Origin of the sequence: Pseudoalteromonas sp. SWYJZ12 (assembly GCF_015864395.1) — a bacterium.
Lineage (GTDB): Bacteria > Pseudomonadota > Gammaproteobacteria > Enterobacterales > Alteromonadaceae > Pseudoalteromonas > Pseudoalteromonas arctica.
Map to the genome: position 1 here is coordinate 57,672 of NZ_JADYXH010000007.1, position 57,671 is coordinate 115,342.

Here is a 57,671-nt window from a genome sequence, read left to right on the forward strand (position 1 = left end):
TAGCCGATGTAATTGATCCCTGATACGTTACATTTTGAGCGATTCTTACCTCACCAGTGGCAACAATATAGCCCGCAATATTTGCATCGGCTGCAATAGCAACCGCACCATCCACATAAATAGCCAAGTACGCGCCAGTTTCTACTACTATATTTGTTTTACCTATATTCAAAAATGAAGTTGATAGAAGTGAGGTTGTGTCTTTTAAAAAAATACGTGTAGGCGCTGTTACTCTGTACTCTGTTTCCAGCATACTTAACTGCAACTCATCGTAATAATAGTCGCCAGCTAAAGAAGTAGGTACGGGCCCTGTTAAACTACCATCGTTTGTAACCGTTGGCACCTGCGCCGCTTGATTCGGTTCTAAAGAGTTATAACCACCAGCAACACACGCCTGACCATTACACAAAGGAGGGCTCGTCAGCGCTGTAGAAATTAAACTTGTGGTGGTGACAAACTGCGCATTACCATCGGTTATTTCTACTCCCTGCACCAGCTGCACTTCACCATTGTTATAAGTAGAAATAGCGCCCGGGAATAACGTATCACAATCTAAAATATCACCATTAAATACAAAGGTACTGGTCATGGCGAGTATTGATGCTTCCTCGTTTACGTGACGGCGCTCGTTATCGCCATCACGATCTTCGTCAACAACAAGCCCTAACCTGTCAGTTCGCAGGTTACAGCTGCGTAGCCACCCGCCATCATCTTCTTGGCGTGAGTTTTTACTTGCTACAACTAACGGAGCCACACTAAAGTTATTAGTAAAACTAAAGTAATTACAGCCATTGCTCCAGCCGTCAACTTCAAAGCCTGTGAAAAAAGTTTCCCATGATACCTCAACGCCATTATCGTCAGAAAATGTGCGGTTACTTCCTGGCTCTACGGCCATATAAGCAACAGTTTCGGTTTTTATAAGCCCAAGTGCTGTTTCAGATGCTTCTAAAGCAATATTAACGCCGCTGGCAGATAGAGAATTACTTTCTACTGCAACTGTTAAAAACGGAATTAATGCCTCAGAAGGTGGATTGCTGTCTATGCTATTGAGTGTTTGTAACGAATGAAAAAAGTTTGGCCTTTGAGTAAACGGTTCAGCAAATGTTAAAGGCTTATAGCCTTTAGGTGTTAGTGGAGCAAAACCAGACTTAGAGCCATACTGTAATTCGAGTAATAGATCAGTATTACCTACTTCCATAATTGTGCCGTCTGGAAATTGATGCACACCATACTCAATAGCTAAATAGTGCGCTCCCATACTAATATGCCCGCCATCCTCTCCTGAAGGTTCAAGCGGTAAGGCCTCAAAGCTAGTTGTGGTTATATTACGTATTCTTATTATTGCAGGGTTTCCGCCTTGGTTTGTTGAGAGCATAAAAACAGCAGGAGGCGTTATATATTGCTGTTGAAAATTAACTTTTGTCCAAACAGGCGATGTATATGTATCTTGCAGCTCTATATAACGGCCTTCGATTTTTGGAGGCACTGCATTTGCGTAATTACAAAGTAACACGCAGCTAAAAAATATAGTGACCAATGCATTTTTCATCATGGTAAAGTTTTAGCCTCCAGACTGAGCGTTCTTTGTGTTTGCCAATAATCTTTTCTGCAGCTACTCCCTGCAGGGCAATCAATTGCGGCGCACGTTGCACTGCTTTGTAAGTAATATATATTCACAAGCCCGTTTGTTGTACTGCTATCAGGTAAGCCTATATATTCGCTACAATTCACTTCGACCTTACAGTTGGCTAAATATGTAGTTTGGTAGGTTAAATCAGTAGTAACTGATGCACAGCTTTGAACTGAGCTATTTATTGGAAATAGTTGCGTTAAACCACTTTCTAGGCCGCTTTGTGCTGCCATAAAAGCGCGAGCCCCATAATACTCAATCGTATTTTGTTGAGATGCACCAGAAAGCACTTTAACTGATGCTAATCCTAGTGCTAATAAAGCAACAATAATTACCAAAGAAACAATTATTAAGTTCCCTTTTTGTTTACTGGGTAAGGCTTTTCCGTGAGGATTTTTTTTAAGGTACATTAGGAATATGTACCTCATGGTTAAAGTTCATTACTTCAGTATCGTTAAATTGCATTTGCGCATTCACATTAAGCACAGCGTTTCTTTGTAGGGAGAGCGCATCAAGAGTAAAAAATAAATCGCTCGCTAAATTATTGGCAATGTAAATACCTAATAAATCACGTTTAACACCACTGCTTATTTGTAAGCTCACGGCATCTAATTGATTAACAGTAAAACCGTAATTGGTATATCTATATAAATACTGCCCTTCAACGCAAAAACTTACAGGTTCTGAAAGTAAATAAAGGCGTTTACTCGGCGACTCTTGGGTAAATGCTTTGCTAAATTGCCACTCATCAATTTCGCTCGCTGAACTATTAAATGCTGATACTTGCAAACGCTTATTATTATTCTCATCGTATATATCAGCACTGCTTAATGGGTAAATAGTTGCCCAATCTCCAGCTTGCGGCTGCGTTAAGTTATTAAGTTCAAAATCAACAGCGCTAACATTAAAAGGCGCTACGGTAGGTAGGTAATTTGTATAGTGAGTCGCTGATAAAAACGGCGTATATTCTAAGCACTGCTGAGCACTACACGCTCCGCTAGTACTGTTATCGCAAGAGAGCCTTAAAGAGTTTGGCGTAGCGTGGCGAAGCTCTTTACTAAGTCGCGTTATTAAAAAGCGGGCCTGGGCTACTGCTTCTTGGCGTTCAACCCCTTGCGAATAAATACTGACCCCAGCACCAATAAACGAAAATGCACTTACGGCTAAAACACCAATAATAACCATGACAAGTAATAGCTCTATAAGGGTAAATGCATTTTGGTATTTAGCTCTTTGCATTAGTAATTCCCTTTATATGCACTAAATCCGTAAACTTCGCCTAAGGGTGATGTTACTTCAATAGTAATACGCTTAAAGGTTGTGCCATCGTTGATGGTCAATTCGTTAAAGTCGCTATCGTACTCAACAGTAACAACTAAGTTAAAGTCACTGTATTGGCTTAACACCTCTCCTAAGCTATTAGTAATAGGCTGGTTAGACAGTGCAATATAGTCATCTACATCGTTATAACTAGTTCGGGTTTCTAGGCCTGCCCCTAAGTTATCGACGCCTAAATCGCCCTCTGCGGTACAAGGTTCAGCACCCAAGGTTGTTTCGCCGCAACGCCTAAAAGGTGCGCTTCTATCGCTGTGCTCATCAAACGATTTACTTTGAATTTCGTTCATTAGTGATTGACCAAATTCAGAGGCTCTTAAAGCAATAATTGGCTCTGCACTTTTTTTTGCTTGCGGGGCAATTAAAGCGGTAATAATGCTTAATGCAATAGCAAACATCACTATGCCAATAATAAGCTCAATTAGAGTAAAACCTTTTACTTTAAGGGCACGCATATATAAGCCCTTCACCACTTATGCATACGCCAGCTAATCCAACATCTATTCGACACTGCGAAGTGCAGGTTTGATTTGATTTACCTAAAGGATCAAAACTAATTTGGGTAAATATATTTGCGTTACTATCTAAAGCGCTAAATGTTATATCACTTATTTGCGTGTTTATTTGTACCACTAAATGATCGGTGTTGTTGGTATCAGCGCCACCGATACATGTATCAGGTGTGGGGGGAGCAATAATTGTGGAGGTTATATAAAGCGTATGGCAACTTGTTGTCGCTGTATTTTGCATGGCACGTAACTGCACTGTTCTAAGTGCATTTAAAGTACGGTCTCGATACGAATAGGCGTCTTCTGTTGAGCTGCCCAGAAATTTGGGAACTGCCGTTACCGACAGTATTCCCAATATCACTAGAGTAATAATTAACTCAATGAGTGTGAAGCCACGCAATCGTTGCTTACTACTGCTTATCATTTAATATTAATTAACATTCATCAGTAAAAATATTAATTGTAGGAGCCGTTACTACAACAGGCCCTGTAGTTGCAGTTGCTTGTATGTATTCAATTCTGCACTCATCATCAGCAATGTAACTATTAGGGTATATAATAACTGTTCCTGTTGTTGTCGCATCAATATTAAAGTCATCTGTGTCTGGTGCTGTAGATGGAGCAAAGCTAACATCTAAAAATGCTTCAAATGCAGCAAGTGTTGCTGCTGGGTAACCATAAACAGTAGGTACTGGTACACCAGTATCTACAGTAACTGTAGCCGTTGCCTTTTTGTGATCACTAGCAATAATAGACTTGCCGTTTACGATATTCATACCGCTGCGAATAGAGCCTTGTAAGCCTTCGAGTGTTGAAGCATTTGCATCACCTTGCAAGTTTAAAAAACGAGGGGCTGCGGTAACGGCTAAAATGCCTAAAATAACAATTACGATGATCAATTCAACAAGTGTAAAACCTGCTTGTTTATTCATTGGTAAACTTTTTAACGATTGCGTTTTCATAAATAAGCCTCTTTTTAATTACTTAGTTTTAAATATTTTTACTTTGCCTGTTTTAGCAAAGTATGAAAAACCTGTTAAACCTGATATTTCACCCGTATTGGTTGGTATACTTTTAATATCAATGGTATGAGTTAAATAATAGACGCATTGCGTACTTTCTGCATTGTACCTAACTAAAAAACTTACACTTTTTATTATCGATATTTCACTACTTAAGGTACTGCTTGGTGCATCTTGTAAAATTACATTTAATACTTGGCGGCATTTATGAGCATTTATAGACTCTGCGCGAGTATCTTTTTTTTCTGTTTCATCACCCGTTGGTGTACCTAACGATCCATCAACAGCAACTATCACTCCTCCATAATTAACGAATGTTATATTTGTCTTACTATTTGGTCTCCCTTCTAACTCCCATTGACCTCTAACCATGCCAATAGCCGATGAAAAACTACCCGCAATAGCATCTGCGCTTGCATTATGCGCTTGATTTTTAATACCTATATATTGAGGTATAGCAAAACTCAAAATTACTGCCAGTAAAATAACAACAATAACTAACTCAAATAATGAGAAACCTTTTGAGTAAGCTATTGTTGTGTTCACCTTAATTCCCTTTAATTGCCGACATCATGTTCCACATAGGCATAAAAATACCCAATGCTAAAATCAGCACCATAATGGCAACAAACACAGTTAAAATAGGTTCTATTTTTGCAGTTAAGCTTCGTAAGTCATAATCAACTTCACGCTCATAATAATCAGCTGCTTCTTGAAGTAACTCATCAACCCGACCGGTTTCTTCACCTACGGCGACCATCTGTAATACAAGCTGAGAAAACAGCTCAGAACTTTTTGAGGCTCTAAGTAAGCTATCGCCTTTTTCTATATCTTGGCGCATAGTAATAATCGCTTTTTCCATATAGCTATTATCTACGGCATGCGCTGTTAGCGATAACCCCGTGGTCATAGGTACGCCAGAGCGCAATACCATAGCTAGACTTTGGCTGTAGCGCGCAAGCAATGTGCGTTTTAAAATATCGCCAATAAATGGAATTTTTAATTTATATTGATCCCACTTGAAGCGCCCGGCATCTGTATTTAAATAACGCTTCCACGCAAATACCGCTCCAATACCCATTACCAACAATAACCACCAGTAATTAACAAAAAAGCTGCTAGTACCAATTAATATTTGAGTCATTAACGGCAATTCGGCATCGAATTTGGCAAACATGCTAGCAAAGGTAGGAATTACAAAAATATTTAAAATAACCATAGCTGCTACAAGAGCCAAAATAACAAAAGTAGGGTAGCGCATAGCTGCTTTTATTCGTTTGCGAGTTTCCTGTTCTTTTTCAAAGTAAATAGCGAGTTGATAAAATGCATCTTCTAATCGGCCAGAACCTTCACCAACCATTACCATTGACACGGTTAAGCGGCTAAATACCTCGTTATGAATTGCCATTGCACTGGATAAGTCCCGGCCTTGCTCAAGTTGCCTGGTAACTTCCATCAATACATTTTTAAATTCTTTATTTTGTGTTGTATCTGCCAATCCAATCATTGCTCGTATAATTGGAATACCCGCTTTTAGTAGCGAATACATTTGCCTAGAAAACATAATCATGTCGTCTAGCGTTATTTTTTCGACAAATAAATTATCAAAAATTTTAATATTATTTTTTGTTTCAACTAAAGAAATTGATATTGGTATAAATTGACGCTTCATTAAACTATCAGCTACGCCAGCTTGGTTACTCGCTTCTAATTGGCCTTTTACCAATACACCTTTGCTGTCTTTCGCTTTATAGCTATATAGTTGCATCAATATCCCCTACTATTTCTGGGATATATTCAGCCACTTTAAATACTTCATCTAAAGAGGTAATACCTTTCTTAGCGTAATTTAATGCCATTGCTGAGAGTGGCGAAAAGTTTGCGCTATTTTTAGCGGCTTTCGCAAAACCTTGTGTGTCGTTCACTCGTAAGGCATCCATCATTGCATCATCCATTTCGAGCAACTCAAAAATACCTACACGTCCTTTATAACCAGTGTGATTACATGCTGTGCAACCTTGCCCTTTAGAAAATTGAGCATCTGTAATCTCTTCGCCTAAATATTTTAACCAACTTATTTCTTGGCGATCTGGCAAGTACGGTACTCTACAGTCATTACATACTCGCCTTACTAATCGCTGAGCAATAATCGCTCGCAGTGAACTTGCCACTAAGTAAGCCGGTGCACCCATATCGATTAAGCGCATAGCGCTGGTAATTGCATCATTGGTATGTAACGTTGATAATACTAGGTGGCCTGTTAAAGCGGCCCTTAATCCAATATCTACGGTTTCTTGGTCACGCATTTCGCCAACCATTATAATGTCAGGATCTTGCCTTAGAGCTGTCCGTAAAATACTGGCAAAACTTAGCCCTATTTTATTATTTATTTGTACCTGGTTAATACGTCCAATACGATACTCAACCGGATCCTCTACGGTAATAATTTTACTTTCTTGTTGGTTTAACTCACTCAATGCACCATAAAGTGTGGTTGTTTTACCCGAGCCTGTTGGCCCAGTAACTAAAACCATGCCATGTGGACGTTTTATAATGCTGCGCACACGTTTTAATATGTGTGCCGGCATACCCGTTTCATCTAACGATAATAATCCTGCAGATTGATCAAGCAAACGCATTACAACTGATTCACCATGCTGAACCGGCATGGTAGATAGGCGCACATCAATACTATGGCTGCGCACTTTTATATTAAACCGGCCATCTTGAGGGAGGCGTTTTTCAGATATATCTAATCCTGACATAAGCTTTAAACGTAGCACTAGTGCCGATGCTATTTTTACTTGGTTAAGAGTGTGCTCTTGTAATATTCCATCTACACGTTGACGAATGCGAAGCAAACCTTCATCTGGCTCAATGTGAATATCAGATGCGCGAACTTGCACAGCGTCCTCAAATATTGATTGCAGTAACTTTACAACGGTTGCATCGGATGTCTCATCACCTAAAGAGTTTAAATCAAATTCTTCTACGTCTTGATATTCTTCATGGAGTTGTGCTGCAAAGTTGGTAATTTCATCTGTACGACGATATACGTTGTCAAATGCAGCCATGATTTGGCTTTCTTGTACAACAGCTAAATCTATTCGTTTAGGAGCAAGCATAGTCGCAAGTTGATCAAGCCCCCTTAAATCAGCTGGGTCGCTCATCCCGACCAAAACAGAGTCACCATTATCTTCGATTACTAGTGCTCTGTAACGACGCGCATATACCTCAGATAAAAGCTTAGACACATCGTGTGATATTTTTCGCTGTGATATATCTAAAAAAGGTACCTGTAATTGCTGCGCTAAAAAGCGTAATAACTGTGGCTCACTAATAAACTCAAGTGTAATAAGTGTCGAACCTAATTTACGGCCCGTTGCAGCTTGAACATTTAATGCTTCACTTAGTTGCGCTTCAGTGATCATGTGTTCGTGGACAAGTAAATCGCCTAAGCGCATTTTTAAACTAGGTCTCATACGGCCTCCTTTAGTGCAACTAAACGCTGTAATGCATGCTGGGTCATAGCGGTATTTAACCCACCTAAATCTAGAGCCACCTTATAAAGCTGTTTAGCATCGAGGTACTCTCCTAGTGCATCTTTTGAGGTTGCAAGTGCAAGCCACCACTTGGCTTGACTAGGCTGGAGCTGTGTAAGATGTTTAAAGCTTTCAAGTGCTTTATGGTGCTTACTCGCACTTTGCGCAGCAGTACCTTGCAGCACCCAAAAATCTAGATTCGCCTGGGATTCAAATTCATCACTTAAAAGCAGTAATACTCCTTCATACTGTTGTTGCATAATGAGTATTTTGCTTAGCATTACACGCCATTCAAGTACGTTAGGGTTTTGGCGAATACCTGATTGCAAAACCTGCTGTGCAGAATTTATATCTTGTTGTTTAAAGTAAGTTGCAGCCAGTAAATTTCGAGCCTCAACATGTAAAGGCGATTGCGCTAAAATAATGTTTAAATCACTAATAGCTTCGTTGTATAAGCCAAACTGTATTGCCTGTTTAGCTGCTGCTAATTGCTCGACCAATAAAGCCTGTGATGACTTAGTTTCTGCCGCGCTTTTGATCATAGTATTTTGTGGCTTAGTTTTAGTCACTGAAGTAATTTTTGGCTTGCTGACAATAACTTTGCTAGCCACTAACATATTATCTTTAGCTAGTGCAGGGCTTTGTTTAACCTCGGCAATTACAACCGGCTCAGCCGTTGGTTGAGAAACCTGTAATGTTGCTTCACTCAACTTGGATTCAGCTAAATCATTCAATTCTGGTTTTATTTGCTCAACTTGCACAGCCTTCTTCACAATTGCTTGCTCAACTAAAGGCTCTACAGTGCTTTTTTCATCTTGAGAATCAGATAAATTAGAGCTCAAAACCGCGACCATTTTTTGCTGTGGTAGCACAGACTCTCGTTGAGTTTCTTTTTTGTCGGCGGTCGGTAAATACAGGTATGCTAAAAAAATGACACTTAGCATAATAAGTAAAATTGCGGCTTTAAATACAATGTTTTTTACATCATATATTGGCTTTACGCTTATACCTTCTTGAATATTCACTTGTTTAGCTTCACGTTGCTCAATATTTTTAAGCATATTATTTATAACGCTCATAACCACTGCCTCCAAACCCATATGGCAGCAATAGCTAAAACACTAAACATTAACGCGCTGTAGCTCCAATATTGACCGGTTCGATATTTTGCGCAGTCTTCGGTATCTTTTATGGCAAGCTGAATATGGCGATTTGTTATTATATTTAACCCTTCACCGTAAGCTTGTAATAGTGCTTTGTGGCATAAAATATTAACTAATCTAGGAATTCCACGGCTTGCTCTGGCAATCTTAAGCCCCATACTATTATTAAATAAAGGAGGTCTATTAAATCCTGCAACTTGTAAGCGATGATTAATATAATAAACAACCTCAGCGCCAGTCATCGCCCGTAATTTATAAGAAAAACTAATACGTTGGCGCAGCTGCCTTACTTTATTGTTTGCCAGTTTTTCATCAAGTTCAGGTTGCCCAAATAACACAACTTGAATCAGCTTTTCGCTTTCTGTTTCTAAGTTTGTAAATAATCTCAGCGCCTCTAGTGTCTCCCAACTCAAGCATTGCGCCTCATCTATCAAAAGTACTACGCGCTCATTATCTTCTTGTAAGTCGAGTAAGTGATGATTTATAAGCTGCCCTAGTGCTTGTTGGTCCAATGCTTTATCTACATCCATACCCAGTTCAATTGCAATCGCCCATCTAAGCTCTTCAGGACTTAAATAAGAGTTAGGTAAATAAGCCACAATGTAATCTGGCTCAAGTTGGTTTAATAGCTTTCTACAAAGCAACGTTTTACCTGTCCCAACTTCACCGGTGACTTTAATAAACCCCTCACCCATTTCAATGGCTGTTGTTAGCACTTGCATCGCTTCGTGGTGCGGTTCAAGTGCACAAAAAAATTGTGTGTTAGGGGTTAGCGTGAAAGGCATTTCACTTAAATTAAAAAAGCTTAAATACATAGTTAGTTTTCATACCATGTTTTTAAAAGCTGACGGCTTTCACCTTGTTGTTTTTTCCAAGTATCGGGCATAACAACGGTTGGTTTGATTAAAATAATTAGTTCTTTTTTCTCTTGGCGTTTACGAATACTTTTGAATAAGTTGCCAAATATGGGGATATCACCCAGTACGGGTGTTTTTGATTCTTCATCCTGTGTTGACGTTTGCATCAAACCACCAATAACCACTATTTCGCCACTTTGAGCGCGAATAACGGTATCTGACTCTCGAATGTTGCTCTGCGCTAGAGGTAATTCAAAACGTTGATCGTCTAAAGTAATTACCTTTAGCTGCTCTTCTGTTTCAGTTACTGAAGGGTGAACATGCAAAATAACTGAGCCGTACTTGTCAATTTGCGGCGTTACATCAAGGGCAATACCAGAAAAGAACGGTGTTAAATCAATCTCAGGCGAGGTAGTTGTAGCAGTACCAGTTACCGTCGTACTTGATACATTAGTAACAAAGTATTCGTCTTGCCCTACTTTTATAACTGCTTTTTGGTTGTTTGTAGCCGTAACGCGAGGGTTAGATAACATTTGCACATCACCTTGGGTTTCTAGCAAATTAATAACCCCGTTAAAGTCACCCTTTTGAATTGTCAGCGATGACGCTCCGCCAATGGCAGCCGAAATACTATTACTAATTGTAGAACCCGCTGTTGTAGCAAACGAAATACCGCCTTCTAAACCACTGGCTATGCGCTCCCAGTTGACCCCTTGTTGGTACTCATCTTTTAAGGTTACTTCTATTATTTTTGCTTCTAAAATAACTTGGCGTTGCAGGTTTTCTTGGCTTTGACGTAAAAACTCTTTTAGCTGACTAATTTCGCTTGGTAATGCATTTACGGTTACCAAACTAGCTTGTGGGCTTGCAACAACATAGCGCCCATCGCTTGCGCCAATTAAAGACTTAAGGGCAACTTCTAATTCCTTCCAAAAATCGTTTTTATTAATTGTTTGGATTCGAGAACCATTTAAATCTAAGCTTTGATTATCGCCGCCAAATTCACTATTTTGCTGGTTACTATTACCTGAACTTGAACCACTCGAACCACTGCCACTTTGTGCAAATTGACTCACCCCACCAGCAACAACACTCACTGTAGACTGACCATGGCGTTGCATCATTAAATAATTTACAGGTATTGTTTCTGTGCGCATTTTGGCTGGTAGTACTTGTACAATTCGTCCTTCATTAACAATATCTAAAGGATACATACGCTTAATAACATTAATGACTTCATTAAACGTAACGCTTTTAAGATTTAAATTAATTGTGCCATTTACCTCAGGATGCACAGCAACACTAAAAGGGGTATCGTCTGTTAAGCCTGCAAAAAAAGCGCCTATTTCAACATCATTTGCAGCGACATCAAAACGCTTGATAGATAAATCATCACTTATTGTTTGCTCATTATTTATAGATGACAATAAGCTTTGTGTAAGTTCGCTTGGCATTTGTAAAGGCACAATTACTTTAGTCTCTGTAGGTCTTTCAGATAACTCTTGCTCTATATGATTTTTAACCTCTTTACCTGGTTTAAAGCTATGGCACGCAGTTAAAAATGTAGGTAACAATAGAAGAACAAGCCACGGATGAGATAAATTATTTTTTAATTTCATAGTCATATAATTCTAATTTTATTTGTTTATCATCATTTGCTAACACAACCTGTTTTGAGTTAATGCTTAGCACCCGAAAATCATCTACAGCATCACCAACTCGATAAATATGGCCTGAAATAATGGCCTTAAATGCTGTACTGTTTTTAATAATAGATTGCAATTTAAGTTCTGTACTTTGCTTAACTGGACTATTGTTACTCACAAACATATTTGGCTGAGTCGGATCGCGAAGTTGCGCAAGCGCACTCGGCGCAATAATGTAAAAAGCCAAAGTACAAATACTATAACGCGATAAATTTTTCATTAGCGCTCACTGTAGCAATTTGTAAAGTTAATTCAGCCTGAGGGTACTCTAGTACCTGATAACTAAACTCTTGTATTAATAACTTATCTTGATTATTTTTTAATGCGGCTAAATATTTTTGTAAGCTAAAGTAGCTACCTTGCAAAGTAACTACCATCTGATGCTCAAAAAATAATGTTTGCGTATCATGTTCACCTAGTTTTTCTACATCGATAGCCCGTGCTGGTTTTACATTAAAGCTACTCACTTTTACGTCGCTACTATCTACGAGCAAATCTTTTAAAACGGCAGGTACATTTTTAGCAGCTACAAAGCCTTGGCTAAAACTACTAAGTTGATTATTTATTTCGGCTAATTCATCTCTGGTTTGTGCAATTTGACCGCGTAAAACCTTAGTGTAGTCGTAGTTTAGTGCTTGGTTTAACATGGAGAGTTGCGCATTTATCTGCTGTAACTCTTGCAGCGTTGTATTGTGCTTTGAACGTATGTTGGCAACTTCATCTTGCTGTGGAAAAATAACGAACCAGAGACCGAGGTAAATCACTATAAACAAACCAACAAATAAGGTGGAATACTTCTCACGTTTTTGCAACGATGCAAACTGAGCTTGGTATTTGACCCATAATGGCCAACCTTTATTTTTATTATTCGGGCTACTTGTTGTTTGGCTCATGGTTTATCGCCCTCATCACTAAGGTCTGTCGCTACATTAAATTCACTCACACCTGCTTGCGTAGATAACTCTAAAACTGAAAACTCTTTATCAATAAAAAATGGCGACTGTTTTAAATTATCAAACCAAATTGGTAAGAATTTTGATTGCGATGTTTGACCTTGAAGCGTCACACTCTGCCCTACAAACTTAATGTGGGTCAGCCAAATATTAGGTTCATGATACTTCGCTAAATCGTGCATTACCTGTGCGTAGTCGGTTGCAGACTGATCTGAACTTTGCTCTAAATAGCTAAATATTTGCTGCTTGTGTAAAACCTCTTGCTGAAGTGTTTTTAGCTCATTAATAAAGAGTGTTTTATTTTGTTTCTCTGCTAACTGTTGTTTTACAACTTCTAACTGAGCTTTTCCTTGTTTGAGGTATTGCCTATTTTGTTCTAAATCAAGCTCACTAGAATATGTTTTATAACTGTAAAAAGCCCACGTGATTGCAATAATTAATAGCGCACCTAACCACAACGTAATCATTCCCGATAAAGGGACTGGGTCTCGCCGTACGCGTAAGGTTTTTTGATAAAAGTTAATCCGGGTTTTCATAGCACAGACTCAGGATCTGTTAATTGATAGGCTGCCCCAAGCGCATAATAAAAATTTGGCTCTAATTGCTGCGCTAATTCTAAGTTAGGCTCAAAATCTACAACTTTTACTTGTAAAAACTCTGCAAGCCCGGCTCTAAGAGTTAATGAAGATAAATCATCGCACTGTAACTGAATGCTGCGAATTGGTGGTTGCTTGAGCTGGCTTTCAAAAAAGTCCATAGAACGCTGAATTTCTAATCCTAACGCTTCTACCAATTCTTGATTTTGATCTTTATCAGAAATACCTAAAAAACCATTTAATCGCCTAGCTAATACTAATTGCCCATCACGAATAATTAAGATTCGAGGTTCATGATTAGCATGTTGCACAATCAGCATATGCGCCTCTTTGTATGAGCCAAACAAGGTAACTAAAACCATTTCTTCAGAGGTCATTGCACGCAAAACAGGTTTAGTTTGTTCAAAACTGTCTATAAACGGAAGTAGTTGCAGCTTATTCGTAATAAACACATTCATTTTGCTGCTTTGCATCGGTAATGTTATTGGATAATCGATAAAATCAGCCACAATATTTTCAGAAGCTATATCAACTAAGTCTTTTGTAGTCCAAGGGAGTGACTGAATAATTTCTTCATCACTAAGGTTTGGTTTATCCATTTGCACTATTTGATAAAAGTAGTGCGGTATGACTAAATTAACTGCACAAATATCAGTAGAAACCTCATTTGTACAAGCAACAATTGCAGCGGTATAATCGGTTTGCTCAGACACATTTACACTGTGAGAACTGTGAACCATCCATTGGTCGCGTTGTTTTTTTAAACATACTGCGTTAACAGTATCTGCGTAAGTTGCAACACCAATAGCTGTATTTGGATCTAAACTACGATTTAACCATGAAAACAGCTTTTCTTTCATATAGCTACTATTGTTAATTATGTATGAAATAAGTGTCGTACATTTTAACTACTTTGCCAAATTGAAAACCAACAAAATGCATGAAACATTCAAAATAGATGAAAATAACTATATTCAACAAATAGATAGCTCGTTTCTAAAAAAGAGAAATATTTATTTAGGTATAAAACGTGATGATTTGCTCCATCCGCTAATAAGTGGCAATAAATGGCGTAAATTAAAATATAATTTAGCGTACATGCAAAAGATAAATAAAACAGAACTTCTGACTTTTGGTGGTGCGTTTTCAAACCATATTCACGCCTGTGCAGCTGCCGGAAAAGAATTTAATATAAAAACTCGCGCGATTATTCGCGGACCTGAACTGGATAACAACAACCCAACAATCCAATTTGCAAAACATTGTGGTATGAACCTACATGTAGTTAATCGTATAGAGTATCGAAAACGCCACGACACCGATTACCTTAATGCTCTGCAAGAGCGCTTTCCAAATGCTTATATTATTCCTGAAGGTGGTACAAACGAGCACGCCTTATTAGGATGTAAAGAGTTAGTACAAAGCTTACCTGAGCATAACTACTTAGTGTGCCCTACCGGTAGTGGTGGCACGCTTGCTGGATTAATAGAAGGCAGTGCTTCAACAACACAAGTGATTGGTGTAGCAGTATTAAAACAAGCTAATTATTTAAATGAAGAAATAAAAAAGCTGAGCGCTAAAGCCAATAATCAAACTAACTGGCAGTTACTCACCGAGTTTCATGGTGGTGGCTATGGTAAGTTTTCTCCTGAGTTATGGCAGTTTTGCCAAGATATGAGTCACACTTATAGTCTGCCACTTGAGCCTATTTATAGCGGAAAAATGATGTATGCATTGTGGCAGCTTATTGAGCAAGATTATTTCCCATCTGGGAGTAAAATAATTGCTGTTCATACTGGTGGGCTTCAGGGTTTAGATGGGCTCAAATATAGAGGGTTAATCTAAATGCTAATGAAATACTGTTTTAGTAAATTCTTGCAAAGGCTCTGAAAAATAAAACCCTTGCGCGCCCACTATCCCTAGTTTTTCGAGCATAAATAGCTCTTTTTGTGTTTCTACGCCAACAGCATAAACTGGTAAATTTAGTAGTTTAGCTGCCTCTACTATCTTTTTAATTTGTATTTGATTGTGATTTTTCTCATGGACTAAGCGAACAAGTTCATACGATAGTTTAAGAGCGCATACTTCATTGTGATTGATCAAAGCCGTAATTTTCTCACTATTTTGTACATTATCGATAATTACTTGAGAGCGATTTTTTTTGATTATATTTAATGCATTCGTTATTTTTTTTCTTTGTGTAAAAAAATCTTCTTCACGTATCTCAAATTGTAACTTGGCGTTGAATTTTAATTGTGTCAGTTGGCCGGACAACCAATGCCAAAATTCATCATTAAACCAGCTATTGGGATGCAAATTTACACTTACGGTTAAAGCCGATGACTCACTTTGTATTAATCTTTTAACTTTGTTTATCACTGCCTTATCTAATATTAAGGTATCTTGATCACTATAAATTTGATTAATAAAATATCGAGCGGCAAGCAAACCATGTTTGCTGTGGCGAACTCTAATTAGGACTTCGTGCTGTAAAATATCACCACTTGAGAGTTCAAATAATGGCTGAAAAAACAATATGAATTTATTCTTTTCAATATTTTCGATTACTTGTTCACTAGATAGCGCTCTTTCTTGACTATGATGCAGTGGTAAACGATGGCAATGCTGCAGTAAACTACTTTGCGACAATGTAAGTGCTGACCTTGCAAATTGATTTACCATTATTTCGTCTGCACCTAATTTATAATCGCATGCGCCTATTTTAATATTTTTACGAGTAATACCTTTTTGATTATTTTGACATAATACAAATACACACTTATGTAATCGTGCAACGTAGCAATCTAATTCAGTAACAGGGACGCCTCGCAAAGTAATCGCTAGGTAATTAGAGTCAACGACGTTTACCGATCGCCCTCTAAGTTCAGAAAATGTTTTAGCCACTAATACGTTAAAGCTCGCTTGTATATCTATATTTTGATCAAAGTTACAACTGCAGCTAACAAGTAAAAATAAGTGATGGGTTGCTGGGTTCACTCCATATAAAGAGCTCAGTTCGCAGTTTTTCACTTGCTTAATAAACATTGTTTTTTGCTGCTTTTGTTTAGCCTTTTTGGTGGAGACAGTTGGTGTGTTTATAGTTTCTCGACTTATTTTAAGTAAGCTCCACCAGCGAAAAGACCAACCTGCAGTCCCTATAATAATTAAGTTTAGCAATAAAAATAAGTAACTTTGCATCACCCAGGCCGGATAATGATACAAGCTCAAACTGAGTGTTTTATAGCTAAATACTTCGCGCTCAACACTCACTAAATGCATAAAGTGTGAAGAGGAAGGCTGCGCTTCAAGCATAAACCCTTCACTTTTAGCCAACGCGAGCAACACCTCGTTATTTATCAAAGGTGCTAAATTTAATTCATGTACTTGTTTGACCAATTGCTGCCCTGACGCATGTATCTTTTGATGTAATGCATCGTTTAATAAAAAATTAAAACTCAGAAGTACACACGCTATAAAAGTGAAATAAATCCCTTTGAATTGCTTTAAAAACCAGAGTTTGCTTTGTTGCATGGCGTACTCACTCGTTAAATTATTAACTAAAGTGTTGTTCAAGATCTGCATAAGTACAAGGCTCAAACTAAGTTTAAACATTTATAAGGAGTTCTTAAAAAAAAGCCTCGCATAAACGAGACCTTATAAAGCGATAGGTTTAATTTGCAATGTGTATAGAGTCAATACTTCTGCTTTATCGTGCTCTGGCAGTATTGCTTGGCCATCTGCTTGGAAAACTCGTCCACTGCCTCCCTTTCTAATGAGTTCAAACCTGTTTTACTAGGGCAACAAAGCCCTATACCCTTTACAGTACAAAAAATCGGCCTATCAACTAATATCAAATACTCAAGCATAGTCTCTAAAATCGTATCTTCCGTTATGTCCTCCTTTAGTAAAGCAAGCTCTCTAGCTGGAAATTTTGTTACGCGAAGCGTAGCTTTAACTGCAATACCTACGTCTGAAAGTAGCGCCTATAATTGTAATTTTGTTCAACCCTCTTTGAGACACTCTATTACACAGGCCCATAGCCCGAGGCTTTAATAGTGCTTAATACATTACGGGAAGTCCTACTATCTGGGTTATTATGTATAACAATTACTGCTAGCTCTTCTTACTTAAACCAATGGCGCGTTCTATTTGCGAACCAAACTAAGCTCAGCATCACAGGTACTTCAACTAACACACCGACTACGGTTGCAAGTGCAGCTCCTGAGTGTAATCCAAACAATGAAATAGCAACGGCAACCGCTAATTCAAAAAAGTTCGATGTTGCGATCATGCACGCTGGCGCAGCTATGTTGTGCTCAAGTTTCATTTTTTTTGCAGTAAAATAGGCAATAGCAAAAATACCGTAAGTTTGAATAAGCAGCGGAATAGCTATAAGTACAATCGCTTCAGGTTTAGCTAAAATAGTTTGTGACTGAAAACCAAATAACAAAGTAACGGTCGCTAACAAGCCCACGATAGAATACGGCTTCATAATGCCTAAAAACCGATTGAGACGAGAATGATCCCCAGTGTTATCTAGTTTTTTACGCGTCAACGCACCTAAAATTAACGGTACAAGTACATATAACACCACCGATAAAAATAGCGTATCCCATGGAATTGTTATATCGGTTACACCCAGTAATAAACCAGCGATAGGTGCAAACGCAAAAATCATAATTATATCGTTAATAGATACCTGTACTAGCGTATAATTAGCATCGCCTTTAGTAAGTTCGCTCCATACAAACACCATTGCAGTACATGGAGCTACACCGAGTAAAATCATACCTGCAATATATTCAGTTGCCGTTTTTGGATCGACCCAGTCTGCAAATATGCCCTTAAAAAATAGCCAACCTAACAGCGCCATAGTAAATGGTTTGATAAGCCAATTAAGTACAACCGTCAATAACAATCCTTTTGGCTTTTTACCAACGTCTTTAATAGATGAAAAATCGATTTTCACCATCATTGGGTAAATCATTAACCAAATAAGTACAGCGATAACCAGGTTAACGTGAGCATACTCCAAACCTGCAACAACGTTAAAAAACTCGGGCACTACTGAGCCACTAGCAACACCAGCAGCAATAGCCAATGCTACCCAAACCGATAAATATCGTTCAAACAACCCCATTACATCCTCCTAAATAGAACGTTGATTGACTCGCTCACTAAGCTTATCAGCCGATTCAACACGTTCTGAGTAGCGATCTACAAAGTAATCTTTTTGATCCCGCAGTAATAAAGTAAACTTCATCAACTCCTCCATAACATCAACAATCCGATTATAAAGTGGAGAGGGTTTCATACGCCCATTTTCTTCAAATTCCAAATGAGCCTGTGGCACCGACGACTGATTAGGTATTGTTACCATACGCATCCAACGCCCTAGTACTCGCAGTTGATTCACCACATTGAATGATTGTGAGCCACCACAAACTTGCAGCACAGCTAATGTTTTACCTTGCGTTGGCCTTACACCACCTAAACTAAGAGGTATCCAGTCAATTTGGTTTTTGAATATACTCGTCATTGCGCCGTGACGTTCTGGCGAGCACCATACTTGCCCTTCTGACCAAAGCATTAAATCTCGAAGCTCTTGTACTTTAGGGTGTGATTCATCTTCGCTATCGGTTTGAGGTAAACCTTCAGGGTTGAAAATTTTAACCTCTGCACCAAAATGTGTTAATAAACGCGCACTTTCCTCTACTACCAATTTGCTATAAGAGCGCGCTCTTAATGAGCCATATAACAATAAAATTTTAGGTTTATGCTCAGAAAAGCTGACGTTAAAATTTGTAGTGTGTGGAACAAAACTGTGTGCTTTATTTGTATTTGGTAACCCATTAACTTCTAACATTTATAACTCAACCTTTGTTGAAATGAATATATGAAAAATCGAATATATGAAAAATCGAATATATGAAATTTCACATATAAATTATTAGGAGTCAAATTCTATTTTATAAATTTTTCTTTTAAGTTAAAAAAACTAGGCTCGAGCCAATAGGAAATATTACGGTAGGTATTTGATATAGGTAATCATTAAATCACTTTAATGACTCAAGTATTTATTTAAATAGTGGATTATAGTTTTACGTAGATTTTGCGTTTAATAAGCTTTGCAAGATGGGTATTCATGCCAATAGATAAATTAAAAAATGAAAATTATTACTTCTACTATTTCATTGTACGTTTTAGTGCGCACAAAAAACCCAGCAATTACGCTGGGTTTGTAAGTTGCTTCTTTATAAAAGCATTTAACTTAACACTTTAAAAGTTCCAGAACTAAAACGGGATATCGTCGTCAAAATCAATGGTTGGTTCCATTGGGTTTGATGCGCCGCCTTGTGGAGCATTTTGTGGTTTAGGAGCGAAACCACCTTGCTGCTGCGGTGCACTATTTTGTTGTGGTGCAAAGCCGCCTTGCGGTTGTTGGTATTGATTATTTTGTTGTGGCGCAGGCGCTGACTGAGATTGCGCTGCAGGTGCTGCTTGCTGTTGTGGAGCGTAACCACCTTGTTGCTGGTTATTTTGGCCTTGATTATTTTGACCGTAACCGCCGCTTTGTTGAGCACTTTGCGCTTGATTACCTTGGTAACCACCACCTTGTTGTCCACCTTGCGGCTGATTACCTTGGTAACCACCACTTTGCTGATCGCCACCACGTGCGCCCAACATTTGCATTTGACCAGTAAAGCCATCTACAACTATTTCTGTAGTGTATTTTTCTTGGCCTTGTTGATCGGTCCACTTACGTGTTTGAAGCTTACCTTCAACATAAATTTGTGAACCTTTACGACAATATTCACCAACAATTTCAGCTAATTTGCCAAAGAACACAACACGATGCCACTCAGTTTTATCAACCATTTGGCCAGTGTTTTTATCTTTATAGCTATCCGAAGTTGCTAAGGTAATATTTGCTACACCATTGCCGTTAGGCATATAACGAACTTCAGGATCTTGCCCTAAATTACCAACCAAAATTACTTTGTTCACACCGCGTGCCATGGAACCATCTCCTATAAATGTTAGATTAAACCAGCTACTTTACGTGCTTGGTCTAGGTCAAATTCTTTATCATTAATCTTTAAATAGCTGCGACTTTCATCGCGAACCACAGTTGCTTCTATTACGCCTGGTAAAGCAACTAACTGAGAAGCAAGTGTTTGAGCATGCTCTTCAGAATCTAATTTGGTCATTAAACTAATAACTTTACTTTTGGGTGGGACTTGCATTTTCCACGCAATAATAAGCCATATTAACCCAACAAGTGCCGCTGCCGCAAACACAGCTTGCGTCGTTGTAGTTTGTGCTACATAACCACCTAACATACCGCCTAAAAAGGCGCCTAAAAACTGACTAGATGAGTAGCCACCCATTGCCGAACCTTTTTGGCTTGCAGGTGCTATTCGCGATACAAGCGCAGGCATAGTCGCTTCTAAAAAGTTAAACGCCACAAAATAAAGCAGCATACACACAGCAATGCCTACTACGCTATTAACCCATACCGACATTGCTAGCATACTAATAGTTAACAAGGCTACTGAGCCAATAAATGCTTGTTTTTCTTTCTCTTTTTTAATGGCTACAATCATTATTGGTACCATTAATAAAAATGCTAAAAATAGCACTGGAATATACAAATACCAGTGATGGTCGGCAACTAAGCCATCTTTAATTAATTGACTCGGCAGTACGACAAATATTGTGGTTAGCGTTAAGTGTAATAGCAATACACCTGCATTTAATCGTGCTAACTGAGGGTGCTTAATTAGTTTTTTAATGTCGCTAAAGCTTGCTAATGTATCGCCTTTGGGCGCTTTATTTACCGCATTTGGCACTAGCATAGTCACTATAAATATACCAAAAACAGCTAAAATAGCAGTCAACCAAAATACACCCGCAATACCCCACGAAGCTGCAACAATTGGCCCAAGTAGCATAGCAAAGGCAAAGCTCATTCCTATGCTCATACCAATAACGGCCATTACCTTTGGTCGTTGCTCATCGCGGCTTAAATCTGAAGCAAACGCGAGTAGCGCACTGGCTATTGCGCCCATACCTTGTAGAGCGCGGCCTACGGTAACCATTTGAATAGAGTCAGCTAATGCAGCAACTACAGAGCCAATAGCAAATACGACTAAGCCACCAACAATAACCTTTTTACGACCAATCTTATCGGATAATCGACCCATAGGTATTTGCAATACGGCTTGCGTTAAACCATACGCACCAATGGCAAAACCAATCCAAATAGGCGAAAAACCTTCAAGCGATTGTCCATAAATAGCCAATACAGGCATCAGCATAAACAAGCCGAGCATTCTAAATGCAAACACACTCGCCAGCGATACTGCGGCGCGTTTTTCTCGTGAATTAAGTGAAGATGCGGTCATTATCTGCGTGATCTTACTCTATGAAAAATTGAGGTTGGGATTCTACCATAAGCTTGGCAATAATTAATCGCCTATAAGTAAGGATTTTTCATTGATCAAGGATTAATATTGCTTCGTATTATGCGATACTGAGTAAATAATTTTGGTAATAAACGAGATAGCATGGAAAACATTGAAGTCCGAGGCGCCCGTACGCATAATTTAAAAGACATCAGCCTAACCATCCCACGTGATAAATTAATAGTTATTACTGGTCTATCTGGTTCGGGGAAGTCATCACTTGCATTTGATACACTTTATGCAGAAGGACAACGCCGGTATGTTGAATCACTTTCTGCGTATGCAAGACAATTTTTATCGCTTATGGAAAAGCCTGATGTAGATCACATCGAAGGCCTCTCTCCTGCAATTTCTATTGAGCAAAAATCAACGTCTCATAATCCACGATCAACTGTGGGTACTATTACCGAAATTTACGATTATTTACGACTTATGTTTGCCCGCGTTGGCGAACCACGATGCCCTACACATGATTTACCACTTGCTGCGCAAACCGTTAGTCAAATGGTAGATACTGTTTTGGCACTGCCTGAGGGCAGTAAGTTAATGCTGCTTGCGCCAATAGTAAAAGAGCGTAAAGGTGAGCATGTTAAGTTATTAGAGCAGCTATCAAGCCAAGGTTATATTCGCGCCCGTATAGACGGTGAAGTATGTGACTTGTCTGATCCACCAACACTTGAGCTTCATAAAAAACATACAATAGAAGTTGTTGTAGACAGATTTAAAGTAAAAGATGGCTTACAACAACGCTTAGCAGAGTCATTTGAAACCGCGCTTGAAATGTCTAATGGCGTTGCACATGTAGCATACATGGATGATAGCAGCGCTGAAGAAATTCTATTCTCAGCAAACTTTGCCTGCCCTACTTGTGGCTATGCAATGACTGAGCTAGAACCGCGTTTGTTTTCGTTTAATAACCCTGCTGGTGCGTGCCAAACCTGTGATGGTTTAGGTATACGTCAATATTTTGATCCTAATCGCGTAGTGCATAACCCAGAGTTAAGTCTTGCTGGCGGTGCAATTAAAGGCTGGGATAAACGCAGCTTTTATTACTATCAAATGCTACAAGCTGTTGCTGAGCATTATAGTTTTGATTTAGATGTGCCTTATCAAGATTTAGACAGCGACTCGAAAAAAATTATTTTAGATGGCTCTGGTAGCACTAAAATTGCGTTTAATTACCGTAACGACCGTGGCGATTTAATTACGCGCAATCATGAGTTTGAAGGCGTGTTAAACAACATGAATCGCCGCTACCGCGAAACTGAGTCAAACTCAGTACGCGAAGAGCTTGCTAAATACCAAACAAGCCAAGCATGTCCTAGCTGTAATGGCTCGCGTTTACGCGAAGAATCTCGAAATGTATTTATTGGAAAAACCAACTTACCTGCAATCACGTGCATGAGTATTGGTGAAGCTATGGAGTTTTTTGAAGGGTTAACGCTAACCGGACAAAAAGGCCAAATAGCTGAAAAAATACTAAAAGAAATTCGCGACCGTTTATCGTTTTTAATTAACGTTGGCCTAAATTACTTATCACTTGAGCGCAGCGCCGACACACTATCAGGTGGTGAAGCTCAGCGTATTCGCTTAGCGAGCCAAATTGGTGCAGGCCTTGTAGGTGTAATGTACGTACTAGATGAGCCATCTATTGGGCTGCATCAACGCGATAACGACCGTTTATTACAAACATTGGTACATTTACGCGACTTAGGTAACACCGTTATTGTGGTAGAGCACGATGAAGATGCTATTCGTGCCGCTGACCATATTATTGATATTGGCCCAGGCGCGGGTGTTCATGGTGGGCATATTATTGCTCAAGGAACACGCGACGATATTTTAGCAAGCAAAGAGTCTGTTACGGGCCAGTTTTTATCAGGCGTACGTAGAATAGAAATACCAAAAGAACGTCACCCAACAAACGACAAATGGCTAGAGCTATTTGGCGCAACAGGTAATAATCTTAAAAATGTGGATTTAAAAATCCCATTTGGTTTAATGACCTGTGTGACAGGTGTATCGGGCTCGGGTAAATCAACGTTAATAAACGACACTTTGTTTAAACTTGCTCATACAGAGCTAAATGGCGCAACAACTGCCGAAGCGGCACCATATAAATCAATTAGTGGTTTAGATCATTTTGATAAAGTGATCGATATTGATCAAAGTCCGATTGGTCGTACTCCGCGTTCAAACCCGGCAACCTACACAGGTATATTTACCGGCATTCGTGAGTTATTTGCAGGTACACAAGAAGCGCGCTCACGTGGCTACAAAGTAGGTCGCTTTAGCTTTAACGTTAAAGGCGGACGCTGTGAAGCGTGCCAAGGTGATGGCTTAATTAAAGTTGAAATGCACTTTTTACCTGATGTGTATGTACCGTGTGATGTATGTAAGAGTAAACGCTATAACCGCGAAACCCTCGAAGTACAATACAAAGGTAAAAACATACACCAAGTGCTTGAGATGACTGTTGAAGACGCTCATGATTACTTTGATAAAATACCGGCTATTGCGCGTAAGCTTAAAACGCTGATGGACGTTGGTTTGTCGTACGTGCGTTTAGGTCAAGCCGCTACTACTCTCTCTGGTGGTGAGGCGCAACGTGTAAAATTAGCACGCGAGCTATCAAAGCGTGATACTGGTAAAACGCTCTACATATTAGATGAGCCAACAACAGGCTTACACTTTGCTGATATTGAACAGCTGCTTGTTGTACTTCATCGTCTGCGCGATCACGGCAATACAATTGTTGTTATTGAGCACAACCTCGATGTAATTAAAACAGCAGATTGGGTTATCGATTTAGGACCTGAAGGCGGAGCTGGCGGTGGTGAAATACTCATTGCAGGCACGCCAGAAGAAGTAGCCGAATGTGAGCGTTCACATACTGGGCATTACTTAAAACCTCTATTAAATAAATAGAGGTTTTGCTTACCCACCATAAGGAAAGTCGGTATTAAGTACTTTAGAGTTATAAAGTGGCGGGCAAATAAGCTTCTATATAAAATATAACTCAATTAATCAGTATTATATAAAAAATGCCGCTTAGTAAAGCGGCATTTTTTGTTTTTAAATTTATATATAATTTAACCGCGAGGTATAAAACCAAGCGCATCGTATACCGATTTCAATGTTTTCTCAGCACGTACACTTGCTTTTTCAGCACCTGATTTCATTATGCTATTAAGTAGGTTTTGATCTTCTCTGATCTCTTTAAAACGTGCTTGTATTGGCTCAATCATGTTTACAACTGCATCTGCTGTATCTTTCTTTAAATGGCCATACATTTTATCTTCATACTCAGGAACTAGGTCTTCTATTGAGCGCTTAGTTGCAACACTCAATAAAGTAAGCAAGTTTGATACGCCAGGCTTTTCTGTGCGATCAAAATAAATACGTGCTTGTTCATCTGAATCTGTTACTGCTTTTTTAAGCTTTTTCACAATTTGTTTAGGCTCATCTAATAACATGATGTAACCATTTGGGTTTTCGTCAGACTTAGACATCTTTTTAAGTGGGTCTTGCAAGCTCATTACGCGTGCACCAAACTCAGGAATGTACGGCTCTGGTAATTTAAATACGTCGCCGTATAAATTATTAAAGCGTGTTGCTATATCGCGAGTCAGCTCTAAGTGTTGCTTTTGATCTTCACCGACGGGTACTTGATCAGCTTGATATAATAAAATATCTGCAGCTTGCAATACCGGATACGAAAATAAGCCCACGTTTACGTTATTTGCATGCTTAGATGACTTGTCTTTAAACTGAGTCATTCGATTAAGCTCACCCATTTGCGCGTAACAATTTAATACCCACGCTAACTGTGCGTGCTCAGGTACTTGTGATTGTACAAATAACGCAGATTTTTCAGGATCAATGCCACATGCTGCGTAAAGAGCAATACCATCCAACACTCGAGAGCGCAGTAATTCAGGCTCTTGGCGAACCGTAATAGCGTGTAAGTCTACTAACATAAAGAAACTTTCGTGGTCTTCCTGTAACTTTAGCCACTGGTTAATAGCGCCAACATAGTTGCCTATTGTCATACCACCGGTTGGCTGAATGCCGCTTAAAACTACTGGTTTACTCATGATTTTCCTTTATTTTGCTTAATTAATAATATTTAACGCTGCGTTAGAACAGGTATTATATCTAAGAAGTTATCGCATAGGTACTGCGGATTATAATCCTCAAGATTTTCACCTTGGTTATAACCGTAACTAAGTGCAATCACGTCTATATTAGCGGCTTTAGCTGCAAGTATATCGCTTTTAGAATCCCCTATCATTATTGCTTTATTAGGCTCCGCATTTAGTTTTTTGCAGGCAAACAGCAATGGCTCTGGCGATGGTTTTTTTGCCATGTCGTCACCACATACAATCACATCAAAATGACTCGTTAGTGCCAGTTTGTCGAGTAATTTTTCTGTAAATATTCGAGACTTATTAGTGATTAATGCTTTAGGCATACCACGAAGTGCTGCAAGCCCGGTTTCTACATGTTGGTACAGCACACTATACTCACCAACTTGTTGTTCATAGTGCTTGTAAAACTGTAATATTGCTTTGCTACTAAGTGACTCATCTAGATGTTCACTCACTTGCATATCGCCACTCAAAGCGCGTTTAACGAGGACTTCAACCCCATTACCGACCCAGCTTTCAACCAAGCGTTGACTAACAATAGGGAAAGCAAGACCACTCAAGGTTAAATTAATAGCAATATACAAGTCGTAAACGCTATCAACCAAGGTACCATCTAAATCAAATAAGGCGACATCGTACTTCATTACTTAACACTTCCAAGCTGTTTACGCATTTGATCAATCACAACCTTGTAATCTGGTTGATTAAAAATAGCTGAGCCTGCAACAAACATATCAGCACCCGCTTGTGCTGCTGCTGCAATGTTATCGACTTTAATCCCACCATCAACCTCTAAGCGAATATCTCGGCCTGACTCAATAATACGCTGTTTAGCTTGGCGTAATTTTTCAAGCGTATGAGGGATAAAGCTTTGCCCGCCAAAACCAGGGTTAACCGACATAAGTAAAATGGTATCTAGCTTATCAATAACATGATCTAAATAACTTAAGCTTGTAGCAGGGTTAAACACTAAGCCTGCTTTACAGCCGTGATCTTTTATTAACTGTATTGTACGATCGACGTGCTCACTGGCTTCTGGATGAAAAGTAATAATTGATGCGCCAGCCTCTGCAAACAATGGAATAAGGCTATCTACAGGCTTAACCATTAAATGTACGTCGATAGGTGCTGTAATGCCGTAATCTCTTAGTGCTTTACACACCATAGGACCAATTGTGAGATTAGGTACATAGTGATTATCCATTACATCAAAGTGAACCACGTCAGCGCCCGCTTCGAGTACTTTATCAACATCTTCGCCTAGTTTTGCAAAATCAGCAGACAAAATAGAAGGGGCTATTAAATATTTTTGCTCTGGGTTAAACATGATTAACTCCATCAATAAATAGTGTATTGCGTTAATGTAACTTAATTGAAGATGTTACCCAAGTAATATGGCGTAATAGCCCCTATTTCAGGTAACTTTAAGTTTGATATTTAATCAATATTTGCTATGATTAAAAAAGTAACAAATTATTGGATTTCATCATGCGTGCTTTTAAAACTGGGATATTAATTGCGTCGGCATTACTGCTTATCGGGGCGTTTAGCTTTGGTTCAAGCTCTGAGCAAGAATTAAGCTCAGTGGGTAATTGTCATAATACACAAGTGATAAGTGCTCAAAACACATTAACTACAATCACGTGTATTAAAGCCGAAGAAGAGTCATCGTGGTTTTCGTGGTTAACTGGCGATAGCCGTAGTGCTCAGTTTCATTACCTCGATTTACTAGAGCTACTTACTAGCTCTGATGATTCTAAAAACACTCCATCTTTAAAACCTTTATTTTAAATAATGCTGCAATTTTTTAGTGCGTTGCAAAGTGTGCTAGCAGCATTTTTTGGTGTTCAATCTGAAAATAAACGCCAAGTCGATTTTAAACAACACTCTCCTGTCTCTATCATCCTAATTGCGGTTGTACTATTTATTGCTTTTGTTATCGCAATTTACGCTGTGGTTGCTTGGGTGCTAAATACATAGCCATCAACTCGTCAACTTTATTTCTAGAGCCACCTTTGGGGCTAATAGTGCGCTTTACTTGAATTTGGTCAAGTGATGCTTGGCTATAAATTTTTCGAGTCCATACGGTATCGTGATTAGAGATAAGCACTGGTGTATCATTTTCAAAGGCAGCCTTCTCAGCCAGATTAGCCAAATTAGCCTGATCATCTAAATTAAACCCCCCTTTAGCGTAAGACGTAAAAGAAGCGGTTTTACTTAATGGTACATAAGGTGGGTCGCAATAAATAACTGCATTGTTAGGCACTAACTTAAAAACGTCATCGTAATCTAAACAGGTAAAGGTTGCTTTTTGTGCTTTTTCAGCAAAAAAATACATTTCTTTTTCAGGAAAGTAAGGCTTTTTATATTTACCAAAAGGCACATTAAAAATACCTTTTAAATTATACCTACAGAGTCCGTTGTAACCATGGCGGTTCATGTATAAAAACAATATTGAACGTTCATATACATCACGACTTTGATTAAACTGCACACGATATTCGTAATAAGCATCTGCGTGATTATTCAAATCTACAAATAACTTTTTAGCGTCACTAATCAGCTCATCTGGAGAGCTTTTTAGCTCTTTGTATAAGTTAATTAAGTCTGCATTTATATCGTTGAGAATATAGTGTTTAAAGTCACTATTTAAAAACACAGAGCCTGCACCAACAAAAGGTTCAATCAACGTATCAGCATGCTTGCTAGCTTGGTTTAATCGCGCATTAATATTTTCAACTAGGCTGTATTTTCCGCCGGCCCATTTAAGGAAGGCTCTACTCTTTTGCTGCATTGGCTCTTTACTTCAATCTGGTGTTGCGCGATTTTACACTAAAGCAGTGTGTTTTACTGATCAACGAGTGCTATTTCTTGCTTTATTTTACTAATTTTTTTATAGAAAGGTTTATTTTTTCTAACCTCAGCAGATAAAGTATCCATTGCTGATTTTGCTTCGTTTATACTTTCAAAACTGCCAAATGTAACAACCCACCATATTTTATTATTTCGCTTTGTTTGGTAAGTATGAGTTTGCTGCTGTAGATTGAATTGAGCAATAAAATTATCGCTAACTTCCTGCTGAGTTACGGCTAATAATTGAATAACACTATTTGTATCTATTTGCTGCATGTACCATATATTATCTTGGCTGATCTGAGTTTGCTCTGCTGTATTTACTTTTAGAGCTTCAGATTTAACGTCACTTGATACACTGCTTTTATTATTAGTACTATCATCAACATCATTGTCTAATACGTTAACTGTGTTGCCAGGTTCGGTAAGGCTTTGCATTATGGCAGGCACATCATTAATGTGTACACGCTCTGGCTTAATATCTGGCTCAACAACTTTGGGGTCATTTAAGTTAATTATTGAGTCATTTTTCTTTATAGCCGGCTCACTTACTTGCTCTATAGATATTGCTGTATTTACTACTTGTGTTTCTTCTTGCTGATAATACTGTTGCCACCACTGCGTCATATCCGACTTATAAAGCAGACCAATAATTAAAAGCATAATCAGCAACATCAAAATCAATAAGTGTAATCGCCAAGACACTTTGTCTTTAACAATAATATCGGCTATGTGCTCACTAGGTTGCCAAGCAAGCAATAAGCTGGGATTACCGTGAGCCTCAGCTAAAAAAGTACTAAATACAGGGTCTTCATCATAGGGTAAGTCTGTAAAGTACCACTGCAATAACATCTTGCTTTCTCGAAGCGTTAGCGGCTCCAGATAAATTTCAACAGCGTTATTTAAAGCCAGTTTAGACTGTGAAGCTATTATAATATATAGCGTATTTGGGCTGTTTTTAGAAAGTAACTCAAGCTCAATTAACATCTCATCAGATAATTGCCTACCGCCATCAAGTACCCATAAACATGGCCCGCATGGTTGCTGCTGCAGTAATTGGTAATAGTTTTCAGGTAAACTTAAGTTATGATCAATCAGGGGAGAGTTAAAGCTTTGCTCTAATAACTCACTCATTAGCTGAGCATCAGTCATTTGCGCACTTACTTGCACGAAGGCTTTATTAAAGTCGTTGTATTTATCTGTAATGAAGGTTTCGAGCATATAACTTTTACCTAGCCCAGAAGTGCCAAGTAAAACAATTAAATTTTGCCCGTACTCAAATTGCAGTGCGATTCTATCCACCAAAGCCGCACGGCTTGGTAAAATTTGTGACTGCATTTACTGCTCGATTAAGTCTCTAACTTGATCATCAGATACATTATCAACTAATGCACACTGGCCAAATTGGGTAGGTAGAATAAAGCGGATAGTGCCTTTTTTATTCTTTTTGTCTTTACGCATATGCGTTAAAAACTGCTCGCTAGTCATTTGCTTTGGAATTTCTGTTGGTAAATTATATAGCTCAAGCAGCTTAATAATTCGATCAACTTCATCTGCGCTTAAATCTTGGCGTGTCTTGGCAAGTTTAGCTGCTAATACCATTCCTGTTGCAACAGCTTCGCCGTGTAACCAAACGCCATAACCCATCTGTGCCTCAATTGCATGGGCAAATGTATGGCCTAAGTTTAACAAAGCCCGTAAGCCATGTTCTTTTTCATCTTGAGCAACTATAAGCGCTTTTATTTCACAACATCTAAAAATGATATGCTGTAAGCATGCTTCATCTAGTTGCTGTAAATTAGTCACATTTCGCTCTAAATAGGCAAATAATTCGGTATCGTAAATCAGACCATACTTAATTACCTCAGCCATACCTGCTGCAAACTCTCGTGCAGGTAGAGTGTGTAATGTTTGCGTATCAATAAAAACCGCTTGAGGCTGATAAAATGCCCCTATCATATTTTTACCTAACGGATGATTTACTGCCGTTTTTCCACCTACCGATGAATCAACCTGTGAAAGCACTGTCGTTGGTATTTGAATAAACGGTACGCCGCGCTGATAACAAGCCGCTACAAAACCAGTTAGGTCACCTACAACACCGCCACCTAACGCAATTAAACACGTATCTCGGCCACAGTTATTTTGTAGTAAAAATGCTGATATTTTTTCAAACCATTCTAGTGATTTATATTGCTCACCGTCAGGAATAATAAAAGATAGCGGATTTAGATCAGCTAATGAATCAAGTAACCTTTGCAAATATAAAGGCGCTATTGTGTCATTAGTAATGATGATAGGCCGACAATCACCAATGTGGTGAACCAGGCGGCCATTATCTTGAAGTGCAGATTGCCCAATATAAATAGGATAACTTCGCTCGTCCAAATTAACAGTTAATTTAAGCATGCTTGGCTATTCCTTTATTATTGGTTTTTAAAAATCTAATTTCTCGATGATTTGGTTAGCAACAACTTTAGCGCTTTGCTCATCGGTACGTACAACAAAATCAGCAACTTCTTTGTATAGTGGCTCGCGTTCTTCTGCTAAGCGCTCTAGTACGTTACGAGGTGCTTCTTCAGTTTGCAGTAATGGGCGACGCTTGTCGCGTTGCGTGCGTGCAACTTGCTTCTCTATAGGTGTCTCTAGGTATACAACGATACCTCGAGCCGAAAGCTTGTTTCGAACTTCTTTGCTCATTACTGAACCACCACCGGTAGCAAGTACAATACCTTGCATCTCGGTTAAATCGCCAATAACAGACTCTTCTCGAAGTCTAAAGCCTTCTTCACCTTCAAGATCGAATACCCATGCAATATCTGCACCTGTGCGGCGTTCGATTTCTTGATCAGAATCAACAAATTCAAGGTGTAATTGGTCAGCGATGTGACGACCAATCGTGCTTTTGCCAGCCCCCATGGGGCCAACTAGAAATATATTACGTTTCTCAGCCATATCTTTTAGTACAAACAAACTCTAAAATTTGAAATAAAACCCCGCCTAACGACCTGGCCCCAAAATTAAGGAGGGGATTATCTCAGTAATTGCGGGGGTATTTCAAGTCAATTAGCATAAAAAGCCATATAACGAGCAATTAATCTAAATAATCACCCGTTGGTTAACATAAAACCACTGTATTTTAATCAATTTGTATTTTTGGTGTCACAAAAATAAGTAATTCACGCTTTTCATTAAACTCACTTGTGGTTTTAAATAGTCTTCCTACGTAAGGAATGTCACCTAAAATTGGCACTTTACTCGTAGTATTAATGATCTGCTGCTGGAAAATACCACCGAGTACTACGGTTTGTCCATTCTCAACTAACACTTGAGTTTGAATCTCTTGGGTATCAATTGACACTGCTTCACCTGTTCCCGTTTGTACAGTATCACCACGTGTGTCTTGAGTAATAATTAAGTCTAGAATTACTTTATTATCAGGTGTGATATGAGGGGTTACTTCTAAGCTTAGTACCGCTTTTTTAAAGCTTACAGTAGTAGCACCACTTGAAGCTGACTCAGTGTAAGGGATTTCAGTACCTTGCTCTATTCGCGCTTTTTGCTGATTAGCCGCTATGATACGCGGGCTAGCAATAATTTCGCCTTTATTCTCTTCTTCAAGCGCACTTAGCTCTAAATCAATTAATGTACCGTTAGCCAATTTTGCTATGTGCAAACCAATACTGGCCGCAGGATTAGAAATTGGTAAATTTACATTTAATCGATCTGAAATACTTGGCGCATTTGAAGTTGATGTCGCATTATAAATACCTTCAGCGCCTTCAAGGGAGCCAGAAATACCAACACTACTGCCTTGATCACTAAAGCCCCAGCGTACGCCTAAGTCTTCAGTAACGTTATCGCGCACAGTTACCATTCGAGATTCGATTACAACCTGCTGTACCGGAATATCGAGTGTTTCTATCATCCGGCGAATGTTTTCTATACTCTTAACAGTATCTTTCACTAATAAAGTATTTGTACGCTGATCAACCGATACACTACCACGGGCAGTTATAATACTGTTCCTATCTGTTTTTAATAAGTCAGCAAAATTTTCGGCTTTAGCATAGTTTAATCGAATGTATTCACTATAGAGTGGTTCTAAGTCTTCAACTTGCTGTTTAGCTTTTAAATCCTTAGCTTCACGTGCCGCAAGCTCCTCTGCAGGCGCTACCATTAAAATAGAGCCATCCATTCGTTTGTCTAGCCCTTTAATACGCAATACTACGTCAAGCGCTTGATCCCACGGTACGCCATCTAAGCGCAGTGTTATATTACCTGTCACTGAATCACTGGTTACTAAGTTAAAATCGTTATAACCCGCAATAATTTGTAGTGCTGCACGCACAGAGATATCTTGAAAATTTAAGGTCATAGGGCGACCTTGGTACTCAACGCCACCGTCTAAATAGGCGTTTTGCGTTTCATCTTTTTCTACCGTCAGCGTTAAAATATTATCTATTTGCTGGTACGTAAATGTAAACTGAGCGTTTGGCTCAATAACAACACGACTTAATCCATCTTCTTTAAAAGTCTCAATATTACTTACAACAGTACCAAAATCTAATACATCCAGCTCATAAAGTAAGTCATCTAAAATATCAGTATGATGGAAGTCTGCATAAATTTTTCCGCCGCTCTCATGTACTTCAATTGCAGCTTGAGTGTCTTGTAAAAATACGAGTACTTTAGCTTCGCCCTTTTCACCACGTCTGAAATCAATTGACTGAATACGATTAATATAATTTCCGCTTACATCACCTGAATCCATCACTACATCTTCGTTTTCAGATTCTGTAAGTGGGTTGTCCGATACGCGTATTGATACTAAATTATTATGAACTTCGGTTTCATAAATTTTTAATCTATCTAGGTTTACTGTTACTTTTAAACCACTATCAGTGAGAACATTAGTTACATTGCTAATCCCAGCTTGATTAACTGCAACATCATTTAAACCAACCTCTAACTCTGCAGTATCAAAAAACATTTCGATTCTGGCTGGGCTATTAAACACCTGAACTTTTGGCTCAAGCGTTAACTCTTCATCAAAAACAAGCTGTAATTCAGTCTCGCCTTTAAGTAATGGGTTATAACGAACATCATATAGTAATGGCCCTGCAATGGCTGTATTTACAGTGACTAAAGCAACAGCAACCAATAATACTCGTGAAATACGATGAAGCCAAAGTACGTCCTTATACATGCTATTTTTACCTTTTTTATTATTAATTTGCGCCATCTGTTGCCGCCTCTAACATTTCTAATTTAGTCAGGCGCTCTTTCCAACAACCAGACCCATCAGGGATTAATTCCACTAATTCTATATAATCATTGCTTACTGTTTTTACTTTTCCATCATAACTACCAAGGTAATTCCCTAACGTTACGCGGTGTAAAGTGTCATCTGCTGCTGTTATTAATGCCCATATTTGTCCACTAGAACCAATTGTGCCTTTCATTGCTAAGTTATCTAGCGGGTATTTCTCTAATGGTTCGCGACGACGCTCTTGATCTGGGTGCAAACAGTTTTTTACTTGCGTTAATTTATTTTGAATTATTTCAGGCTGGGGCGCTACAAATGGACTACGTAGCTGCCCTGCACTATATTCAAATATTTCAAACTTTGTAAGCTCAGGAATTGATTCAACCTTTGGTGTTGTACTTGCCTTGACTTGATCAATGAATTCTTTTTGCTCAGACGTATCATCATTACAACCAGCTAAAACAAACGCTATTGCTACAGGTACTACGCGAAGGAGTTTCATTTTTTAACCCCTTCTTCATAACGATATGTTTTTGCAACAACACTAAATGTTAACTGTTTATCGCCCGATGATAAAATAGAAAAGTCATGTAAGCTTACAATTCGTGGTAACTGAGCTACTTTACCCACAAACTCACCAAATTCATGGTAGGTCCCTATCACTTCTATTTTAATCGGTAATTCAGTATAAAATTCTTTCTCGACTTCTGGCAACCAACCTATTTTTAAAAAAGTCAGGCCACTCGTTGTCCCAACATACGACAAATCATCAAGTAAACCAGGAGTTTCGTTTGAAGTAGGTAGACGTTTTAATAGCTGTGAAAACTTATCTTCCATTTCAACCATTTGTTGACGATAGATTTCAAGCTTACTCGCTACAGCATACTTAGTACGATAAGTAGTACGTAATTCAACTTCTTTAGCAACCGCACTATGGTAACTATCAATTTCATCAGAAACTAATAGGCTGTAACTAAAAAACAATACAAGTCCGGCAACAAACGTACAGCAAATTGCTTTAACTGCAATAGGCCAATCGCCAATGTTATCGAGCTCTATTTCATTCCAATCAATTTCACTCAGTGCTTTAAAATCAAGGCTCATCGCTAACCTCACCAATTTTATCAAATGGTTTTACATAAAATTCCATATTAAAATCACTAAGTAAACGCGAAGATTGATCGCCTGCAACAATACCTTGCATTGAAGGATTCTCTAGTAAATATGAGCTTTGTACTTGGCGCAGCATAGTTGATAAACGATTATTAGATTCACTGCGTCCCAATACATGTATTTGGCTGCCTCTGCGCTCGAGTTTTGTTAAATAAACGCCACCGGGCACTATTTTGGCAACTTCATCCATTATTTGTGTACCCAAATTACGGCTGCTTTGTAATTCTTCAATGAGTCTCATACGCTGTTGTAAGTTTTCTTTTCTTTTATCTAAGCTTCTTATTTCACTTATTTTTTTATCTAGCATGCTAATTTCTGAGCTTAAATAGTTATTCTTTAAGTTTTGACCGTCTTTTAATGCACTATAAAAAGAGCTTAATAAGTACATACTCGCAAAACAAATTATAACGACACCAACAAGTATAGTTACAAATTTCTTTTTCGATTCTTCGCGTTGTAATTCGCGCCAAGGCAGTAGATTTATATATGGCATGTTGAAAAACTCCTTAATGCCAACCCAGTCGCAATTGCAAACTGAGTTTTGTGACGCTGCATCACATTACGATCTACTTTAGGGGAAATTTCCATACTCTCAAAAGGCTCAGCAACGACAGAGTGAATACCGAGTTCTTCGATGAGCAATCGGTCAATACCTTTTATCATCGATGTCCCACCCGTTAAGACAATATAGTCAATTTGTTCTTTACCACTGGTTGTTAAAAACATTTGCACTGCACGTCGCACCTGTTGAAGTAACGAGGTTTGAAAAGGGGCCAATACTTCAAAGGTATAGTTTGGTGGTAAATCACCTGATGTTTTACCAATTTCGGCTTCATCAAAGCCTTTATTATAATAAGCGACAATACTATTTGTATATTGATCGCCGCCAAAAACCTGGTCACGGGTATAGATTGTTTCCCCTGCTTGTACTACGCTTACAAGCATTAAAACTGCACCAATATCAACCACCGCTACACATTTATTAAACGCATCGCTAGGTAATTGTTGATAGTAAACATCCATTGCACGACTTAATGCATAGCTTTCTACATCGACTATTTTAGCTTCTAAATTTGCAGCTTCTAAAGCGCCAACACGCGCTTCTACACTCTCAGTACGAGCAGCTGAAAGCAAAACATTCATTTTACTAGGATCGGCCTCATTCGTCGAAAGCTTCTCAAAGTCGAGGCTCACTTCATCAAGAGGATATGGGATTAAACTATCAGCTTCAATTTCAATTTGTGATTCAAGTTCAGCATCAGTTAACGATACATCCATGAAGATCACTTTAGTAATAACTGTTTGACCAGAAACAGCCACCGCAGCAGATTTTAACGATTTTGGTAATTTTCTTCTTAATTTTGAAATTACATTACCAATTGCTTCAATATCTTGAATTGTGCGCTCACTCATGGCGCCTTTTGGCATTGGCTCAATTGCAAGTGCTTCGAGTCGAAATCCTGTTTCAATTTCACGTAAAAGCACAGCCTTAATAGAGTGCGATCCAATATCAATTCCTACCATCATCGGGGACGGTTTTTGAAATAGTTGACTTAGCATGTTTCAACTTGGCCTTTGTTTTAATAATAAACAAGTTATAATTTTTATATGAAAAAATATTATTCATTTTTTAATCAATATATACTAACAGTCAAAACTCGCAATTGGGAGTCCATTTAGGGAAATATAAGTGATTTTATTAAAACGAACTTTACAATTTTTTATCATTTGTGTGTTAATTGGTCTGATCACTTTGGTCAGTCTTTATTACTACGTTAAACCTGATATCCCCAGTGTGCAAGTTTTAAAAGACGTGCAATTACAAACTCCTATGCAAGTCTTCACTAAAGATGGGCTTTTAATCAATCAATTTGGTGAAAAACGCCGTATTCCTGTGACTATTGATGAGATCCCTCAAACGTTAATTAATGCGTTCTTAGCTACGGAAGATAATCGTTTTTACGACCACATAGGCATAGACCCTATAGGTATTGTACGCTCAGCCCTTGTTCTCATATCTACCGGCGAGAAAAAACAAGGCGCAAGTACTATTACTATGCAGCTTGCTCGTAATTTCTTTTTGACACGCGAAAAAGCCTATATTCGTAAAGTTAAAGAAATATTTATAGCACTGCATATCGAAGATGTATTAACAAAAGACGAAATTTTAGAGCTTTACCTTAATAAAATAGAATTAGGTAATCGTGCTTTCGGTATTGGTGCAGCAGCGCAAGTTTATTACGGTAAAGAGCTAAAAGATTTAACACTTGCACAAATGGCGATGATTGCAGGTTTACCTAAAGCACCTTCAGCTTTAAACCCAATTCGTAACCCAACGCGTGCAAAAGCACGCCGAAATGTAGTTTTAGGCCGTTTACTGACCGAAGACTATATAACACAAGAGCAATATAACGAAGCAACTAGCCAACCTATCACCGCTTATTTTCACGGTGCAGAAATAAACTTATACGCACCGTATATCTCTGAAATGGTGCGCGCTGAAATGGTTTCGCGCTATGGGGTAGATAAAGCCTACAACTCTGGTTTTAAAATTTTTACCTCAGTAGAGTCAAAGGTTCAAAAAGCAGCGCAAAACGCACTTGTAAATAACTTACACAGTTACGATATGCGTCATGGTTTTAGAGGTCCAACTGATGTTTTATGGAATCCTGAAACACAACCAGCTTTAACTGAGCAACAAATACTCAATAAATTACAGAGCGTAAATGAGTTAGGCACTTTAAAAGTTGCAGCAGTACTCAGTGTTAATAATAAAACAGCTACAGTACTACTTAAAAATGGTGAGCAAACAACTCTCAGTTGGGATAGTTTAAAATGGGCGCGTAAGTATATTACTCGCTACCGCCAAAGCTTTGCTCCAAAAGCAGCTACTGATATTTTAACGCCAGGTATGCAAATATGGGTACGTCAAAACGAAGATAACAGCTACTTATTAAGCCAAATACCAGAAGCATCAAGCGCTATTGTATCCCTCGATCCACAAGACGGTAGAATAAAAGCTATTGTAGGGGGTTACAGCTTTGAGCAAAGTCAATACAACCGAGCGATACAAGCTAAGCGTCAAGTGGGTTCTAATATAAAACCTTTTATATATTCGGCAGCACTTGAAAAAGGTTACACGCTTGCGTCTATATTAAATGATGCACCTATAAACCAATGGGATAAGAGCCAAGGCGTAGCATGGCGTCCTAAAAACAGCCCTGCTGTTTACAACGGTCCTATTCGAATTCGCCGTGCTTTAGCACAGTCTAAAAACGTTATTTCGGTGCGCTTACTACGTGGTGTTGGATTGCAACGTACAGCTGATCACTTACTAAAATTTGGTTTTAAAGACGCTGACATTAATCGCAGTGAATCATTAGCACTTGGTAGTGCTTCCATTACTCCTCTTGAACTTGCAAGAGGCATGAGTACATTTGCCAATGGCGGTCATTTAATTGAACCTTACTTTATCTCAGAAATTCAAGACGCTTACGGCAATGTATTGTTTAAAGCAAACCCTGCTCTTGCCTGTGACGAAGAGCCTTTGCCAATAAATAATGCACTCTCAATGCATAATAGTGATGATGAAATGGAGCAAACGAAAAAATGTGCGCCGAGAATTATTTCTAAGCAAAATGCATTTTTAATTGCTGATGCTATGAATAGTGCAATTTGGGGGGGTGGTAGCTGGGCTCATAAAACAGGTTGGAGTGGAACCGCTTGGCGAGCACAAGCGCTAGATCGTCGCGACATTTCAGGTAAAACAGGCACAACTAATGACTCAGTAGATACCTGGTTTAGCGGTTTTAATAGTAATGTGATGACCTCAGTTTGGGTTGGCTTTGATAATCCGGGCAACGCTCTTGGTCGCTCTACATATAATAACAACCTAGATAGCAGCCAAATATCAGGTGCGGAATCTGGCGCTAAAACCGCGCAGCCAGCTTGGGTTGAATTTATGAAAGCGGCACTTGAAGGCAAGCCTGAAGCCCCAATTGAGCCGCCTGAGGGACTTGTTTCTATTCGTATTGATTTAGCTACCGGCTTACTTAGCCATAAAAATGATTACACGAGTCGATTTGAATATTTTGAAAAAGGTACTGCACCTACAAAGTATGTGCTATCTCAGCCTAACGATATATTTGAAGAAGACACTAAAACAGAAGAAGAGCTATTTTAATAATATGTATGTAATACAAAAACGGCAGCTTATTTAAGCTGCCGTTTTTGTTTAAACCAAAGGTTTATTTTAAGTTTTGAACAAGCCAATATAAATCAGAGTGCACACCCGCAGCGGTCACTTCTCTACCCGCTCCTGGCCCCTGAATCACTAATGCGTTATCGCTATACCATTTGCTATTAATTACAAAAATATTATCGCCAGGTGTAAGGTTTGCTAACGCATCGCCATTAGGCACATACGCTATTCCCACTTTAGCAATTACTTCACCTTGTGTGATTTCTAATAAGCCCGTATATCTAAGTACTAAATTTTTAGACTTTGCTGTCACTGCATGCTCTTCGATGAACGCGTCTAGCTGTGCTTTTTTATTTAAAAAGTCATCCCAACTTCCCAGCGCAAGTTCATCTGGCATCAATGCCGATAAGCTAATATCGTCAAGTTCAAGCTCAACACCTAGCTCTCGAGCTAAAATAAGTAGCTTACGCTGCATATCTCGCCCAGATAAATCTTCGCGAGGGTCTGGCTCTGTGAATCCCATTTTCTGAGCTTCCAGTAGCAACTCAGAAAATGGCCTTGTTCCATCATATTTACTGCATAACCACGAAAGCGTGCCTGAGAAAACACCTTCTATACGTGTTATTTTATCGCCACTATTTTGCAAATCAGCCAAAGCAAAGTTAATAGGTAAGCCAGCGCCTACACTGGTGTTATATCGCCAATGTAAATTACGTTCTGTAATATTACTACGAAGTGCTTTATACCAAGTAGTCGGTGCTGTTCCAGCGTATTTATTAGCACTAATTAAATGACAGTTTCTATCTACAAAGTCTGGATATAACAAGCTAAATTGTTCACTTGCGGTAATATCAATTACAATTTTATGCTCGTAATCGAGCTCATTTATAGCATTCAGTAAATCTGCAGATTGATAGCTATTTGCCTCATGCTGCCATTGAGTTTTCCATTGCTGTGTATTAATACCACTTGCATTAAACAGCATTTTTTTAGAGCGAATTAGACCGACTAATTTAATACTAAAGTCATCCGATAAACGCTCAAATTGTGCCGACAACTGTTTAATGAAAACGTCGCCAACGTTACCAAGCCCCGCAACTATAATTGCGATTTCTTGGCCTTTATTAATTAGCTTATCGTGTAAGTCACTTTGTATATCACTATCTATAAATTGATCGGTAAGCAATAAAGCATAGCCAGTATCTTGATGGACAAAACGAGGTTTTATGCTGTGGAGTTTTAATAAATCTAATGCTTGTAAGCTTAATGTATTAACGCCTTGCTCAGGCGCTACAATTGCACAACCGTTTAAATTTGACTCGCTAATATTTGCCCTACCCGCAAAATAATTAATAACCAGATAAGTTTGTGCTGCAGGTACTACTAAATACACTTCACCATTATGGGTAAAGTGATGAAGACTATGCTGAATAAGCTGACTAACACTTGCAACCTCACCTTCACTTAATCCTTCAACCATTAATAGGTCAACATTTTGCAACGTGGTTATAAAGCGCTTTTTCTTCGCTGAACCTTCTTTGACTATATCTGTTGGACTTGCTTGTACGTCAAAACTACTGCGAACAGCTAGCTTAATATCTGTGTTTTTAAGTGGCGATAGTGTTTTTGCATGTAATACAGGGTTACCCAAACGAGCTAATAAATTAGCCTGTCCACGGCAAATTTTGCCGTATTTAATCGCTTTTTTTACCTTTCGAGGATCAGTGCTAAACACACCCTGTGTATCGGTCCAAATACATACTTGCTTAGCATTACAGTAATTTGCAAGTAGTGTTGCACTGTAGTCACTCCCATTTCGGCCAAGTGTTACAGTCTCGCCTTTGATATCTGCGGCAATAAACCCAGTAACAACATTTATTTTATTAGGCAAAATTAACTGCCCACATTGCTGCGCATTTTGCGCATGCATTAATTCGCCATCATTTAAGATAAAAAGAGTACGTGCATCTTGAGCGCATGCCTCAATATTTAGCTGCTGTAAATAAGTAGCGAGTAAACGTGCTGACCACAGTTCGCCATGTGCAAGTAATGCAGCCTCTTTTAGCTGCTCAGCTTGAGCAAGTTCTGCAATATAGCTAAGTTCGATACTTAGTGTTTTAAGTGCACTTCGTTTTAAATCGGCTTCTAATAGCTGCTCTATTAAATCACTTTGATGGTTATTTAACTGCAGTAAAATATCAGCGACAGCTTGCGTGTCTTGCTGCTGATAACTTTGCCACAACGACACAAGTGTATCTGTAGTTTTACCTGCAGCAGACACCACAACACAGTCGCCCGTCTGAGTATGCCCAATAATTATTTTAGCTACGCTTTGATAGCGCTCACTAGAGCTTAAGCTTGAACCACCAAATTTATGTACACAATTAACCATATTAATCACCAAAGCGCCGGACGGGCTGCACTTAATTTAACGTTACCACCAGAAGTGCCTGCTCCCTTGCCTACACGGCCAACATTTTTATTTTGCCCTGGTTTTACAAGTTCAAACACTCGCTCAAAATCAGCGACTAAATCGTGTATATCTTCAATACCTACCGAAATACGAATAAGCGTATCGCCCACACCCGCTTCTAAACGTGCTGTTGCCTCCATACCTGCGTGCGTCATAGTTGCAGGGTGACAAATTAAGCTCTCTACGCCACCTAGTGACTCAGCTAAACTAAACGTTTTAAGGCTAGTTAAAAATGCCGCAGCGTCATTTATATCGCCTTTAATATCAAAACTAACCATGCCACCAAAACCAAGTTGCTGTGCTTTAGCCAGCTCATGCTGAGGATGCGACTCAAGACCTGGGTAGTAAACTTGGCTTACATATTCAGAGCTTTCAAGGTACTTAGCTATTGCCAGTGCATTTTCTTGATGCTGCCTTAGGCGCACATTTAAAGTACGTAAACCACGAAGCGTTAAATAGCTATCAAAAGGCGCACCCGTAATACCAATGTTATTAGCCCACCAAGCAAGCTCATCGCCTAACTCTTGTGTTGCGGCAATAACAGCGCCGCCTACTACATCTGAGTGTCCGTTAATGTATTTAGTGGTTGAATGCACCACAATATCTACACCAAACTTAATAGGATTTTGTAAAGCAGGCGACAAAAACGTGTTATCTGCAGCCACCAATGCACCGCATTGCTTAGCCACATCGGTAACCGCTTTGATATCTGTTAAACGAAGTACTGGGTTACTTGGGGTTTCTATCCAAATAAGCTTAGGTTTAATTACTAAAATTTGTTGAAGGCTTTCTTCTTTTGTTAAATCTAATATTTCGAGCTTTAGTAGTCCGCGTTTTTGTAAAGATGTAAATAAACGATAGCTGCCACCATAACAATCATGCGGAATTACTAACGTATCGTCACTATTAAGTAGCTGAGTAGCTAAATGCACGGCAGCCATGCCTGTAGCTGTAATTATGCCACGAGCGCCACCTTCAAGCTTAGCAAGCGTCTCAGCTAAAATATCACGATTAGGATTACCGCTACGACCATAATCATACTCACGCTTAGTATCAAAGTCGGCAAACGAATAAGTAGTCGATAAATAAATTGGCGGTACCACCGCACCATGATGTTTATCAGCATCAACGCCGTTACGTACAGCAATGGTCGCTTTGTTTTTTTCGCTCATATTCGTCACCTGATTAATTTGGATGTTTAGACGTCTAAAAGAGTAAGTTATCCGTTTTGATAAGTCAAAGTATTTTAAAGCTCTAGATGGCTAAAAGTAGAAGGGGCCTCTGCGAATAACACATTTTAGCTCACAAAAGTGTGCTTATCTTTACACCTACAATAGGCTTATTAAGATAGATCGGTATCTATTATTTGACTATCTTTTTTAAATCGATAGAATTTCACGCATATTTACACGCTTTTTATACCGTGTGAGAAATTAATAATCTGAGGCAACGATACATCTTATGGCTAAATGGAATGGTGAGTATATTCACCCATACGCAGAACACGGTAAAAAATCAGAGCAAGTTAAAAAGATCACCGTTTCGATCCCGCTAAATGTATTAAAGGTATTAACTGACGAACGTACACGTCGTCAAATCAATAACCTTCGCCATGCTACAAATAGTGAATTGCTATGTGAGGCATTTTTGCATGCTTTTACTGGCCAACCTTTACCAAATGACGATGACTTACGTAAAGATAACGCCGAAAAAGTGCCAGAAGAAGTTAAAAAAATAATGCAAGAAATGGGTCTAGAAGTACCCGTTTTAAACGAAGAATAAATATTACAAAGACAAAAAAAACCTCAGTAATTACTGAGGTTTTTTTATGTCTAAATTTTATTGCATAGCTCTACTGTATAGATTTACTGCATATAGTTTTCAGGTAGCTCAATTTGTGCAACACCTGACTCAATAGCAGCAAGTGCAACAGCTCTTGCTATACGCGGCAGTAAACGTGGATCCATTGGTTTTGGAATAATATACTGCGCACCAAATTCTAGTTTATCTACACCAGCGGCTTTTAAAACTTCTGCAGGTACTGGCTCTTTGGCAATACTTCGAATAGCATCTACTGCAGCAATTTTCATTTCATCGTTAATAGCGCTTGCACGTACATCAAGCGCACCACGGAAAATAAACGGGAAACATAAAACATTATTAACTTGGTTAGGGTAATCAGAGCGCCCTGTTGCCATGATTAAATCGTTGCGTGCGCCGTGCGCAAGTGCAGGATCAATCTCAGGATCTGGATTTGAACATGCAAACACAACTGGTTTTGCAGCCATTAGCTTTAAATCTTCAGCCGCTAATAAGTTAGGGCCAGAAACACCCACAAATACATCTGCATCTGCAATTACATCTTGCAATGTACGCTTATCGGTATTATTAGCAAAAAGCTGTTTGTATTCATTTAAGTCATCGCGGCGGGTATGAATAACACCTTTGCGGTCAAGCATATAAATGTGTTCACGCAGTGCGCCACACTTAATTAACAGCTCCATACACGCAACAGCGGCAGCGCCTGCACCTAAACATACAATAATTGCATCTTCAATTGACTTACCTTGTACTTCTAGCGCATTTAACATACCAGCAGCCGTTACAATGGCAGTACCGTGTTGATCGTCATGAAAAACAGGAATACTACAACGCTCTATTAATGCTTTTTCTATTTCAAAACACTCTGGTGCTTTAATATCTTCAAGGTTAATACCACCGAATGTGTCGGCAATGTTGGCAACCGTATTAATAAAGTCTTCTGTTGTTTTGTGCTTAACTTCAATATCGATAGAATCAAGCCCTGCAAAACGTTTAAACAATAACGCTTTGCCTTCCATTACAGGCTTAGACGCTAAAGGACCTAAATTACCAAGGCCTAGAATTGCAGTACCATTAGTAATAACCGCAACCATGTTACCTTTACCAGTATATTTATAAGCATTTGCAGGATCTGCAGCTATTTCACGTACAGGTTCGGCAACACCTGGGCTATACGCAAGTGCAAGATCATGAGCCGTTTCAGCTGGTTTTGTAAGCTCAATGCTAATTTTACCTGGTACGGGATGTGAGTGGTAATGTAGTGCTTGTTCACGAAAGTCAGACATAACGCGATGGTATCCTGCAATTTAAGTTAAAGTGAGAGATGGAGTCTTGGGGTACGATACCCTTATTATTTTTAAATTCCAAGCAATATCAGGTCTATCCTGTTATATGCTATATCCTTTAATTTTAAGAGGTTTTTCAGTAACTTTGCAGGATTATATCAACATTTAATAAATAAAAATTCACCTAAAAAGTAAGTTTTAAGGTGCTTTTATGCCTATCAAAATCTTATAAAATGTATACTTAAAGTATCAGCATAAACTTAGAATAACAGCCTACTACCCTACTTTAAAAACAGATAAGCCCACGTTAGCTACTTTTATCAACCTAGTTAAAAATTGTACTATTTAAAATATAGAGAATATCTATCGATTTGTCTGTAAAGGATTATGCATACTCAGAATAAGAATAGGAAATAGTTATGCAAAAGGAGGGGATAGTTAAAATCAACGAAATAATACCAATCTGCTTATATATGGGGTCTATTTAACGTTAAGAAAATTACGCTAGAACTAGGCAAAAATTTTTGTATCTAGTTGTTCTAAATAAAAAATTTTTAACGACGTTATAGTGCAATTTAATTCGTTAAATTGCTCAAAGATTTATGTAGGTTAGTTTAAGATAATAAATAACAAATTTTAGGCACAAAAAAAGCACCCTAAGGTGCTTTTTTTAACTAAACAGCAATAATTACTTCTTGCTGGCAAGTGCACCGAAGCGCTTGTTGAAGCGATCAACACGTCCGCCAGTGTCTAAAACTTTTTGCTTACCAGTGTAAAACGGGTGACACGCAGAACATACGTCTAAGTGAATGTCTTTACAAAGAGTTGAGCTAGTTTCGAATTTATTTCCACATGAACATGTTGCAGAAATTACTTCGTACTTAGGGTGAATACCTTCTTTCATAGGAACCTCTAGTTAAGGCCGCATCGCTCTCCAAACCCGGAGTTTGGCACCATACGTCGTTAAAACAAATTTGTTGGTGGCGGATTTTATCCAACAACCTCCCCCCACACAAGTATTTATTTATATTTTTGCCAAAAAAGTGAACAATCTCTGTCTCAAGCGCTATTGCTAGTAGGTTTTTAGCGTTATTTTTAGTACATTACAGCATTAATTTTACGGGTTGAGTTGTTATGAGTTTTGTTGAAGTTGCTATTAAAGTCCCGCTTCCACGCACCTTTGATTATAAAATAGAAGAACAGCTCAGTGGCTTATCAACTCCTTTACTACCTGGCATGCGGGTTTTGGTACCTTTTGGTAATCAAAAAAAAGTAGCGGTTGTTCTGGGTATTAAAAGCAGTACCGACGTCCCTTTAAATAAAATTAAAAATATTATAGAGGTAATAGATGACGCCCCTATTTTAAGTGCCCAGCATTTAGAACTCCTTAGCTTTACTGCCCGCTATTATTGCTATCCATTAGGCGAAACTATTCATATAGCGCTACCTGGTGCACTTCGCCAAGGTGAATCGCCTGATAAAACCAGTATTAATATGGTTGCCCTGACAGAAAAAGGTGCAAAAGTACCGTCATTAAAAGCTAAAACACAGCTCAACCTATTAAAGCAGTTATCGCAATCAGGTAAGTCATCATTAACTGAGTTAAAAGCACTGGGCTTTAGTAAAAAAACAATAGATAGCTTAATAGATAAAGAACTCATAACACAAACTATTGAGCACGATAACCAATGGCAAAGTGTTGCTCCAACCGTCGGTAGTAAACCAGTACTTAATAAAGAACAAGCGGTTGCTTGCACAGCTATAAATCAAAGTACTGGCTTTAGCAGCTTCTTATTAGAAGGCGTAACGGGCAGCGGTAAAACCGAAGTGTATTTACAGTGCCTAGAAGAAGTACTCAAACGTGGCGAGCAAGCCCTCGTACTCGTGCCCGAAATCGGCCTAACACCACAAACCGTAAACCGTTTTCGCCGCCGCTTTCCTGATACACCCATTATGCTTTGGCACTCAGCACTTACCGACAACGAACGTTTACAAACATGGCGTTTTTGCGAAAAAGGCAGTTGTGCGATAGTTATTGGCACACGTTCGAGTATTTTTCTGCCATTTTTAAAACTCGGTATGATTGTTGTTGATGAAGAACACGACTCGTCATTTAAACAACAAGATACCCTTCGTTACCATGCTCGTGATTTAGCCGCTTACAGAGCTTTTCAGCATAAAATCCCGCTTATATTAGGCAGCGCCACACCCGCGCTTGAAACACTTCACAAAGCAATTAATAACAAATACCAGCTATTAAGTTTAACGGAGCGTGCGCAAACAGCGACTGACAATCAGTTTAAGTTACTCGATATGAAAGGTCAGCCCGACCAAGCAGGTATTGCACATGCAAGCCTTGCTACTATGCGTCAGCACTTAAATCGCGGTAAACAGGTTATGGTATTTTTAAATCGCCGAGGTTTCTCACCAACCCTTATTTGCCATGAGTGCGGGTGGTTGAGCGAGTGTAAACGATGCAGTACCAGCGCTACATTTCATAAAGCGATTGGGCAAATGATCTGTCATCACTGTGGCGACCAGTACCCTGTCCCTCACCAATGCCCTGACTGTGGAAGTACGCAAATATTTCCTAACGGTAAAGGCACAGAGCAAATTGAAGAGTTTTTATCGACCGAGTTCCCTGATACACCCATTACTCGTATAGACCGCGATTCAACTCGCCGAAAAGGTAGCCTTGAAAAAGCACTTGATGAAATAAACCTAGGGGGCGCACGCATTTTAGTGGGCACACAAATGCTTGCCAAAGGCCATCACTTTGCAGATGTGAGCCTTGTTATAATTTTAGATGTAGATAGCGGCTTATACTCATGCGACTTCAGAGCGACAGAGCATTTAGCGCAATTAGTCACCCAAGTAGCGGGGCGTGCTGGACGTTCAGGAGAACCTGGTCAAGTGTTATTACAAACACACTTTCCAGAACACCCTCTTTTGCAAGACTTAGTTAATAATGGTTACCAAGACTTTGCCCGTTTTGCTCTTAGTGAGCGCGATGATGCTGACTTACCGCCCATTACAAATATGGCCATTGTGCGTGCACAAGGACATAGTATTAAACTAGTCGTCGATTTTTTGACGGATTTGGTTCCTGTGAATGGGGTATCTGGTATACAATTGCTCGGTCCGATCCCTGCCCCACTTGAAAGAGTCGCAGGTATGTATCGTTTTCAATTGCATATTCAAGCGCAAGATCGTCGCATATTACATCAGTACCTTGCGCAAATGGTTGATTATTTAAGTACCAGTAAACTTGCACAAAAAGTACGCTGGAGCTTAGACGTAGACCCTATAGACATGATTTAGGTTAAGGCCAAAATAACACCATGGCACAGCACGATTATATTAATAAAAAGCCTGCAGGCAGAAACAGTAAAAAAAACGCACCCGCTAAAAAACCATTTCCTATTCTTTTAGCCGTTATAGCCATCTTACTTGTAGGTGGTTTTGCCTACACACTATGGTTTATAAAAAGTAATGCCGATCCAAAACTTGTCGAAAAACAAGCTAACCCAACTGCACCCGCAAAAGTAGAAGTTGTTATTCCACGTACACCGGAATTTATTAAAGAAATTAGAAACCACGAGATTCAAGTTGAAGTAAAAGAACTTGAGCAAAAAGGTCCTTATGTTATGCAATGCGGTTCGTTCAGGACTCATGCACAAGCTGAATCGTTAAAAGCTAAAATCGCATTTGCAGGGCTCATTTCTGAGATAAAACAGGCTGAAGGCAGCAATGGTACTTGGTATAAAGTACGTTTAGGCCCTTATAAAACCAAACGCCAAGCCGAAAGCGATAAAAACAAACTTAAACGTGTAAAAATAGTCGGCTGCGGAATTTGGGGCTGGACTTGAAAATAAACCATTCACCCATATAACCTCATCATAATCGTTTTTTACGAGTTGCCTCTGCAGCTCGATGATGAGGAATAACATGACTACTATCGTAAGTGTTCGCCGCGGCGACAAAGTTGTAATTGGCGGCGATGGCCAAGTTTCACTTGGTAACACCGTAATGAAGGGCAACGCCCGCAAAGTTCGACGTCTTTATAATGGCAAAGTAATCGCTGGTTTTGCCGGCGGTACTGCTGATGCCTTCACTCTTTTCGAACGTTTTGAAAGCAAATTAGAAATGCACCAAGGTAACCTAACTAAAGCCGCAGTAGAAATGGCTAAAGATTGGCGAAGTGACCGTGCCCTTCGAAAACTCGAAGCGCTGCTCGCTGTAGCAGACGAAACAGCCTCTTTAATTATTACCGGTAATGGCGATGTAGTTCAGCCAGAAAACGATTTAATTGCGATTGGTAGTGGTGGTAACTTTGCGCAATCAGCTGCAACCGCCCTTTTAGAAAATACAGATTTAAGCGCTCGTGAAATAGTAGAGAAAAGCTTAACTATTGCAGGCAACATCTGCGTATTTACTAATAACTTCCAAACAATCGAAGAATTATAATAGGAACTATTATGTCTGATATGACCCCAAGAGAAATTGTTCACGAGCTAGATCAGCATATTATAGGTCAGGCTAAAGCTAAAAAAGCAGTCGCTATTGCGCTTCGTAATCGCTGGCGCCGTATGCAATTAAATGAAGATTTACGCAGTGAAGTAACACCAAAAAATATACTAATGATTGGTCCAACAGGTGTAGGTAAAACAGAAATTGCCCGCCGTTTAGCAAAACTTGCTAACGCACCATTCATTAAAGTAGAAGCGACTAAATTTACTGAAGTTGGTTATGTTGGTAAAGAAGTAGATACGATCATACGTGACCTCGTTGATGTTTCAATTAAAATGACTCGCGAACAGCAAACTAAAAAGTTTAAACATCGCGCCGAAGAAGCAGCAGAAGAGCGTATTTTAGATGCACTTTTACCACCGGTTAAAGATCAATATGGCGAAAGCCAACGCGACGATACTTCATCTACTCGCCAAACATTTCGTAAAAAATTACGTGAAGGTCAATTAGATGATAAAGAAATCGAGATTGAATTAGCGCAAGCTCAATCAAACGTAGAAATTATGGCGCCTCCTGGTATGGAAGATATGACCAACCAGTTACAAAGCATGTTTCAAAACATGGGCGGTGATAAACGCACTAAACGTAAGTTAAAAATTAAAGAGGCCTTCAAACTATTAACGGAAGAAGAAGCCGCTAAATTAGTAAACCCTGAAGAGCTAAAAGAACAAGCTATTTTTGCAGTAGAGCAAAACGGTATTGTGTTTATTGATGAAATAGACAAAATTTGTAAACGTGGTGATTCTTCAGGCCCTGATGTGAGCCGAGAGGGTGTTCAGCGCGACTTACTACCGTTAATTGAAGGCTCAACAGTAAACACTAAACACGGTATGGTTAAAACTGACCATATGTTGTTTATTGCCTCAGGTGCGTTCCAAATGTCTAAACCATCAGACATGATACCTGAGCTACAAGGTCGCTTACCGATTCGAGTAGAACTTGAGCCACTAACTGCAGATGACTTTAAACGTATCCTGACAGAGCCGCATGCATCGCTTACTGAGCAACAACGAGAGCTCCTTAAAACTGAGCAAGTAACGATTGAGTTTAGTGATGATGCTATTGAGCGTATTGCTAAGGCAGCGTGGCAAGTTAACGAAAAAACCGAAAACATCGGTGCTCGTCGCTTGCATACTGTGATGGAAAGATTGATGGAAGAAATTTCATACGATGCTTCTGAAAAAGCAGGTTCATCACTTGTTATTGACGCCGCTTACGTTGAAAAACATCTAGGCGCACTTGTTGAAGATGAAGACTTAAGCCGCTTCATTCTATAAAACGAATATAAACGTTATACTAAAAGCCTCCAGATTGGGGGCTTTTTAATGGGATATATAAAATGAAACACGTTACAAAAGTGCATTACCACAGCGTGAGTAAAAATTTAGATGTTTATTTTGACGACGATAGCCAAGCAGTCTTTAGCTGTGAATTTTTACGCGTTCACTCTCCCTCTGCTGAAGTGCAAGGCCATGGCTCTGGTCCAATGAAGCTAGTACTTAATAAACAATCTGTAGGTATAAAAAACATAGTACCTGTCGGGCATTATGCACTGCGTTTAGATTTCGATGATGGTCACAATAGTGGACTGTTCAGTTGGAGTTACTTTGAAAAACTACAAGCGCAGCAACAAACGTTGAGCGATGAATATTCGGCACGCGTAGCCGAGCACGAACAAAACAAAAACAGTGTACCAATAAAGTTTATTCCTTAAACCTTATTGGTAACTTTAGGTGGGTATTTTTAGATTAGTTAACCTAAACCCTGGTTAAGATATTTACTATCCAGAGTTCAGATTAGTTACACTTTAAACTTATCAATAGCGCTAAATAACACTCTAGCTTGCTCAGATACTTCTTCGCTAGTTTGGGCGTTTTTAGCAGCATGTTCAGTTGCATCTTGCGCAATATCGCGAATTCTTACTACATTTTTATTAACCTCTGATGCCACTTGGCTTTGCTCGTCAATAGCAACCGCTATTTGAGAGCTCATTTCCATTATTGTTTGTACATCTTCAGTAATTGCGCCTAATAACTCACCTGCTTTAATTGCTTGCGAGGCACTTTCATCGCCTTGAGAACGACATTTGTGCATAATACTCACCACTTCTTGAGTACGCTGCTGTAAGGTACTTATAATACCTTCAATCTCACTCGTGGACTCTTGAGTACGCTTCGCTAATGAACGAACCTCATCTGCAACAACAGCAAAACCACGACCATACTCACCAGCACGTGCCGCTTCTATTGCCGCATTAAGTGCGAGTAAATTTGTTTGATCTGCAATCCCCCGAATTACATCAAGCACTGAACCAATTGTTTCGCCATCTTTTTCAAGTTGCGATACTACATTTGATGCATTCCCTAACGAATCAGATAGAGCTCTAATGTGCTTAACGGTAGAGTCAACTTCACTGCGCCCTTGTTGAGCACTTAAGTTTGTTGACTCTGCTTTTTTAGCAGCCGCTTCAGTATTATGTGAAATATCCTGAATCGTCGCCTGCATTTCGGTGGCTGCAGTTGCAACCATGTCGGCTTCATGTAATTGCTCTTGCATACCGGAGCTTGTTGCTGCGGTACTTTCTGATAAATGCTCTGTTGCTATGTTAAGCGTATTTAAAGCACCATTAACTTCGTTAATTAAGTTTTTAAAATCGCCTATTAAACTATTAAAGTCGACCGTCATGGTGGTAATTTCGTCTTTACCTGTTTGCTCTATCATCACGCTTAAATCATTATTACGACGAATATCGTTAATGGTGTGATAAACCCGCTCTATAGGCACAATAATCGAGCGGCTCGTGAAATAAACCAACATCAAAACAATAATGCCAGCAATCACAAAAATAAGAATGGCTAAAAATTGTGCCTGTTCAACGCTTTTATCTACCTGTTGCTTAGTGCTTAATAGTATCTGCGCAACGATTGCATCACTTTGTTCAACACTTTTACGCATTTTTCCAAGTGCACCTGAATTTAAATCTAAGCCCAATTCAACCTGTGCCTGGACCAATGCTTGAAATTGCGTTTGGTAGGAGTTTAAAAAGCCATTTAATTGAGCTGTGTACCCCGTATCAAATTGAGCCTGAGCGATTTGCTGCTTTAAAGTATCAACCCCTTCATCAAATCGAGTTAAATACTTAAGATCAAAACGTAGCATAAAATCTTTTTCAGCCCGTCTTAATTGTAATATAGAAGATAAGAGTTTGTAATTATCTTGCTCTTTGAGCAAGCTTTCGACCTCGTGTACTGCACTTCTTAGTTCGCCATACAGCCCATCTTTTGGGTGTAATCCTATGCGTTTTTGTAGCACAACAACACTCATAAAGTCATTGTTATAAGCACTTACCAAATTATCGAGATTACTTATTTTTTGGGTTTCGATACCCTGCTCTTGCATAATTACATTCAACTTAGCAATTTTACTTTTAAGCTGGTTATAATCTTGTTCAAATAAGTCTAATGCTTCTTCTTGTTTATAAAAAAGAAAGTTTTTTTCATGTTTACGCAGTTCTAATTCATGGATATTAAGCTCTTCAGCAAGCTGAATTGTTTTATTTAAGCTTAACGTTGTTCTCGCTTCATAAATTATTACGCATAAAAGGACCACCATTGCTAAACCAACAACGACTGCGTTTAACTGTAAACGTCGTTTGATTGTTAAGTTTTGTAAAAAATTCATCGCTAACGCCTTTTTTAAATATGCATTTGTATTATAGCTGATAGCTCAGAAGCGACTCATTAATTTAACTTTTTATTATTGGTTATTCTAAGCTACTTCATTATGATGGCTATAAAGCGACACTATCCCACAAACCTTTGTGTAACGATTGTGTGTTATTCCACTGTTGTTTAACCAACCAATCAATTAAAGGCGCGGGATCGCTAGGGTAATTTATTTGCTTATTTTGCGGGGCGCTATTCCAGTCATCAAGGGCTTGCGGGTTTAAATAGTTCATAACATGCGCCATGCCCATGCCAAACAAAGTTTGTGCATTTGCGGTTTGCTCAAACTGCCCATCTAAAGGCTTTAATAGTAACTTCTTACCTAACTTAAGCGCTTCACTGGCAAGCTCAAACCCCGCATTACCAATAACGCCACTCGTGTTTGCTAAGTCATTTAAAAAACCAGAGCGTGAGGGGGGGCGCAAATGTATATGTCCAAAAGACTGATTGCAGGCATTTGGGTGATAACAATAAAATTCTTTTTCGGGAAAGTCTTTTAAGTAATCAACAATGCTATCTAAGTTTTCAAACGGTAAATATACCAATACCTTATTTAGTACCGCGACAGGATTCTCATGATTATGATGAGCAATAAAAGGCGGGATTATATTATTTGCAAATGGCTTCCAGTGTACGCCTAAGTAGGTAGATGCTGGTGCATAATGCTTGATGAGCGATTTTCTAAGTACACCACGACCAAATATAGGTACGTTTTCTGACAAAAATGCGGCTTGGTGGCTAATACCGATAACGGGTATATCGGCCCGTTTTGCAGCCCATGCTGTGACTGGCTCAAAGTCATTAAGTACAAAATCGTACTGTTTTATATCAAGCGATTTTATATCACTCACCAGCTTACAAACTCGCATGTTTTTAAGTGTTTTTAAATTTTTGACTTGCCCATTTTCAGTATCAAACGATAAGCCCCGATACGCTTTATAATCTGAGAATTCGTGCATATCAAAGTAATCTTTATTTGCTCGCCCTGAAAACACATAATCAACATCAATACCAAGTTTATTAAAGCAGCTTGCCATAACCCTAGCCCGCGTTATATGACCATTACCGGTACCCTGCACTCCATACAATATTTTCATACAGGTACCACAAGCGCTAAAGCGAATAAGCCACAAACACTGCCAATAATCGCACCTATAATAATATCAGCAGGAAAATGTACGCCTAATACAACACGAGAAATAGCCACACCAGCAGCCCAACTAAGTAGTAGCCATATATATTCAGGGAAAAAGTGACTTAGTATAATCGCAACTAAGAACGCTGCAGCGCTGTGGCCCGAGGGCAAACTAAATTTATCACTTGGTACTATGTAAGCATTTGTTACTAAGCAGTCGCATGGACGGATGCGGGCAAATCTATTTTTGGCCAGTAAGTAAATGGGCCTTTCTAAAGCAAAACCAACTAATATCGTTACAGGTAATAATTGTTGCTGCTCATTATTACTAAGCCACCACACCGCTAAACACACAAGTATGTAAAGTCCACCATCACCGCTTTTTGATAATCCAAACGCCATTGTTTTAAACCACTTCGGTGAGTTGCAATTAAACAGAGTTAAAAATAATTGCTCATCTAGCAGAGCTGCCTTTTTAAACATATTATTGTTATACATCACTTCCCCTCATTGCATAATATATGAACACCGATTTAGCTTATGTGTTGTAAATAACAATTGAGTGACGCTTTTAAGACACTATTATTGCGATTAATGATTTAGCGCTTGTTTTGTCTAAATTTACTGCGATTAAGTCGTTGTTATTGCTTATAAGGAGGGTATACTGAGGTATAAATTAATGTACCTTTTGAGGATAAAATAATGGATTACAGCACTTCTGATTTATGTGACCACTTTGCTGATGTGGTTGACGTGCTAGAGCCAATGTTCATCAACTTTGGTGGTCGACACAGCTTTGGTGGCCGCATTAAAACGGTTAAATGTTTTGAAAATAATGAACTGATCCGCGAATTACTTTCTCAAGACGGTACAGACTTAGTGCTTCTTATTGACGGTGGTGGCTCAACTCGCCGTGCACTTATTGATATTGAATTGGCCGAACTTGCACTTGAAAACAACTGGAATGGTATTGTTGTTTACGGCGCAGTACGCCACGTTGATGAGCTTGAAGAACTTGATTTAGGCATTCAAGCAATTGCTTCCATTCCTGTTGCAGCTGACAGTGAAGGTGCTGGCGAGGATGCTATAGGCGTTAACTTTGCCGGTGTATCATTTTTTGATGATGACTTTATTTATGCTGATAGTACTGGCATTGTTTTATCTGCAGAAGAATTAGAATTGGAAGTTGTAGAAGTATAACGTGACCTCCCATTTAAAAGTATATGATGAAAGCGCGGTTAGAGCACTTTGCTCTAGCCGCGTAAATGAAAAAAAAGCATGGCAATCAATGGCCTTGCTAGACACTCAAGTAAACCTGCAACAAGCACTTATTGACGCAGCTCAATTTGGCATTCGCTACGTACTTCTTGGTATTTGCGAAGATATTGGCCCAAAAGCCAATTTAGGAAATGGCGGTGCAAACGAAGCATGGTCTGCTTTTTTAAAACGTTTTTTAAACCAACCTCATAATCAATTTATTGCCACTCAAAAAGTACTTTTATTGGGTGAAGTAAATACTGATGATTTAATGGCGCAAAGCAACCAACTTAATAATCAGCAAGCCCAGCAGTTAACTCAATTACGAGATTTATGCCAACAACTTGATGAACGCGTAGAGTCAGTATTAAGCCTTATTTTTAAAGCAGGGCTTGAGCCAATCGTCATTGGCGGAGGTCACAATAATTGCTTAGGTATTATTCGCGCGCTAAGTAAGTCAAAAAACACGCCTGTTAATGCTATCAATTTTGACCCTCATGCCGATTTTAGAGAATGTGAAGGTCGCCATAGTGGTAATGGTTTTCGCTACGCGTATAACGAGCAACATCTAAGTAATTACCATGTTATTGGCTTACATGAATTAAAAAATAATCAAGCAATTATAGATGCAATGAGTGAAGCTAACTTTAAATTTGATAGCTATCAATCTATACAAGTTAAGCGAAAAATTACACTAACGCAGGCAATTGAAAATGCACTAAGTAATTTTAATGATTTACCTCTGGGTGTTGAAGTTGATTTAGATAGTATTACTTATATGCCAGTTAGTGCGTATACATATTGCGGATTTAGTGTGAGTGACACTGAGCACTTTGTGCATTTAGCTGCAAGCCACCGGCACTCTAAGTACTTACACTTATGTGAAGCAGCGCCTAACCAGCATCCTAACGGGTTAGATGCCGGTGCTGCCCATGTAGGGCAAGTGATTAGTGCACTTGTAAATAGCTACCTACAAGCCAAAGAAAACACTTAACGTTGTTGAACCGATCGCCACTCTTTTAGCCAGCTCATTAAACCGATACTACTTAGCGGGTGACCAAAGTAATAACCTTGGGCAGCATAACCTTTTAAGCTTTTTACAAACTTAAGTTGCTCAAGTGTTTCTACTCCTTCAAAAATCACTTTTGTTTTTTGTTGGCTATGCATATCAACCATTCCACCAACTAAACTGCGTATATTGTTTTGATTACTAAAGTCAGCGGTAAGTGAAGGTGAAACCTTAATATACTCAACTGCTAAACTTGGCAACTTAGAAAGTAGTACCGGGTTATCACCAAGTCCATCCACACATACTTTTAAGCCTATGTTATTAAGCCTTGCGATCATGCCTCGGCCTTTGTCATCTAAACCAGCAAAAATATGTAAAGGGCATTCAACAATTAAGTCTCCCGCCTCTAAGTGATGTTCATTTATAACAACATCAACAAATTCAACAAACTCTTCATTTAGCATTTCAGGGCCAAATACGTTAATGCTAAGCGGTATAGAAATACCTTCTACTCTAAGCGCCATTGCAAGCTCAGCGGCTCTCTCCATTACAAATTTAGCAAGCGGATAACCAAGCCCAGCTATTCTTATGTCGTCAATAAAACGATTAGCAGATAAAATTCCTTGCTTAGGGTGCTGCCAACGCAGTAGTAATTCTAAAAACTCAATTTGACCGTTTTCGTTACAAATTATAGGTTGAAAATAGAGTTCTAATTCGCTCGAAAAATCAATATTTGCTAATTCTTTTAGTCGCGCTTGTTGCTCTCGCAGTTCAATCATCATTTGTTGATGATAAGGCACAACCTTGCGATTTGGGTGGCTATCGAGTGCTAGGTATGCGTACGATATTAAATTATCAAAGTTATTGTCTTGCTCATTACAATCAACATAACTCGCCCTCGCTTTTACCTCTACAGTGCAGTTAGCAACATTAAATGGCTTAAGCGTTGCACCCAGTATTTGTTCAATAACCAACTCATGTAAATGTTTTTGATTCGCGAAACTACA

General features: G+C 38.9%; 55 protein-coding genes (2 of these 55 cut by a window edge). 13 read left to right on the forward strand and 42 right to left on the reverse strand.

Annotated features, from left to right (window positions below):
- The 16 genes in view from I6F42_RS10530 to I6F42_RS10605 are tightly spaced (at most 18 nt apart) and all read right to left on the reverse strand, a layout consistent with a single transcriptional unit that may run on beyond the window.
- Positions 1-1,552 carry the 5' end (the start) of an H-type lectin domain-containing protein gene (locus I6F42_RS10530; protein WP_197152088.1) on the reverse strand. Its footprint begins 2,189 nt before the window's first position, so 1,552 of the gene's 3,741 nt are visible here — the first part of the coding sequence; it begins with the start codon at positions 1,550-1,552; its stop codon lies beyond the left edge, outside the window.
- Positions 1,549-2,040, reverse strand: coding sequence for an agglutinin biogenesis protein MshP (locus I6F42_RS10535; protein ID WP_197152090.1), 492 nt, complete (start codon positions 2,038-2,040; stop codon positions 1,549-1,551). Before I6F42_RS10535 ends, I6F42_RS10530 begins: the two co-directional genes overlap by 4 nt.
- Positions 2,030-2,869, reverse strand: coding sequence for a type II secretion system protein J (locus I6F42_RS10540; protein ID WP_197152091.1), 840 nt, complete (start codon positions 2,867-2,869; stop codon positions 2,030-2,032). Before I6F42_RS10540 ends, I6F42_RS10535 begins: the two co-directional genes overlap by 11 nt.
- Positions 2,869-3,420 carry a type II secretion system protein gene (locus tag I6F42_RS10545; protein WP_197116343.1) on the reverse strand — a complete coding sequence of 184 codons (552 nt, stop codon included), beginning with the start codon at positions 3,418-3,420 and terminating at the stop codon, positions 2,869-2,871. Before I6F42_RS10545 ends, I6F42_RS10540 begins: the two co-directional genes overlap by 1 nt.
- Positions 3,407-3,898: a type II secretion system protein gene (locus tag I6F42_RS10550; RefSeq protein WP_197152092.1), complete on the reverse strand. Its 492-nt coding sequence runs from the start codon at positions 3,896-3,898 to the stop codon at positions 3,407-3,409. The genes I6F42_RS10545 and I6F42_RS10550 overlap by 14 nt, the downstream gene beginning before the upstream one ends.
- 10 nt (positions 3,899-3,908) lie before the next feature.
- On the reverse strand, positions 3,909-4,436 hold the full coding sequence (locus tag I6F42_RS10555) for a prepilin-type N-terminal cleavage/methylation domain-containing protein (RefSeq protein ID WP_010553772.1): 528 nt from the start codon (positions 4,434-4,436) through the stop codon (positions 3,909-3,911).
- Positions 4,437-4,454: 18 nt separating this feature from the next.
- Complete coding sequence (locus I6F42_RS10560) at positions 4,455-5,042, reverse strand: Tfp pilus assembly protein FimT/FimU (protein ID WP_010553773.1); 588 nt, start codon at positions 5,040-5,042, stop codon at positions 4,455-4,457.
- Between the two features lies 1 nt (position 5,043).
- Positions 5,044-6,264: a type II secretion system F family protein gene (locus I6F42_RS10565; RefSeq protein ID WP_010553774.1), complete on the reverse strand. Its 1,221-nt coding sequence runs from the start codon at positions 6,262-6,264 to the stop codon at positions 5,044-5,046.
- Positions 6,251-7,978, reverse strand: a complete 1,728-nt coding sequence (locus I6F42_RS10570) for a GspE/PulE family protein (RefSeq protein WP_024589866.1) — start codon at positions 7,976-7,978, stop codon at positions 6,251-6,253. Before I6F42_RS10570 ends, I6F42_RS10565 begins: the two co-directional genes overlap by 14 nt.
- Positions 7,975-9,117, reverse strand: coding sequence for a tetratricopeptide repeat protein (locus I6F42_RS10575; protein WP_197152093.1), 1,143 nt, complete (start codon positions 9,115-9,117; stop codon positions 7,975-7,977). Before I6F42_RS10575 ends, I6F42_RS10570 begins: the two co-directional genes overlap by 4 nt.
- Positions 9,114-10,016, reverse strand: a complete 903-nt coding sequence (locus tag I6F42_RS10580; RefSeq protein ID WP_024607418.1) for an ExeA family protein — start codon at positions 10,014-10,016, stop codon at positions 9,114-9,116. Before I6F42_RS10580 ends, I6F42_RS10575 begins: the two co-directional genes overlap by 4 nt.
- 2 nt (positions 10,017-10,018) lie before the next feature.
- Positions 10,019-11,677: a pilus (MSHA type) biogenesis protein MshL gene (gene mshL, locus I6F42_RS10585; protein ID WP_197152135.1), complete on the reverse strand. Its 1,659-nt coding sequence runs from the start codon at positions 11,675-11,677 to the stop codon at positions 10,019-10,021.
- A complete protein-coding gene (locus I6F42_RS10590; RefSeq protein WP_007586318.1) occupies positions 11,661-11,984 on the reverse strand; it encodes a hypothetical protein in 324 nt (107 codons plus the stop codon). Before I6F42_RS10590 ends, mshL begins: the two co-directional genes overlap by 17 nt.
- Positions 11,962-12,657 carry an agglutinin biogenesis protein MshJ gene (locus tag I6F42_RS10595; protein WP_197152094.1) on the reverse strand — a complete coding sequence of 232 codons (696 nt, stop codon included), beginning with the start codon at positions 12,655-12,657 and terminating at the stop codon, positions 11,962-11,964. The genes I6F42_RS10590 and I6F42_RS10595 overlap by 23 nt, the downstream gene beginning before the upstream one ends.
- Positions 12,654-13,253 carry a PilN domain-containing protein gene (locus tag I6F42_RS10600; protein WP_225305713.1) on the reverse strand — a complete coding sequence of 200 codons (600 nt, stop codon included), beginning with the start codon at positions 13,251-13,253 and terminating at the stop codon, positions 12,654-12,656. The genes I6F42_RS10595 and I6F42_RS10600 overlap by 4 nt, the downstream gene beginning before the upstream one ends.
- Positions 13,250-14,173 carry a hypothetical protein gene (locus I6F42_RS10605; protein ID WP_007586312.1) on the reverse strand — a complete coding sequence of 308 codons (924 nt, stop codon included), beginning with the start codon at positions 14,171-14,173 and terminating at the stop codon, positions 13,250-13,252. The genes I6F42_RS10600 and I6F42_RS10605 overlap by 4 nt, the downstream gene beginning before the upstream one ends.
- Before the next feature lie 76 nt (positions 14,174-14,249).
- On the opposite strand from I6F42_RS10605, the gene I6F42_RS10610 reads away from it, so the two are divergent.
- Positions 14,250-15,158 carry a 1-aminocyclopropane-1-carboxylate deaminase/D-cysteine desulfhydrase gene (locus tag I6F42_RS10610; RefSeq protein WP_197152095.1) on the forward strand — a complete coding sequence of 303 codons (909 nt, stop codon included), beginning with the start codon at positions 14,250-14,252 and terminating at the stop codon, positions 15,156-15,158.
- Between the two features lie 3 nt (positions 15,159-15,161).
- Here the strand turns inward: I6F42_RS10610 and I6F42_RS10615 are convergent, their stop codons facing one another.
- The 6 genes from I6F42_RS10615 to I6F42_RS10640 all read right to left on the reverse strand — a co-directional run bounded on the left by I6F42_RS10615 (position 15,162) and on the right by I6F42_RS10640 (position 21,721).
- The gene (locus I6F42_RS10615) at positions 15,162-16,925 is read right to left on the reverse strand and encodes an EAL domain-containing protein (RefSeq protein WP_197152096.1); all 1,764 of its coding nucleotides are present in this window, start codon (positions 16,923-16,925) and stop codon (positions 15,162-15,164) included.
- 80 nt (positions 16,926-17,005) lie between these two features.
- A complete protein-coding gene (locus tag I6F42_RS20410; RefSeq protein WP_096058045.1) occupies positions 17,006-17,275 on the reverse strand; it encodes an ArsC/Spx/MgsR family protein in 270 nt (89 codons plus the stop codon).
- Positions 17,276-17,436: 161 nt separating this feature from the next.
- Positions 17,437-18,453 carry an ACR3 family arsenite efflux transporter gene (gene arsB, locus I6F42_RS10625; RefSeq protein WP_010553782.1) on the reverse strand — a complete coding sequence of 339 codons (1,017 nt, stop codon included), beginning with the start codon at positions 18,451-18,453 and terminating at the stop codon, positions 17,437-17,439.
- Positions 18,454-18,462: 9 nt separating this feature from the next.
- Positions 18,463-19,179 (reverse strand): arsenical resistance protein ArsH, encoded by a 717-nt coding sequence (arsH, locus tag I6F42_RS10630; protein ID WP_010553783.1) that lies wholly within the window; start codon positions 19,177-19,179, stop codon positions 18,463-18,465.
- Positions 19,180-19,607: 428 nt separating this feature from the next.
- Positions 19,608-20,333: a single-stranded DNA-binding protein gene (gene ssb / locus I6F42_RS10635; protein ID WP_197152097.1), complete on the reverse strand. Its 726-nt coding sequence runs from the start codon at positions 20,331-20,333 to the stop codon at positions 19,608-19,610.
- A gap of 20 nt (positions 20,334-20,353) precedes the next feature.
- Positions 20,354-21,721 (reverse strand): MFS transporter, encoded by a 1,368-nt coding sequence (locus tag I6F42_RS10640; protein ID WP_010553785.1) that lies wholly within the window; start codon positions 21,719-21,721, stop codon positions 20,354-20,356.
- 162 nt (positions 21,722-21,883) lie between these two features.
- Here I6F42_RS10640 and uvrA point away from each other — a divergent pair, with 162 nt between their 5' ends.
- A complete protein-coding gene (gene uvrA, locus I6F42_RS10645; protein WP_024589880.1) occupies positions 21,884-24,709 on the forward strand; it encodes an excinuclease ABC subunit UvrA in 2,826 nt (941 codons plus the stop codon).
- A 164-nt stretch (positions 24,710-24,873) separates the two neighbouring features.
- Here uvrA and trpS read toward each other — a convergent pair whose 3' ends face one another.
- Genes trpS through rpe form a run of 3 tightly spaced genes read right to left on the reverse strand, consistent with a single transcriptional unit; the run spans position 24,874 to position 27,259 of the window.
- Positions 24,874-25,878 (reverse strand): tryptophan--tRNA ligase, encoded by a 1,005-nt coding sequence (gene trpS, locus I6F42_RS10650; protein ID WP_024589884.1) that lies wholly within the window; start codon positions 25,876-25,878, stop codon positions 24,874-24,876.
- 32 nt (positions 25,879-25,910) lie between these two features.
- On the reverse strand, positions 25,911-26,576 hold the full coding sequence (locus I6F42_RS10655) for a phosphoglycolate phosphatase (RefSeq protein ID WP_010553788.1): 666 nt from the start codon (positions 26,574-26,576) through the stop codon (positions 25,911-25,913).
- Complete coding sequence (gene rpe / locus I6F42_RS10660; protein WP_165721225.1) at positions 26,576-27,259, reverse strand: ribulose-phosphate 3-epimerase; 684 nt, start codon at positions 27,257-27,259, stop codon at positions 26,576-26,578. The genes I6F42_RS10655 and rpe overlap by 1 nt, the downstream gene beginning before the upstream one ends.
- A gap of 161 nt (positions 27,260-27,420) precedes the next feature.
- Between rpe and I6F42_RS10665 the strand changes: the two genes are divergently transcribed.
- Both I6F42_RS10665 and I6F42_RS10670 read left to right on the forward strand, forming a co-directional pair.
- Positions 27,421-27,723: a hypothetical protein gene (locus tag I6F42_RS10665; RefSeq protein WP_197152098.1), complete on the forward strand. Its 303-nt coding sequence runs from the start codon at positions 27,421-27,423 to the stop codon at positions 27,721-27,723.
- Positions 27,724-27,726: 3 nt separating this feature from the next.
- Positions 27,727-27,912 carry a DUF2970 domain-containing protein gene (locus I6F42_RS10670; RefSeq protein ID WP_007586286.1) on the forward strand — a complete coding sequence of 62 codons (186 nt, stop codon included), beginning with the start codon at positions 27,727-27,729 and terminating at the stop codon, positions 27,910-27,912.
- On the opposite strand, the gene I6F42_RS10675 is transcribed toward I6F42_RS10670, so the two are convergent.
- The 9 genes from I6F42_RS10675 to I6F42_RS10715 form a co-directional block, all read right to left on the reverse strand.
- Positions 27,869-28,726, reverse strand: coding sequence for a Dam family site-specific DNA-(adenine-N6)-methyltransferase (locus I6F42_RS10675; RefSeq protein WP_197152101.1), 858 nt, complete (start codon positions 28,724-28,726; stop codon positions 27,869-27,871). The genes I6F42_RS10670 and I6F42_RS10675 overlap by 44 nt on opposite strands.
- Before the next feature lie 53 nt (positions 28,727-28,779).
- Positions 28,780-30,123 (reverse strand): AAA family ATPase, encoded by a 1,344-nt coding sequence (locus tag I6F42_RS10680; RefSeq protein WP_010553792.1) that lies wholly within the window; start codon positions 30,121-30,123, stop codon positions 28,780-28,782.
- A complete protein-coding gene (gene aroB / locus I6F42_RS10685) occupies positions 30,124-31,194 on the reverse strand; it encodes a 3-dehydroquinate synthase (RefSeq protein WP_010553793.1) in 1,071 nt (356 codons plus the stop codon).
- Positions 31,195-31,221: 27 nt separating this feature from the next.
- Positions 31,222-31,740, reverse strand: a complete 519-nt coding sequence (aroK, locus tag I6F42_RS10690) for a shikimate kinase AroK (protein ID WP_004589350.1) — start codon at positions 31,738-31,740, stop codon at positions 31,222-31,224.
- Between the two features lie 184 nt (positions 31,741-31,924).
- Entirely contained in the window at positions 31,925-34,030 is a 2,106-nt protein-coding gene (locus I6F42_RS10695; RefSeq protein WP_010553794.1) for a type IV pilus secretin PilQ, read from the reverse strand.
- Positions 34,017-34,556, reverse strand: a complete 540-nt coding sequence (locus tag I6F42_RS10700) for a pilus assembly protein PilP (protein WP_010553795.1) — start codon at positions 34,554-34,556, stop codon at positions 34,017-34,019. Before I6F42_RS10700 ends, I6F42_RS10695 begins: the two co-directional genes overlap by 14 nt.
- A complete protein-coding gene (locus I6F42_RS10705; RefSeq protein ID WP_010553796.1) occupies positions 34,553-35,158 on the reverse strand; it encodes a type 4a pilus biogenesis protein PilO in 606 nt (201 codons plus the stop codon). Before I6F42_RS10705 ends, I6F42_RS10700 begins: the two co-directional genes overlap by 4 nt.
- The gene (locus tag I6F42_RS10710; RefSeq protein WP_010553797.1) at positions 35,148-35,720 is read right to left on the reverse strand and encodes a PilN domain-containing protein; all 573 of its coding nucleotides are present in this window, start codon (positions 35,718-35,720) and stop codon (positions 35,148-35,150) included. Before I6F42_RS10710 ends, I6F42_RS10705 begins: the two co-directional genes overlap by 11 nt.
- Positions 35,708-36,787, reverse strand: a complete 1,080-nt coding sequence (locus I6F42_RS10715) for a pilus assembly protein PilM (RefSeq protein WP_033013026.1) — start codon at positions 36,785-36,787, stop codon at positions 35,708-35,710. The genes I6F42_RS10710 and I6F42_RS10715 overlap by 13 nt, the downstream gene beginning before the upstream one ends.
- 130 nt (positions 36,788-36,917) lie before the next feature.
- On the opposite strand from I6F42_RS10715, the gene I6F42_RS10720 reads away from it, so the two are divergent.
- Positions 36,918-39,410: a penicillin-binding protein 1A gene (locus tag I6F42_RS10720; RefSeq protein WP_010553799.1), complete on the forward strand. Its 2,493-nt coding sequence runs from the start codon at positions 36,918-36,920 to the stop codon at positions 39,408-39,410.
- 64 nt (positions 39,411-39,474) lie between these two features.
- Here the strand turns inward: I6F42_RS10720 and metL are convergent, their stop codons facing one another.
- Both metL and metB read right to left on the reverse strand, forming a co-directional pair.
- Positions 39,475-41,820, reverse strand: coding sequence for a bifunctional aspartate kinase/homoserine dehydrogenase II (gene metL, locus I6F42_RS10725; protein WP_010553800.1), 2,346 nt, complete (start codon positions 41,818-41,820; stop codon positions 39,475-39,477).
- Between the two features lie 5 nt (positions 41,821-41,825).
- Positions 41,826-43,073 (reverse strand): cystathionine gamma-synthase, encoded by a 1,248-nt coding sequence (gene metB / locus I6F42_RS10730; RefSeq protein ID WP_010553801.1) that lies wholly within the window; start codon positions 43,071-43,073, stop codon positions 41,826-41,828.
- A gap of 289 nt (positions 43,074-43,362) precedes the next feature.
- Here metB and metJ point away from each other — a divergent pair, with 289 nt between their 5' ends.
- On the forward strand, positions 43,363-43,683 hold the full coding sequence (gene metJ / locus I6F42_RS10735; RefSeq protein WP_007586263.1) for a met regulon transcriptional regulator MetJ: 321 nt from the start codon (positions 43,363-43,365) through the stop codon (positions 43,681-43,683).
- Between the two features lie 83 nt (positions 43,684-43,766).
- Here metJ and I6F42_RS10740 read toward each other — a convergent pair whose 3' ends face one another.
- Together I6F42_RS10740 and rpmE are read right to left on the reverse strand one after the other, a co-directional pair.
- On the reverse strand, positions 43,767-45,008 hold the full coding sequence (locus I6F42_RS10740; RefSeq protein ID WP_007582028.1) for a malic enzyme-like NAD(P)-binding protein: 1,242 nt from the start codon (positions 45,006-45,008) through the stop codon (positions 43,767-43,769).
- Positions 45,009-45,696: 688 nt separating this feature from the next.
- Positions 45,697-45,912, reverse strand: coding sequence for a 50S ribosomal protein L31 (gene rpmE / locus I6F42_RS10745; protein ID WP_007582029.1), 216 nt, complete (start codon positions 45,910-45,912; stop codon positions 45,697-45,699).
- Between the two features lie 230 nt (positions 45,913-46,142).
- Between rpmE and priA the strand changes: the two genes are divergently transcribed.
- The 5 genes from priA (at position 46,143) to I6F42_RS10770 (ending at position 51,252) form a co-directional block, all read left to right on the forward strand.
- A complete protein-coding gene (gene priA / locus I6F42_RS10750; RefSeq protein WP_010553802.1) occupies positions 46,143-48,329 on the forward strand; it encodes a primosomal protein N' in 2,187 nt (728 codons plus the stop codon).
- Between the two features lie 20 nt (positions 48,330-48,349).
- Entirely contained in the window at positions 48,350-48,877 is a 528-nt protein-coding gene (locus I6F42_RS10755; RefSeq protein ID WP_007582031.1) for an SPOR domain-containing protein, read from the forward strand.
- 79 nt (positions 48,878-48,956) lie between these two features.
- The gene (hslV, locus tag I6F42_RS10760; protein ID WP_002958366.1) at positions 48,957-49,475 is read left to right on the forward strand and encodes an ATP-dependent protease subunit HslV; all 519 of its coding nucleotides are present in this window, start codon (positions 48,957-48,959) and stop codon (positions 49,473-49,475) included.
- An 11-nt stretch (positions 49,476-49,486) separates the two neighbouring features.
- The gene (gene hslU, locus I6F42_RS10765) at positions 49,487-50,815 is read left to right on the forward strand and encodes an HslU--HslV peptidase ATPase subunit (RefSeq protein WP_007582032.1); all 1,329 of its coding nucleotides are present in this window, start codon (positions 49,487-49,489) and stop codon (positions 50,813-50,815) included.
- 62 nt (positions 50,816-50,877) lie between these two features.
- Entirely contained in the window at positions 50,878-51,252 is a 375-nt protein-coding gene (locus I6F42_RS10770; protein ID WP_010553804.1) for a gamma-butyrobetaine hydroxylase-like domain-containing protein, read from the forward strand.
- 86 nt (positions 51,253-51,338) lie between these two features.
- Here I6F42_RS10770 and I6F42_RS10775 read toward each other — a convergent pair whose 3' ends face one another.
- The 3 genes from I6F42_RS10775 to I6F42_RS10785 all read right to left on the reverse strand — a co-directional run bounded on the left by I6F42_RS10775 (position 51,339) and on the right by I6F42_RS10785 (position 54,896).
- Positions 51,339-53,219, reverse strand: a complete 1,881-nt coding sequence (locus I6F42_RS10775; protein ID WP_007582034.1) for a methyl-accepting chemotaxis protein — start codon at positions 53,217-53,219, stop codon at positions 51,339-51,341.
- A 109-nt stretch (positions 53,220-53,328) separates the two neighbouring features.
- A complete protein-coding gene (locus I6F42_RS10780; protein ID WP_197152103.1) occupies positions 53,329-54,360 on the reverse strand; it encodes an MJ1255/VC2487 family glycosyltransferase in 1,032 nt (343 codons plus the stop codon).
- Positions 54,357-54,896, reverse strand: coding sequence for a phosphatase PAP2 family protein (locus I6F42_RS10785; protein ID WP_024594428.1), 540 nt, complete (start codon positions 54,894-54,896; stop codon positions 54,357-54,359). Before I6F42_RS10785 ends, I6F42_RS10780 begins: the two co-directional genes overlap by 4 nt.
- A gap of 204 nt (positions 54,897-55,100) precedes the next feature.
- Here I6F42_RS10785 and rraA point away from each other — a divergent pair, with 204 nt between their 5' ends.
- Positions 55,101-55,598, forward strand: coding sequence for a ribonuclease E activity regulator RraA (rraA, locus tag I6F42_RS10790; protein WP_002959955.1), 498 nt, complete (start codon positions 55,101-55,103; stop codon positions 55,596-55,598).
- A 1-nt stretch (position 55,599) separates the two neighbouring features.
- Positions 55,600-56,649: a formimidoylglutamase gene (locus I6F42_RS10795; protein WP_024594427.1), complete on the forward strand. Its 1,050-nt coding sequence runs from the start codon at positions 55,600-55,602 to the stop codon at positions 56,647-56,649.
- Here the strand turns inward: I6F42_RS10795 and I6F42_RS10800 are convergent.
- Positions 56,646-57,671: the 3' portion of a GGDEF domain-containing phosphodiesterase gene (locus I6F42_RS10800; RefSeq protein WP_010553808.1), read on the reverse strand. It continues 639 nt past the right edge of the window; only the last 1,026 of its 1,665 coding nucleotides appear in the window; the start codon falls outside the window, past its right edge; its stop codon occupies positions 56,646-56,648. The genes I6F42_RS10795 and I6F42_RS10800 overlap by 4 nt on opposite strands.

Excerpts from the sequence above, each read along its gene's own strand:
- I6F42_RS10535 (WP_197152090.1), bottom strand. The coding sequence starts at position 2,040 with ATGTACCTTAAAAAAAATCCTCACGGAAAAGCCTTACCCAGTAAACAA.
- I6F42_RS10540 (WP_197152091.1), bottom strand. The coding sequence starts at position 2,869 with ATGCAAAGAGCTAAATACCAAAATGCATTTACCCTTATAGAGCTATTA.
- I6F42_RS10545 (WP_197116343.1), bottom strand. The coding sequence starts at position 3,420 with ATGCGTGCCCTTAAAGTAAAAGGTTTTACTCTAATTGAGCTTATTATT.
- I6F42_RS10550 (WP_197152092.1), bottom strand. The coding sequence starts at position 3,898 with ATGATAAGCAGTAGTAAGCAACGATTGCGTGGCTTCACACTCATTGAG.
- I6F42_RS10555 (WP_010553772.1), bottom strand. The coding sequence starts at position 4,436 with ATGAAAACGCAATCGTTAAAAAGTTTACCAATGAATAAACAAGCAGGT.
- I6F42_RS10565 (WP_010553774.1), bottom strand. The coding sequence starts at position 6,264 with ATGCAACTATATAGCTATAAAGCGAAAGACAGCAAAGGTGTATTGGTA.
- I6F42_RS10570 (WP_024589866.1), bottom strand. The coding sequence starts at position 7,978 with ATGAGACCTAGTTTAAAAATGCGCTTAGGCGATTTACTTGTCCACGAA.
- I6F42_RS10575 (WP_197152093.1), bottom strand. The coding sequence starts at position 9,117 with ATGAGCGTTATAAATAATATGCTTAAAAATATTGAGCAACGTGAAGCT.
- I6F42_RS10580 (WP_024607418.1), bottom strand. The coding sequence starts at position 10,016 with ATGTATTTAAGCTTTTTTAATTTAAGTGAAATGCCTTTCACGCTAACC.
- mshL (WP_197152135.1), bottom strand. The coding sequence starts at position 11,677 with ATGAAATTAAAAAATAATTTATCTCATCCGTGGCTTGTTCTTCTATTG.
- I6F42_RS10590 (WP_007586318.1), bottom strand. The coding sequence starts at position 11,984 with ATGAAAAATTTATCGCGTTATAGTATTTGTACTTTGGCTTTTTACATT.
- I6F42_RS10595 (WP_197152094.1), bottom strand. The coding sequence starts at position 12,657 with ATGAGCCAAACAACAAGTAGCCCGAATAATAAAAATAAAGGTTGGCCA.
- I6F42_RS10600 (WP_225305713.1), bottom strand. The coding sequence starts at position 13,253 with ATGAAAACCCGGATTAACTTTTATCAAAAAACCTTACGCGTACGGCGA.
- I6F42_RS10605 (WP_007586312.1), bottom strand. The coding sequence starts at position 14,173 with ATGAAAGAAAAGCTGTTTTCATGGTTAAATCGTAGTTTAGATCCAAAT.
- I6F42_RS10610 (WP_197152095.1), top strand. The coding sequence starts at position 14,250 with ATGCATGAAACATTCAAAATAGATGAAAATAACTATATTCAACAAATA.
- I6F42_RS10615 (WP_197152096.1), bottom strand. The coding sequence starts at position 16,925 with ATGTTTAAACTTAGTTTGAGCCTTGTACTTATGCAGATCTTGAACAAC.
- arsB (WP_010553782.1), bottom strand. The coding sequence starts at position 18,453 with ATGGGGTTGTTTGAACGATATTTATCGGTTTGGGTAGCATTGGCTATT.
- arsH (WP_010553783.1), bottom strand. The coding sequence starts at position 19,179 with ATGTTAGAAGTTAATGGGTTACCAAATACAAATAAAGCACACAGTTTT.
- ssb (WP_197152097.1), bottom strand. The coding sequence starts at position 20,333 with ATGGCACGCGGTGTGAACAAAGTAATTTTGGTTGGTAATTTAGGGCAA.
- I6F42_RS10640 (WP_010553785.1), bottom strand. The coding sequence starts at position 21,721 with ATGACCGCATCTTCACTTAATTCACGAGAAAAACGCGCCGCAGTATCG.
- uvrA (WP_024589880.1), top strand. The coding sequence starts at position 21,884 with ATGGAAAACATTGAAGTCCGAGGCGCCCGTACGCATAATTTAAAAGAC.
- trpS (WP_024589884.1), bottom strand. The coding sequence starts at position 25,878 with ATGAGTAAACCAGTAGTTTTAAGCGGCATTCAGCCAACCGGTGGTATG.
- I6F42_RS10655 (WP_010553788.1), bottom strand. The coding sequence starts at position 26,576 with ATGAAGTACGATGTCGCCTTATTTGATTTAGATGGTACCTTGGTTGAT.
- rpe (WP_165721225.1), bottom strand. The coding sequence starts at position 27,259 with ATGTTTAACCCAGAGCAAAAATATTTAATAGCCCCTTCTATTTTGTCT.
- I6F42_RS10665 (WP_197152098.1), top strand. The coding sequence starts at position 27,421 with ATGCGTGCTTTTAAAACTGGGATATTAATTGCGTCGGCATTACTGCTT.
- I6F42_RS10670 (WP_007586286.1), top strand. The coding sequence starts at position 27,727 with ATGCTGCAATTTTTTAGTGCGTTGCAAAGTGTGCTAGCAGCATTTTTT.
- I6F42_RS10675 (WP_197152101.1), bottom strand. The coding sequence starts at position 28,726 with ATGCAGCAAAAGAGTAGAGCCTTCCTTAAATGGGCCGGCGGAAAATAC.
- I6F42_RS10680 (WP_010553792.1), bottom strand. The coding sequence starts at position 30,123 with ATGCAGTCACAAATTTTACCAAGCCGTGCGGCTTTGGTGGATAGAATC.
- aroB (WP_010553793.1), bottom strand. The coding sequence starts at position 31,194 with ATGCTTAAATTAACTGTTAATTTGGACGAGCGAAGTTATCCTATTTAT.
- aroK (WP_004589350.1), bottom strand. The coding sequence starts at position 31,740 with ATGGCTGAGAAACGTAATATATTTCTAGTTGGCCCCATGGGGGCTGGC.
- I6F42_RS10695 (WP_010553794.1), bottom strand. The coding sequence starts at position 34,030 with ATGGCGCAAATTAATAATAAAAAAGGTAAAAATAGCATGTATAAGGAC.
- I6F42_RS10700 (WP_010553795.1), bottom strand. The coding sequence starts at position 34,556 with ATGAAACTCCTTCGCGTAGTACCTGTAGCAATAGCGTTTGTTTTAGCT.
- I6F42_RS10705 (WP_010553796.1), bottom strand. The coding sequence starts at position 35,158 with ATGAGCCTTGATTTTAAAGCACTGAGTGAAATTGATTGGAATGAAATA.
- I6F42_RS10710 (WP_010553797.1), bottom strand. The coding sequence starts at position 35,720 with ATGCCATATATAAATCTACTGCCTTGGCGCGAATTACAACGCGAAGAA.
- I6F42_RS10715 (WP_033013026.1), bottom strand. The coding sequence starts at position 36,787 with ATGCTAAGTCAACTATTTCAAAAACCGTCCCCGATGATGGTAGGAATT.
- metL (WP_010553800.1), bottom strand. The coding sequence starts at position 41,820 with ATGGTTAATTGTGTACATAAATTTGGTGGTTCAAGCTTAAGCTCTAGT.
- metB (WP_010553801.1), bottom strand. The coding sequence starts at position 43,073 with ATGAGCGAAAAAAACAAAGCGACCATTGCTGTACGTAACGGCGTTGAT.
- metJ (WP_007586263.1), top strand. The coding sequence starts at position 43,363 with ATGGCTAAATGGAATGGTGAGTATATTCACCCATACGCAGAACACGGT.
- I6F42_RS10740 (WP_007582028.1), bottom strand. The coding sequence starts at position 45,008 with ATGTCTGACTTTCGTGAACAAGCACTACATTACCACTCACATCCCGTA.
- rpmE (WP_007582029.1), bottom strand. The coding sequence starts at position 45,912 with ATGAAAGAAGGTATTCACCCTAAGTACGAAGTAATTTCTGCAACATGT.
- priA (WP_010553802.1), top strand. The coding sequence starts at position 46,143 with ATGAGTTTTGTTGAAGTTGCTATTAAAGTCCCGCTTCCACGCACCTTT.
- I6F42_RS10755 (WP_007582031.1), top strand. The coding sequence starts at position 48,350 with ATGGCACAGCACGATTATATTAATAAAAAGCCTGCAGGCAGAAACAGT.
- hslV (WP_002958366.1), top strand. The coding sequence starts at position 48,957 with ATGACTACTATCGTAAGTGTTCGCCGCGGCGACAAAGTTGTAATTGGC.
- hslU (WP_007582032.1), top strand. The coding sequence starts at position 49,487 with ATGTCTGATATGACCCCAAGAGAAATTGTTCACGAGCTAGATCAGCAT.
- I6F42_RS10770 (WP_010553804.1), top strand. The coding sequence starts at position 50,878 with ATGAAACACGTTACAAAAGTGCATTACCACAGCGTGAGTAAAAATTTA.
- I6F42_RS10775 (WP_007582034.1), bottom strand. The coding sequence starts at position 53,219 with ATGAATTTTTTACAAAACTTAACAATCAAACGACGTTTACAGTTAAAC.
- I6F42_RS10780 (WP_197152103.1), bottom strand. The coding sequence starts at position 54,360 with ATGAAAATATTGTATGGAGTGCAGGGTACCGGTAATGGTCATATAACG.
- I6F42_RS10785 (WP_024594428.1), bottom strand. The coding sequence starts at position 54,896 with ATGTATAACAATAATATGTTTAAAAAGGCAGCTCTGCTAGATGAGCAA.
- rraA (WP_002959955.1), top strand. The coding sequence starts at position 55,101 with ATGGATTACAGCACTTCTGATTTATGTGACCACTTTGCTGATGTGGTT.